Below are 57671 nucleotides of genomic sequence, written 5' to 3' on the forward strand. Positions count from 1 at the left end.
AGTTGTAGGCGCCGGTGCGGGTCTCGGAGGCGGGCACGCCCAGGCAGCCGCCCTGCCAGGAGCGGGAGGCGACGGCGACGAGCTCGGCCTTGCCGTTGACCTCGCGGAGCACCGGGGCGCCGGTGTCGCCCTTGCAGACCGCCGCTCCGCCGGTACCGGTGGTGCCGATACCCGCGGGGTTCACCGTGTCGACCGAGAACGCCCCGGTGTGGAGCTTGAGCGGCGCCCACTCGTCCCCGGTCCGCCCGTACGCGGGAACGCGCAGGGTCTGCCCGGCGGTCGGGGCCACGGCCGCCAGCGTCAGCGGGGCGATGCCGTCCACCGGCGCGGCCAGGCGAGCCATGACGAGGTCGCGGTCGGCACGCGGCACCAGTTCGGCGATCTCGGTCGTCTTTCCGACGGAGGTGGTCAGGTCGGTGCGGCCGATGGTGGCGGTGGTCTTCCACTTCGGCGCGCCGGCCGCCAGGGCCTGCGGCTGTGCGGTGTCGTCGGCGAAGCAGGAGGCGGCGGTGAGCACCCAGTTGCGGTCGACCAGTGCACCGGTGCAGGCCCGCAGGTTGTCACCGATCACCAGACGGGCGGTGTAGGAGTAGGAGCCGTCGGCGGCCGCGTCGCCTGGAACGGCACCCGCCGGGAGCACGGTGAGAGTGGACAGGGCGCCGGCGGCCAGGGCGGCGACCAGTGTGCCCGTCCGCAGGCGGAGAAGTGGGGAAGTGAGAGGCATGGATGGGGTTCCCAAGTGCGAGAGGTGGATGCGGGCGGGCGACGCCGGCAGGTAAGGTTCGGTTAGAGGCTGCTTGTGGATATTGGGTTGGTGCCTTCGCCGACGGTCTCGACGCGGTCCTGCGAGCGTCGAGGGCCGCAGGACATCGCCGGCGGTGATACCCGGCCCGTGTGACCCGGGCATCGTCGGCATGGAGGGCGAGGCCTGGACGGTTGTGGCTCCTGAGGAGCATTCGTCGCGCTTTCGTGGTGCTTCGGCAGAACTTCCTGTCGAGAACGCCCGGACACGGCGATGGTTAGCCGGTGATCCGCAGTTCGACGACGGTGGTCGGTTCCTGTCCGAGTCCTTCGCCCACACCCGCAATGCCGTCGGAGGCCACATCGATGCCCTTCTTGATATCGGCAGCGGTGAGTTCGGCGTGCAGGGACCGTCCTGTGGTCTGTACGGCGAACAGGTCTGCCAGCTGCAACGTGAGCTGGCCGGTCGTGGACGTGGCGGTGAAGCACACCTTGTTGTCGGGATTTCCAGGAGCGCGGGTCCACAGCTGGATCTGAGAGGGTTTGGCACAGTCGGCCAGCATGATGTGGCCGTCACCGCGGAGCAGCTTGATACGGGAGATCGTATTGGCGCCGGGATAGTTGAAGTCCTCGACGGCGGGAGGGGCGGCGTTGTCGCCTGTCGTGGGCGGAGGAGGCGTGGTGTCGGCCGATGCGAGCACCGTTACGCCGGCTGCGAGGCCGAGTACGGCGATGAGTGCCATGAGCAGGCCGCGGAGGCGGTTGGTCACTCCAGGTCCTTTGAGCGTGTTCGGGTGATGCTGATGCGGCTCTGGGGCGGCCGATTCGGATGGTGTCGGGCCCGTCAGCCCGTGACACGCAGTTCGACGAGCGTTGTCGGCTTGAGCCCGACGTACTCTCCGACGTTCCGCATGGTGTTCTTGGGGATGTTCACGGCGGTGGCGGCTCCCTCGGTAGTGAGGGTTGCCTGCACCGGGCGTTCCGTAGTCTGGATCACGGACGTTCTCGGCAACTGGAGTGCCAGGTAGCCGACGTTTCCGGTGACACGGAAGCAGATCTGCTCGTGGATGCTCTGCGGGAGCTCGGGGCTCCAGATCTGGATCTGGGTGGCTGTATGGCAGTCGGCCAGCATGATGTGGCCGTCACCGCGGACGAGCGTCAGGGCGGGGTACGGCGAGTCCAGAGGGTAGACGAAGTCCTCGACGGCCGGCGGGGGAGTGCTGGCGTCCGGGGCGGCCTGTTCCGTGGATGCCATAGCGGTGGATCCGAGAACTGCCACAACAGCTGCGGCGATACCGGCTGTCGTCCATCTGTATACGGCCTTCATGGTTGACCTCTCGATATGTATTGCGTTGTTGGTGAGCCACCGTTCGCAGACCACCAATGAAGGTGACGTCACGTCATCTTTCCTGTAACGATCACGCATCGACGGCTAGTCAGCGAATTGTGGCCCAAAGTCTAGGCCACGGATCACGGCATCCGAGGCCACCTAGGACCTTGGATCACATGGAGAGAAGGCGGATCTGGCGCAGATACAAGGCACCCAGGTGGCAATCCTGTCGATTTGCCCTTTATGTCCATCTTATTTGCTTGATGCCCTTTGGTTGGAATTTGAATGACATTCAGGTTTCGTAGCGTCAGCCGTTTCGGGTCTCGGGCTCCGGCGTCAGCTGGTGCCGTATAGGCTTCCGCCCGCAGCAATAGCTGTCTGTGTACGGAGATGTGAGATGACATCAATAAGAAATAATTGGGCTACAGTTCGCCGCAGGGGGTGGCAACGACGGCAGCTTGCATGGCGACTGTGTCTGCTTGTGCTTCCGCTCGTACTCGTGGCAGGCGGACTGGGGTCTGTGCCTGCCTTGGCCGATGACTCGGTCGGCACCGATCCGGCACCCGTCCCGCAGTCTGATCGGAACCGGATCGTTGCGCTATGGAAGGAAGGCGGCCCCGGCGTCAAGGCTGCGGCTGAGGCCGCGCTGATCGGCACCGACGCCGCTGTGCGCAAGTTCCTCGATGCCGATGTGAAGGCCGCCCAGCTGGCCGACGACCGGGTCAGCGCCACCCAGATCCACGACCTCGGTGGCAGGGCTGTACGCGCGGCGGCGGTCCAGGCCCTCAACGGCACCCCTGAGGACCTTCAGGCCTTCCTCGCCACCGGCTGGCAAGCACCGCTGGAATCCGACCAGCGCATGCAGGCAGCCCAGCTGCGCAATGGCGCGGGCCGCGGCGTCCAGGAGGCCGGCCGGGCCGCGATCAACGGGTCAATCGACGATATCCGCAACTTCCTCAACGACGGGCAGTACACGGCCAGGGAAGCGGACGACCGCGTCCAGCTCGTTCAGATCCTCAGCACTGGCGGACCCAACACCCAAGCCGCGGCACGGCTGGCACTGAACGGCTCCATCCAGGACGTCCGTGACTTCCTCGATGTCGGCCAGCACGTCGCTCACGCACGAGACGCCGAACGCGCCAGCGTGAGCCAGCTGATCCAGCAGGCCAAGGACGCCGCCTACCAAGCTGTACGCGAGGGTGAGGCGGCCAAGCAAGCCTCCGCGAAGGCGGTGGAGTCCTCGGCCCTGGCCAAGCAGGCCGCGGCGACCGCCGCTGCTGAGACCCAGGCCGCCCAGAACGACACTGCGGCCGCAGGAGCCGCGGCGGACCGTGCCGCCCAGGCCGCGACCCGCGCAGGCGAGGCCGCACAGGTGGCGATCGTGGCGGCCAAGGCTGCCACCAACTCCGCCCGCACCGCCGCCAGCGCCGCGGCTCAGGCCGCCGCGGCGGCAGCGGCCGCATCCCAGGCAGCTGCCCGCGCACGCAGCGCCGCCGCGAATGCCGCCACCGACAGAGGCAAGGCCAAGGCCGCACGGGAAGCCTCAGAGGCGGCCTCTCTGGCGGCCCAGACCGCCAACTGGTTCGGCGATGGGCTCGACCATGGAGACCTGCAACCGCCGATTCCCGACGATCCGGTCAACCCGACGGGCTCCTTCGGTCTCGCGAAGATCTCCCTCGCCGAGGCTGACAAGGCCAGCGCAGCAGCGGACGACGCCGGCCAGAACGCCTATGCCGCGGCCGTCTCAGCCTCCCAGGCCGGAGCCAGCGCCGGAAAGGCTACCGCTCAGTCCGCCCGTGCCAAGCAGGCCGCCGCATCCACTACGCGGCATGCCCAAGAGGCTAGCCGGGCCGCGGCCGCGGCCGGGGCACTGGTCAGGGACGCCAAGCAGGCTGTCTCCGATGCACAGGCCCTCGTCGCCTCTGCCGCCACCCACGCCAGCGCTGCGGCGAAGGCTGCCGCCGAAGCCGCGCTGCACGCCGGCGAAAGCGCGACCGCCACTGCCGCGTCGAAGGCGAATGCCCAGGCGGCCGCCGAAGCGGCCCAGGCCACCAAGGACGCCGTCGCCAAGGCAAGGACGGCTCGCGACCTCGCCGACCGGGCCGAAGCCGAGGACCTCACCGCGCGTACTGCGGCCGCGCTCGAAAAGGCACTGGACGCCAGAGCCGCCTACGACGATGACCAGAAGAACGCGGGCGAGGCCCTTCAGAAACTGCGTGCACTCCAGGACGAGGCCAACCGCCTCGCCACCGCCGTAGCCCAGCCGGGTACGCCCACCGCCGACATCGTGACGGACGGGCGCAAGCTCGCCCTGCTGTCCATGAAGATCGCGGGCGGTCCATGGGAAAGGGAGGCCTCGGCAGCAGCGCTGTCCGGTTCGGACCAGGCAGTCCTCGACTACGTCAGGAACGACCGCCACCAGGCCCTCGAACAGGACGAACGCGACCGCGTCGCCAACCTGGCGGTGAACTCGGAGATCGAGGCGGTACGGACCGCCGCCACCGAGGCGCTCAAGGGCGACGCCCAGACGATCACCGCGTTCCTGTCCGCCGGTCAGTACGAGTCCGCAGCTTCGGACCTGCGCGCCGCTGTCGCCCGGACCCGCAACGGAGCCGACCGCGCGGTCGACGCGGCAGCCCGCGCCGCTATCAATGCCGGGACGGCCAAGGCCCTCCACGAGTTCATGGCCGTCGGGTACGCCGAGGCCCAGGCCAGTGACGACAACCTGCGTGCCGCCCAACTGCGCAACGGTGCAGGACCTGAACTTGAGGCCGCGGCACGCGTGGCTCTCCAGGGTTCGCCGCAGCAGTTGCAGGCCTTCCTGCAGACCGGCCAGTACGCCGCCAAGAACAAGGACGCGCTCGGGGCCACCCACAAGGCCGAGATCGAACGCCTGCTTCTGGAAGGCGACGCGGCCACCGCACTCGCCCAGCAAAGCGCCTCCGAGGCCGCACAGGCAGCGGCGATCGCCGCTGGGGCCGACAGCGAGGCCAGGGCCGCAGAAGCAGCGGCCAAGGACTCGGCCGGCAAGGCCGCCTCCTTCGCCGCCCAGGCCCAGGAGAAGGCCAAGGCCGCGGAAGCCAGCGCCAACCAGGCCGTGGCATCCGCCAAAACCGCATCCGACGCGGAGGCAACCGCCCGCCGCCAGGTCGCCTCCGCCACCCTCTCCGCCAAGCGTGCACAGTCCTCCGCCACGACGGCCAACTGGGCCGCGGCTTCGGCCTACCGAGCGAGTGTCGAGGCCCGGGCGTCTTGGGAAGCCGCCAAGACCGACGCCGACGGTGCAGCCGTGGCCGCGACCAAGGCCTGGCAGGCCTACAAGGACCAGGTCGCCGACTGGGAGCGCATCGGGCAGGAGATGCGCGACGCGAACCTCGCCTTCATGCAGGACGCAGCGGCCCAGCGTGCCGCTGAACAGCAGGCCGAGCAACAGAAGCGTGACATCGAGGCCCAACTCGCCAAGGAGCTCAACGACCCTTACCGCGACTACAAGCCCGTAGACACTAGAGGCCTTCTGCTCGCGATCGCCCATGGCGTCCTCGACTTTGCGGGAATGGTTCTACCTCCCGGCTGGTCCTCCGCGGCGGATCTCCTCAACTGCGGCCTCTACGCCCTCCAGCGCGACGTCGAGCACGCCAAGGCCTCCTGCATCAGCGCGATCCCCATCGTCGGCGAAGCCAAGGCCTTCGAGAAGGCCATGGAGCTCCTGAAGAACACCGGGCCTCTCGGCAAGAAGGTCGTCGAGTTCATCGAACGGCTCTTCTCGAAGATCCCGGGAATCTGCGAGCCCAACAAGAACAGCTTCCCGGCCGGTACCAGCGTTCTCATGGGTGACGGAAGTCGCAAACCCATCGAGAAGGTCAAGGTCGGGGACACGGTCCTGGCCACCGACCCGGACCTGGGCCGAACAGCGGCGAAACCGGTCGAAGCCGTCATCTACACACCGGACGACCGGAACTTCACCGATCTCCAGATTCAGGGCGATCAGGGAACCGGTAGCCTCACCGCGACCGGCCACCACCCCTTCTGGGTCGAAAAGGACCACAAGTGGGTCGATGCCGCCGACCTCAACGTCGGCGACACCCTTCGCACCCCGAACGGGCCGGCAGCCGCCGTCACCGAGGCCAAGCAGCGCAAGGGCCACGAGCCCACCTACAACCTGACCGTCCGGGACGTTCACACCTTCTACGTCCTGGCCGGGCCGACGGCCGTCCTCGTACACAACGTCGATTGCTTCGCCCCGTTCACGCGCGAGAACATCGGTGCGATCGCGACCAAGGTCGGGCTCAAACCCTATTCGGGAAGCGGACCCACCACAGGGTTCGCAAGAGCCGGAAACAAGATCATCGATGATCTGTCGAGCGGCCGAGAAAAGGATGAGGCTGCTCTGGTCGCCTGGGTGAAGACTGCCACCAAGGAACTGCGAGGCACCGTCAGCGGACGCGCTTCCGACCTTGAGGTAAAATTCGTTGCTAAGATGCACATCGACGGCATTGACGATGCCGAGCTTGTGATCAACATGTGGGACGGGCCATGCGTCGAGAAGAACGGCTGCAATGAGACGCTGGACGGCCTCCTTTCTAGGGACAAGAAGAACCCGAAGGGTCTCACTGTTTATTTTCCGAATTCGAGCGGTGCGTGGGACTGTCTAGTTTACGGCACCCACCGGGTGAAGGGGCGTGGCGGAAGTGGCGGTAAGTGCCGAAATTCGATATAGGGCAAGTCAGGCTGGTCGGCCAGACTATCTCCACTCTCTTGAGGAGGCCGATGCCCTGATCGACGCACTCCTGGCGGGGCCGGCGAACGAGAATCTGGCGCAGATTATCCATCTGGATCGAGAAGAGTTTAAGCCGGGAATTCCGGATCACGAATTCCAGGTGGGAGTCGACAAGGAGCTGCAGGTTGGCATTCTGCTCTTTATAGACGCCAGTGGAAACTTCGTCTCCGCGGGTCCACCGGAATCCAGAAACTCCCCCGAGTACTACCTTTGCAGGCACTGGACTCAGTTCCGAGACCAGACAGAGATTCCCCTCGACTTGGTCAGGAAGGCTCTAAGGGAGTTCTTGGAGTCCGGAGGGCAACGCCCGACCTGCGTATCCTGGAAGAATCAATACCTTGACGACTAGTCAAAAATGAGAAGCTGACACCCTGGTGCTCTGCTCGAATCCGAGCCGAACATCGGGGTGTCAGCTTTCTGATATCGAGGCCCAGCGCTCCCGCCTCGCGGTGGAGGCCGCGCAACTGGCGGACCGGATCGACCCCGGCACGACTCGGACGCCTACTCGCCCAGCCATGGCGGACACTGGCACCAGGCCCTCACCACCACGACCCACGCCCTGGCCCTCGGCAACCAGCCGGACACCACCGACATCCCCCAGTCCTGCTGCGCGCAACACCCGAGCGCGCGGGTTCAACGACCGGGCGAACAGCGGCTTCTGACGGCAGGGCGGCGGCCGGGCCCGTCGGCGGATCTTCCGCTCGAAAGGCCTGGACCTTCGGACGATCATCGGCGATAGTCAGGTGCTCGACGATCGATCGTCCTTTCTCGACCATGGGGGGTTCCTTTGAACAGCACGTCGAACGGCATGTCGCGCGCCGCGTCCGCCAAGCGGCGCGGCGCCTTCCTGCTCGCGGCCACCGCCCTGGCGACCGTCGGGGTCGCGGGCACCGCCCAGGCCGTGCCCAACTCCGGCTCGCTCTGGGTCGGCTACGGCAAGGCCAACGCCTACAGCAGCGTGCAGTGCGTGCAGCAGATCTCCAACAGCCTGCACTACCAGACCGGTTACCCCACCATCGCGGTGGACGGCGCCTTCGGGCCCGACACCTACGGCGCGGTCATCGCCCTCCAGCGGTGGGCGGGCCTGCCCCAGGACGGCGTCGTCGGCCCGCAGACCGGCGACTACATCCTCACCGCGACCAAGGACGAGTACGGCTGCTACTGGAACCTGCCCTCGCTCCACTGACGCCGCGCCGAACGCCTCCTCCCGACGGCGGGTCTCGCACTGTGCGAGACCCGCCGTCGGGCACCGCGGCGGTGCGCATGACGAGCGGCGGGGCCCGAGGACGGGCCCGGTCCGGGCTGGTGAACGTCACTGCGGCGATCTTCGCCACGGGCACGCCCTGCGCCGGCAGCAAGACCATCTGGGCCCGCCGCCGGGTCACGACCGAGCCGGTGCCTCTGCGGATGATCCGCAGCCATCCATGGGACCTCGGCTGGGCCACCTCGACCCCGAACGACGTGCGCTCCGGCAACAGGAGTTCCTCGCCGCTCCGCGGCGGAGGACCGTTGCCCCCGGGGACAGGCCGTGCTCGGATTCGGGGGCGCAGGCCGCGTTCACAGGAGACGGTGTGCGGCATGGTTGATCTGTCCGTTGTCGACTTCCGCCTGACCGATTCGGCGCACCTGGGACGGCACGAGGCTCGGGGGCCTTCGGTGGAGGAGCTCTCCGCGAGGCTGCGTGGCCTCGCCGCGACCCAGGAGAGCCTGGTTCGGGTACGGCAGATCGGCATGTCCCGGGAAGGGCGCGCGCTGGAGGTGTTCTCCGTCGGATCCGGGCGGCAGGCCGTGCTGGTGATCGGGGGCCCGCACCCGAACGAGCCGGTCGGCTATGCCACGATCAACGTCCTGGCCGATGTGGTGACCGCGCACGCAGAGCTACGGGAGGGCCTGTCATGGCATTTCCTCCCGTGTGTGGATCCGGACGCCGCCGCTCTGAACGCCGGTTGGACGAGCCTGCCGTTGGAACTCCTCGCACAGCACCGTCACTTCTACCGCCCGGCTATGGCGGAGCAGCCCGAGTGGACGTTTCCGGTTCCCTGGGGGGAGGGGCTTCACCACTTCGGGTTGCCCGAGAACCAGGCGCTGGCGGATCTCGTCGACGAGTTGCGGCCGGCTGTTGCGGTCTCGCTGCACAACGCCGAGTTCGGTGACCCGTTCTTCGTCCTGAGCCAGGCCGTGCCGGGTCTGGCCCAACGGCTGGCCGCCGTGTCGGCCCGGCACGGCCTTCCGGTCGCCCAGGCCGCTCCCTCGGACGTCGTCGGGTGGCCGGTGCTGGGCCGCGGCGTCTTTCAGATGCCCTCGGTCGAGCAGCTGGTGATCCGCGACCACACCCACCGGGCGCCCGCGTACGGTGCGCACCTTGCCCACTACGCCGCACGGTACGGCACGGTGACGCTGCTGCCGGAAGTTCCGCGCTGGTACACCGGCACCCGGTTCGACAACGCGCCGTCGACCGAACTCACGGCGCTGGCGCAGGCTCTGACCCGCGAAGCCGACGAGGTCCAGCAGCTCATGGAGCAGGCCGTCCTCCCGGACGGCATATTCACGCGGGCTGCCAGGGACACCCTCGCGGTCAGCACCACGGTCGCCCGTTCGTGGCAGCAGCGCGCCGCCGACCCCACTCCGGTGTCCGGCGCAGCACTGGCCGAGGCGCACTTCATGCGCGTCATGATGACCCTACGGTCGGCTGGAATGGCTCTGCGCGCCGCGAACGGGGCACGGGGCGGCGGCTCATCCGTCCCGGCCGTGCGGTGCAGGTTGGACGAACTGTTGGCTGAGCGGGCGAGCCACTGCGCACGGCTCCTGCAGCCCACACCGATCGAGTTGCGGCGCCTGGTGGCAGTGCAGGCCGACGCAACGCTCGCCGCGGTCGGCCTCGTCGTGTGAGGAGGGTGCTTCGGCCCTGCCGTGTGTCCGCCGGCCAACAGCAGGGACGGAAACCCAACCAGCGGTGAACGCGGCCGCTCCGAACCGGACTTATCCACAGGACAGCAGAACATTTCCGCGCGAACCCGCGAGGTGTGCTCCGCTGTCCCGGACCGTACCCCACCGAAAGGACTCCCCGTGAACCCGCCCCCCAATGCCGCCCAGGACATCGAGCAGTCTGCCGCAACCACCCTGCGACTCGCTGCCACGGCCGCCCGGAGCCTCGCCAGGACCGCCGTTCAGGACTCCCGTTACGACGAACTCGCCGCGCTGGCGGCCGCCGCCTCCGCCACTCAGGCGACCACCTACCTGCCGCTGCCGGACCACCTGCCGGACGAGGACCAGCAGGAGATCGACCACGACAAGCTGGTCAACCGACTGCTGGAGATCGCCGACGGCTTGGACGAGCTCGGTCGCCGAGCGACCGAACCGCAGCAGGTACAGGACCACCACATGGCCGCCCTCCACAGCCGCGACACGGCCATCGCGCTGCGCAACGCCCCTCCGATCGAGGAGGGTTCGGTCGGATGACCGAGGCAACCTGGCAGGAGAGCATCAGTGGTGATCGGAGCAGCCTGTTCACACGATCCGGTGAACCACCTCCCACCGCGGGCGGGTTTGTCCACAGGCCATCAGGATGTCGCCCCGTCTGACCCGCGGAACGTGATTGTCTGCCGCCGAACGCCCATTCACCCCGGAGGACCGAATTCCGATGACCCCGAGCCCGCTCAATGCCCAGGACGTCGAACAGGCCGCTGCCGCCCTCCTGTCGTACGCGACCACCGTCGCGCACGGTCTGGCCGAACTCGCTGTCCGGAACGAGCGCTACGACGAACTGGCCGCCCTCGCCGCCGCCGCCCACGCCGACCAGGCGAGTTGCCACCTGCCGCTGCCGGAGGGTCCCCCTACGGACGCCGATCGCGGGATCGACCACCACGAGCTGATCCGTCGTATGGAGGCCGCGGCTGACGCCCTCGATGAACTCGGTCGCTGCTCGGCCGATCCCCGGGAAGTGCGGGACCGCCACACGGCCGCCTTTCATGCCCGCGCCGCGGTCGTCGCGCTGCGCAACGCCCTTCCGGTCGAGGAGGGGGCGGTCGGATGAGACGGGACGTCACCTGGGGTGACTTCACCGCCATGGCCGCCTTGCGGCTGGAGGTCGCGCTCGCGGCCGTGACCGATGCCGAGGGGCGAAGCACGCCCGGCCGACACGCATCTCGCAGCGGCGCCTTGGCCGGTACCTGCCGTCTGCTGCACCAGTACGCCGGCCGCTTCGGCCCCCTCGCCCACGACCCGCTCGGCATCGACGAGGACGATGTCGCCCGGCTGAGGGGCAATCTGGATGCCCTCGGGCGGGCACTGCGAGACGAGGCGGCGTACGCCTCCCCCGAGCGTGACCCGGTGTCCCGCCACATCGCGGACGCCACCCGGTTCCTCGCCTTCGGCAGCGACCTGCTCGCCAGCCACCACGGTCCGGCGGGTCAGCCCCGCAGTCCCTACGCCGCCTACCTGAACAGCCCGACGGTTGCTCGCCACGTCATCGCCGAGACCGCCGAACTCGCGAGCACCGCCGGGCGTCTGGCTGCCCGTCTCGGCCAGTCGTCCCCGCCCTCTCGGGATGCGAGCGACAGCCGTTTCGCGGCCCGCAGGCTCGCGGGGCCGGCCGTGCTGATCGAACAGGCCGCGATCGGCATCCACCGCGGGCTCAACGCCCCTCGCCCAGCCAACCCGGCACCAGGCCTCACCCACCTCCCCGTCGCGGTCACCGCACCTCCGCCTCCGGTCCGGCCGGGAGAACCACGACACGAAGCGCTCCTCGCCGTGGCCACGGGCGCGGACTGGCTCGCCGCGCACACGGCCCGGAAGACGGCCGAGCGTCCGTCCACCATCGGCGAGTTGCCGGTCATCGCCGACCACACCGCGGCCGCCCATCTCCTCTCCGCCCGTCTGCTGGAGCACACCAGCAGTCTTCTCGTCCCGGATCCGGGCACGTGTGACGCTCTGACCTCCGCGGCCCATACGCTGCGCGCTGCCGCACAGGCCTGGAGACGGGCCGCGGACAGCTGGAAGCAGGCGGCTCTCCGCAGCGCGCCGCAGATCTCGGATCCCCACTTCGTCCGGGAAGCCGAGTTCGCGGGCGTGCGGCTCGGCCGGACCCTCTTCTCCGACGGCTGGACCCACCGCGACGGCACACGGCGAACCCCTCGGGCCCCGCAGGACATCGTCGCCACGCGGACCGACAGCGCGGCCCTCCTCGCAGCCGTCCACGCGGTCCCCGCTGCCGGACAGGTCCTCGCCGAACACACCCCCTGGATCGCTGCCGCCGCGGTCGAACACGGAGTCCTTCTCAGCTCCGACCTCGCCCACAACCCCCGCGGCGGCACGCCCGCCGACCAGTTCCAGGACCGCTGGACCAGGTGGTACCCAGCTCTGCCCCAGCAGGTCGTCCCGGTGACGGCTGCCTACAACGCGGCCCGTCAGGCATCTGGGGCTGCCCAGTCGGCGGTCGCGCGCGCCGCCGAGGCCGCCGGGCATCCCATCGGTCGCGCCGTGCTCGATGCCGACCGGCGACGCACCCTCGGCTTCACCGGGGACCCAGCCCACGATGCCCGGCGGGTGAACGCGGCTGCCGCGCGTACCCGCAGCGGGACAGCACGAGGTCCCTGGGAGTCCGTACGTCCGCCCGGACGTCGAGCCGCCGAGCTGGCCCGCGAGGTCGGCGCCCTTCACCCGCACCGCGGGCGGGGCAGATAGGGCCGCCCCTCAGTCGTCCAGATGCCAGGCGCTGGGCACTCGCCCGGGGAGCCGGTGCTCGGTGCGGTGCTCGCCCTTGGTGCAGCCGGCGAAGGGTCCGCCGGGGCGGCGCAGTTCGGTCATGCAGGGCCGGTAGTGGTCGCGGTGCCAGACGCTGGGGCCGGTGTAGCCGCAGGTGGCGGGGTCGGTGAGTTCCTGCCAGGCCAGCCAGAGCGCGTGGAGGTGGGCGACGGCGTCCTCGTGCTCGATCCACAGGTGGCACCAGCGGGCGTCGGCGCTCGGCTCGCCGAGGTAGCCCGGGACCAGGACGCCCTCGACCCACTCGGCGAGCAGCCGCAGTTCGTCGTCCCTGGCCTCGCCGTCGAGCAGGAGGATGAACGGCGGGTACCGCCACTGCGTGCCTTCCTCCTCGACGGGGGAGTCCGTCTGTTCGTCCCGTTCCACGCGCAGTGCCGCCACTTCGGCGCGCAGGCCGGCGAACCGGGCCTTGAGGTCCTCGACGTCCTCGGCCAGCGCGGCAGCCGGAGGAGTCCCGTCGCGGTCAGTCACGGCGGGACTCCTTCCGTTCCTCCCAGGCCGCGGTGGCGCGCTTGGTGATGGCCTTCTCCTCGGCCTTCATCGCCGGGCCGAGGTGCGCCATGGTGTCCTCGTCGTACCAGGGCCGCAGGGCGATCCGGGCGACGGGCATGCCGGTGGAGAGCAGCAGCGCGGTGCCGCGCTTCATCGCGCGGATCCGGGCGGGTTCGAGGATCTGCTCGCGGTGTTCGGTGACGGAGGTGGAGCCGCCGCCACGGCTCTTGGAGTAGGAGCCGCGGGTGATGTCGTGGTTGCCGACCAGGGTGGCGATGTCGGCGACGAACCTCGGGTCGTCCAGGCCGACGCCGATGATCTTCTTCGTGGCGGCGCCCCACAGCGCGTCCATGCCGACCTCGCCCCACGCCTTCACGCCCTGCCGGTAGGACTGGAGAATCGTCACGGGGGTGATTCCGCGTGAGCCGAGGTGGCTGTAGAGGTCGGGCAGGTCCTCGATCCGGCAGATGTTGGCGGCCTCGTCCAGGACCGCCCGCATCGGCTCGGGCAGGCGCCCGCCGTGGCGCTCGCCGGCTTCGGCGGCCGCGGTGAGCACCGAGTCGGCGAGCGCGGCGACGACGGCGGAGGCGGCGCCGCCCTTCTTGCTGAGCAGGTACAGGGTGTCCCGGCTGAGCGCGAACTCCTCCGGCCGAAACTGCGGCCGGTGCCGGTCGGGGAGCATCCAGGCGAGCACGTTCTCGTCGCGCAGCGCGCTGACGGCGGTGCGGGCGTTCTGGTAGATGCCGGACTGGGTCTCCTCGGCGATGTTGATGGAGCTGTCGACCTGCTCGGCCAGGACTTCCTCGTGCTGGTGGAGGATCCGCAGCGGGGCCCGTTCCCTGGGGTCGGCCAGCCACCGGAGGACGTCGCGGACGGTGGCGCCGTCCCACCAGGCGGCGCGGAGGAAGCCGGTGAGCAGGTCGCCCGCGCCCTGGGCCCAGAACGGGTCGGCGGCATCCGACTTGACCTGGTTGACGAAGTGTCCGGCGAGGCGTTCGGCGCGGTCGAGGGTCTCCGCCTCGGCGACGATGTCCCACCACCAGGAGCGCTGGATCCGGGCGACGCCCTGGGTGTCGAACGGCCAGGTGGTGCCCGCCCTCGCCCGGCTGGCGAGGGTGGCCGCGTACACATCCGGCTTGTTGCTGGTCATCAGCAGTGCCGCCGGGGCCTCTTCGGCGATGGGGATCGCGACGGCCGTGGACTTGCCGGCGCGAGGTGCCATGAGGGCGAGGTAGGTGTCCTCGTCGGATCCGCGCAGTTCGACGCGGGTGGGCAGGTGGTCGCCGAGGAGGACGCCCCGGTCGCGGGGGGCGACGTCGCGTGGCCTGACGTCGCTGAGCGAGGCGCGCAGGCGGGTGGCGGTGCGGGCGGCGTGCTTGGGGGTGAGGTCGCGCACCTGGTGGAGGGTGGCGAGGTGGGAGGCGTGGTGGAACCACCGCAGGCCCGCCCACAGGCCCCAGGCGATGCCGGCGACGACGGCCGTGTCGAACAGGGCGGCGCCGATGCCGCTGGCGATCGGGGAGCCCGGCCAGGTTGCCTCCCAGTCGCACGCCATCTCCACGACGGTGTACGGGGCGAGCGGCGGGGTGTCGGCTCCGGCCAGGACGGCTCCGGCGGCGCCGCCCGTCCAGGTGGCGGCGGACAGCACGACGGCTCCGCCGACGAGGACGCCTCCGCCGAGCCACATGCGGTCGTTCTCGGTCATCATCGGCGGGCGCCCTCCACGGGCTCGGTGTTCTGGTCGGTGTGGTAGAGCCGCCGCTCGGTGCCGGTGAGCTCCATCGCGGCGGCGATGCCGGGACGGGTGCCGAGCTTGATGAGGTACTTGCCGCGGCCGGGGTGCACCTGGTCGGAGCTGTCGAGACCGGTGCTGGTCGCGGACGCCCAGGAGGTGATCATCATCCGCTCCTGCTCGGTGAGGGCCCGTTTTCCGGAGACCCGGCCCAGTTCCTCGTCGGTCGAGCCGCCGATCACCCAGGTGTCGCAGCGGTCCATCAGCCCCCTGGCCTTGGCCCGGTCCTCCTCGGTGGGCAGGGCCTCGACGTCCTCCAGCGAGTGGGTGACGTAGACGGTGACGTCGTCGGTGGTGCGGTTGAGGCGGCTGATGGAGTCCATGGCGTCGACCAGCCCCGGGCCGGAGCGCAGGGCCCGCCACATCTCGTCCATCGGCAGCACCAGCCGGCGCCGCACGACGCCGAGGCTGCGGGCGCTGTCGATGGTGTTGTAGGTGTAGGCCCAGCTGGCGATCATCCCGGCGGAGACGACGTCGTTCCCCCGGGCGCGCAGCGCGTTGATGTCGACGGAGACCGCCGGGGCGTCCAGCCCGAGCGGGGTCGTGGTCGGCCCGTCGAACATGCCCTTCAACGGTCCGTCGACCAGACAGTCCAGACCGGCGACCACCGAGCGGGTGAGGCCGAGGTAGGTGTCGCCGTCCGCGGCCAGCTTGGCCCGCAGGGCTTCGGGGGCCTGCCGCAGCACGGCGATCACGTCGGGGATGACCGGGTCGGTTCCCGGCGTGGCGTCGGCGGCCAACTGTACGGCGGTGGTCAGCGCGGAGCGCTCGATCTCGTCGGGCTGGCGGCCGAGCCCCACCCGGGTGGCGAGCAGTGCGCCGAGGGTCTCCAGACGGCGGCCGTTGAGCACGTCGAGCAGGGCCTGGCGCTCGGCGGCGGGCAGGGCGGTCAGACGGTGCTTCAACGGGCCGGAGTCCAGCGGGTTGATCCGCTCGGTGCCGGTGCCGATCCGCAGCACGCTGCCGCCGAGTTCGCGGATCAGCGTGCTGTACTCGCCCTTGACGTCGGCCGGCACGCACATCATGCAGCCGTACGCCACGTAGATCAGGCAGATGCGCTTGACCAGGGCGCTCTTGCCCACGCCGGGCTGGGCCATGACCCACACTCCCGGATTGGTGGTCAACTTCCCCGTCCAGCCCGACGGGTCGATGCACACCAGCTCGCCGGTGAGCACGTCCCGGCCGACGGGCACTCCTCGCGGCGGCAGGCCGGAGCCGAGCAGGAACGGGTAGATCGCGCCGACCTGGGTGGAGGGGCCGGTGTAGACGGTGCCGGTGTCCTCCACCGCCGCCCGGCCGCCGTACCGCCCGCCCCACCCCAGCCGCGGGGCGTGGATCCGGCGGGAGCGCGGCTTGTACTGTCCCATCGAAGTGTCCCTACTTCACCAGCGGCTGGTAGCCGATCGGCAGACCGGCCATGAAGGTGGCGGCCTGCGCGCCGAAGGCCGGCCTCATACGGATCCCCTTCGTCGCCTTCACCGCGCGCTCCAGCTCCTGCCGGGCGCCGGGCAGGTCGGCGGCCCGGCGGGCGGTCGTGGTGACGCGCAGCGTCCAGTCGACGACCTGGGCCCCGCTCGCCGCCTGGTGCGCGGCACGCTCGGCCCGCTGGCGGTCCGCCTTCTGACTCCACGTCGCACGGCCGCGCACCTGGGCGGTCGCCGCCGCGCGCTGCTCGGCGTTGGAGATCTCGCGTTCCAGCACGGCTTCGCCCTCGCGCGGGTCGAGCACCCGGTAGGAGAGGGTGACCCTGCGCTGGAAGCGTCCGGGGCTCAGCAGGGGCAGCAGCACGCTGTACGGGATGGGGCGGCGCGGCATCTCGCGCAGCACCCAGCTCACGGAAACCGAGCCGTCGTGGACGTACTCCTCCTGGAGGTCGTCGGCGGCGACCGGGCCGCACTCGCCCCAGGACAGCTCGGCGAACTGCTCCTCCCGGGCGTCGTGGACGCCCGGGTCGAAGGCGCAGCGCACCAGGCGGCGCAGGTCGTCGGGCGTGGCACGTCGGACGATGTCGGCGCCGGTGCCGCTCATGTCGAGCGTGTCAACCACCCGCAGGGCTTCGGCGACCTGCTCGGCGAGGTCCACCGGCGGGTTCGCCGTCGCCGTCGGGTCGACACTGACGCTCATCCACTGCGTCACCGAGGCGGTGGCGCGCGGGGTGGTGCGGACGAGTTCGTCGATCGTGTCCAGCGCCAGGCGCGGGGCGTCCGGCCGGCGGCGGGCCCGGACGTCGTCGGCGAGGGCCTCGCCCGCGCCGGGGGTGATCTGGATGGTGACCTGGGCGCCCAGGATCTGCTCGTCGATGCTCATCTCGTCCAGGACCGAACTCCAGGTGCGCACTCCGGCGCGCACGGCACTGGTGGGGGCCATGAGGGTGCCGCCGGGGGCCAGCAGGGTGGTGACGGTCATCGCGCCGGTGGAGCGGTCGTGCACCACGCCGACCGGGCGGTCGGTGGTGGGGTCGTGGGCCGCGACCAGGACGGAGCTGGCGCCGACGCCGGGCAGGTCGAGGGCGTACGGCTGCGGCAGGAGGACCCGCCGGTAGGAGGTGGCGCCAGCGCGGTCGGCTCGCCGCCATGCGAAGACGGCCCAGTAGTAGGCCAGGGCCGGCATGCCGTGGCGGCGGGCGGCGGTCAGGCCCGCGAGGGCGAGGGTGAGCGGCACCGTGACGAGCAGGCTGCCCGGGAACCGAGCGCCGAGGGTGCCGTCGGCGATCAGCACGAGGGCGGCGGCGATGGTGGCCTGCTGGGACATCGCCGCGAACCCGAAGCTGCGTCTGGTGCGGAACCCCTGCACCCGCAGCCCGTCCGGCACGTCATGGGTGGTCACAGGTCGCCTCCGTTCCCGATCTCGTCGGCGCCTCGCTGGGCGGCCTGGTGGAGGCCGTCCAGTACCTGGACCGCGGCTCCGGCACCGGTCGCGGCTCCGGCACCGCCGACGGCACCGCCGGCGCCGGCGACTCCTGGCGTGTCCGCGGCTCCGGGTTCCGTGTTGTCTCCGGCTTCGGCCGGGTTGGGAATCCGCCCCGCGCCGGTGCGGGCCGCTTGGGCCAGCGCGTCGCCGCAGGCGCCCGAACCGTCTTCTCCTGCGCTGCCCTTGGACCTGGTCTGTTCGACGTGCTTGGCGTGCTCGACCGCCGTGGCCGGTTCGCTGCCGCCGTCTCCGTCTCCGCCGTCGCCTGCGGCTGCCTCGCCGCCACCGCGTCTGGCCATCGCGCTGACCGCCCCGACGGCGCCGATCGCTCCGGAGCCGGACACGGCCGATCCGAGCTCCTCGCACAACGGGGCGAAGATCCGGGTGAGCGGAGCCGGGGCGAGGATGCCGAGCAGCAGCGTGGCCAGGCCCCGCAGCCAGGCCGAGAACCCGTCCGCCTTCCCGAACTCGGTGAAGCCCGCGCAGATGATGACCGCGAGGACGGGCTTGTAGGCGATGCCGACGAGGATCGAGGAGAACAGCCTCCCCGCCCACTTCCGGGTGGCGTCCCCGCCGGCCCTCCCGGCCCCGGCGATCGGCAGCAGGAGGCACTGGATCGGGATCGCGCTGTTGCGCAGGAAGACCAGCACCAGCTGGACGAAGCCGACGACGATCAGCACCAGGGCACCGGAGGCGACGATCACGGGATTCACGATCCCGTCGGGGACCATGGTCGTGATGATCTTGTCGAAGGCGGTCTTGTCATCATGGAAGACGCCCTGGACCAGACCATCGGTCATCAGGTCCCCGGCCGCCAGCAGCAGCGACACCAGCCACACCCCGCAGAAGCAGAGCATCGTGTTCTGGGCCCACCCGCCCGCGGCGCGCCACAGGTGCCCGGCCTGGCCCGTGACGGCCATCCGCCCCGCCTGCCACATGAATCCGAGCGCGGAAATCACGAGGCCGAACCAGGTCATCATCCCGGCCAACGCGGTGTTCCCGCTCCACAGGCCGGTGTTCTCCAGCTTCAGCGACGGGCCTCTCAGGGCCATCGTCAGCGTCGCCGCGATGAGCGCCTTGCACATCTCGGTGGCCGCCTTGAGCCACTCGCCAATGGTGGACTTCCAGATGCCGTTCCATTCCTCGTCGAGTGCCTTGTCGACGGACTTGCCCGCGTCCCCGCACCAGGTGGTGTCGAGCATCTGCTCGACATAGCCGACGGCGCTGTTGTCGCAGCCGAACTCGACGATGCTGCCGATCACGCCGTCGGAGGCGGCGGCCGGCGACGCGTCGACCGCGCCGGCGCCGAAGACGGCCGCGAGCGCCAGGAGCAGAGCGGCGATCCGGCGCTTCACGCGGCCTGCCTGATCGCCGTCCAGCCGGCCGTGTTGAAGGCCGCGTCGCCGGGGGCCGCAATGGGCGGCTTCTGGCTGTTCCGCTCCATGGCGGCCTTGGTGGCCTGCGCGGACAGCCGCCAGTCCCCGTCCTGCCATACGGCTGCGAGGATTCCCACGGTGTAGACCGTCTGCTCCGGCTCCATCTCCCCTGCCTTGACGGTGACGGCCGAGAGCACGTAGGCGGTGACCAGGGTGGGAGAGGTCTCGACGGGCTTGAACCCGATCATGGTGGTCCGCGTGAAGGCGCCGCCCGGCAGGGGCCCGGTGACCGGCAGGCCCAGGGCGGCGCGCTGCGAGGCCTCGGCCCGCTCCGCACCCGCCCGGACCTTCTGCTCGGCCGTCGGAGATCGGTCCGCAGGCAGCATGTAGGTGTGGTAGGAGTCGAGTTGCTGCTCGGCCAGCGTGCCGAACCCCTCGACGTCGACCTGGTCGGCGGCCACCAACATGCCGATCGCCCCTTCGAAGGTGCCCGGAAAGCCGACCTCCCGCTGGCCCCCGGCCACCTTCCGGATGCCCCTGGCCGCGGCGAGCCACCGCTTCGGCTCGGTCCAGAGCGCAGGGGCCGTGTACATGGGTACCGGCTTCCGCGAGGCGGACCCGGTCAGTGCCGCCGACGGCGCGGACGCGGCGGACGTCGCACCGTCGATCGGGGTGTCCGGAACGTCGCCGCCCCCGGACAGGGCCGCGTACCCGCTCAGGCCGACCATGGCCGCCAGCATCGCGCCCGCGCCCCACACCGCGGCCCGGGACAGGGGCCCGCTCCCTCTGGGCTTCCGCATGTCAGCCCGCGATGCCATTGAGGATGGAGATCAGCGATCCGGCCAGCAGCACGGCCGCGATGCCGCCGCCCATCCACTTGAAGGGCTCGGAGCCGCCCCCGTGGCGGGACTTGTCGGCCATGGCGAGCTTGAACACCCCGACGCCGGCGCCGACCACCCCGGCCAGGAGCAGCAGCCACAGGCCGTAGCCGAACAGCGTGCTGACCATGCCGTCCATCCCCGGGATCTTCGTCGGCTTGGCGCCGGGGATCAGCTGGGGCTTGGCAGGGTCCTCGGTGAGGAACATCTTCATCTTCGTCACTTCCCTTCGAGCCGGGCGCGGAGTTCGGCGGCGGCCCGACAGACGGCCTTGTCCTCGAACGCGTCCTCCGGGCGCTCCACCACGCGCAGCGCCGGGAGGTAGGGGAGGTACGCGACGCCCGCCAGGCGGCCGCTCAGGGCCCGCAGGCGGTAGCGGGCGGCTGCGGCCGGGCGGGCGGGGACGTCGGCGGCGACGACCAGCCAGGGCCTGGACACGTCGTTCGCGGGCCAGGTCCTGACGATCGTCTCGACGAGCACCGTCCCGAAGACCGTGCTCGGGGTCAGCAGCACGGGCCGGACGCCGAACGGCACGGGTTCGCCCGGCTGGAGCCCCCGCGCCCGCCGGCCTCGGCCGTCCTCACCGTCCAGCATCCGCAGCACCACGGCGGCCGCGATGTCGTAGCCGTGCACGGGCATGAGGCCGAAGACCGTCCCGGTGGCCCGCTGCTGGGCGGGCACCACCGGATTGGGCGTCATACCGCAACCTCCCCCCGCTGCCTGCGTTGTCAGGATCGGCTTCCCGACCGGCCACGGAGGGTGGCGCCGTCGTTCGGCCACGTGGCGTAACTGCCGTGGTGACGCGAACGGCACGCCGTTCCACCCATTCGGGCTCCCATTCGGCTCGACCACCGCAGGGGGATTCGTGAAATCGGCACTCGTCGCGTGCGGGGCGGTCCTCGCCCTGGCCGCTACCGGGTTCGGCGCCCTGGTGATGCTGCTCGTCCCCGCGGAGGCGGCCTCCGAAGTTCCTTCCGTTCCGCTCGCGACCGTCCCGGAGCCCTACCGGCCGTGGATCGAGCGGGCCGCCGCCGACTGCCCGCGCACGGAGATGACCCCGGCCCTGCTCGCCGCCCAGCTGGACGAGGAGAGCGGCTTTCGCGCCGATGCCCGCAGCACGGCCGGTGCCGAGGGGCCCGCCCAGTTCATGCCGGGCACCTGGGCGGTGTGGGGGCACGACGACGACCACAACGGCGTGGTGTCGCCGCACGACATCGGTGACGCGGTCATGGCCCAGGGCCGGTTCATGTGCAGCCTGCTGGGACAGGCCGGCGCCTCCGGCATCGCGGACGACCTGCGGCGGCCGGCGCTCGCCGGGTACAACGCGGGTTGGGCGGCGGTCTCGGAGCACCACGGCGTGCCGCCCTACCCCGAGACGCAGAAATACGTCAGCGACATCATCGGCAACCTGCCGCGCTTCGAGGGGGCCACCCTGGTCTCGCGGATCGGCGGCAGCGGCGATGGCCCGGACGCCGTCCGCCGGGCCGCCGGCCAGATCGGGGTGCCCTACAGCTACGGCGGCGGCAGCCCGGCCGGCCCGGGCCCGGGCCACTGCGCGGACGGCGCGGGCTTCGGCGACGGCCGCTGCCAGGCCGAGACCACCGTCGGCTGGGACTGCTCCTCGCTGGTCCAGTACGCCTACTGGCCCAGCCGCCGGCTTCCCCGCACCGCCGCGGAGCAGTACACCGCCACCGCTCAGCGCCCGGTCACCCGGGACGATCTCCAGGTCGGTGACCTGCTCTTCTGGCGCCACGGCGACGGGCACGTCTACCACGTGGCCCTCTACGCCGGCGACGGGCAGATGATCTCGGCACCGAAGACCGGAGACCTCGTCAGGCGCGGCGCGATCACCGACATGCCGACCACGGACTACCTGGGCGCCACCCGCCCGTAGCCGCGCCCGCGACCTGCTCCGAAGTCCTTCGGCCCTACCGCTTGCGTACGGCGGCGGGGGTGGTCGGAGCCCGGTGTGGGGTGGCCGTGGGCCCGGCGGGCGCCGTGCCCTTCACCCGCGACCTGGTAGGGCCCGGAGCCGACCCCGCCTTGGCGGCCGCGGTGACCACCGAGGTCTGCCTCAGCTCGCTGTAGGTGGGCAGCTTCAGCGCGGCGCAGGCGGCCTGGAGGAGACGGCTGCGCAGGAGTCCGGCCTGACCGACGTCCCATGACCGGTCGCGCATCAGCCGGGACAGGTGCTCGGTGACCGATCGGCCCTGGTCCTCCATCCTCGCCATCTCGGCGGCGAGCAGCGGCCACTGGTGGGACGCCACCAGGAGGCCCGCCTCGTGCTCCTTGCCCGGCATCGCGTCACGCACCCACCGGACGTAGCGCTCGTTCTCCGCGCGGGAGACACCAAGCTGGGCCAGGGCGCGCTCACGGTCACGCAGGTCGAGGTCCTTGGGCAGGTCCAGGCCCACCGTCAGCGGCCCGTAGGCGCGCACCACATCCCGGCTCGGGCTGGGGACGGTGCGGGGTTCGGCCGTCTTGTCCTTGCTCTTCGCCATGACCCGGGCGACGGCTTGGTCGACGCCGACGCCCTCCGCGTGGGCGGCCAGCAGGACGGTCCGGACGTCGACGCCGCGCTCCTGGAGCGCCTTCATCGACGCGGCGATGTCCGGCCAGGCAGGGGAGGCCAGGATGGCCTCGCGCACGGGGCCTGCGGGCATCGTCTCGCGCAGCAGACCCGCCCACTCCTCGGCGCCGGCGGCCGCGATCTTGACGGCGTTGGCGGCGACCGCGTCGCGTACGGACAGCGCGATCTCGCCGACTCGCGGCAGGAACTCGTCGAGGTCGACGCCGGCCCGGCGCAGGGCGACGATCTGCCGGGCCATCACCGGCCAGTCCGCCCCCGCCATCAGTGCCATCGCGATGTCTGCGGCGAGCACCGCCTTGAGCTCCCCCGCGGCCTCGGGGACGGCCTGGTCGGCGGGCGGCAGCGGCTCCTCCGCGCCGCTCGCCTTCCTCTGCGCGGCCCGTCGCACGACGTCGGCCACGGCAAGGATCAGCCGGATCGCCATCGTGGAGGTCTGCGCCGCCTCGGCCAGCGCGTCGGCGAAGGGCTCTCCGGGAATCGGTGCCGTCATCTGGTCCTCCTGGTCGCGGTCCTGGTCGTGGTTCATCGGGCCCGCCGAGGGCCCTTCTGCTCTGGGTCCGGTCTGTGGCCGGCGGTACTCCCCAGCGTCCGCGAAGCCTGCGCGCCGCTGCCCGGAACCGGACCGGCCGGCGGCGCCGGCCTCGGCCTGCCGCGGGCGCGTAGCCAGCCGTCGAGGCGCCAGCAGAGGACCTCCGCGACGGAGTTCGCCGAGCCGAGTTCCCGTCCGGCGGCGACGTGCGCCAGTACCCGCGCCGGGTCGTCACCGCGTCCTCCGACACCTGCCAGACGCTCATGCAACGCCGGCCACGCGGGGTCGGCAAGGACGGCTGCGGCGTGTTCGGGGATCGTCTGCCGGACAAGGGCCGCGTTCGGCTCTCGTCCGCCGCTGCCCACGGCCGGAATCGGCGCGGACCAGCGAGCCTCGGCACCTCGTCGCGCGCAGGGCGTTCGGGGATCGAAGTCGCGGACGGCCGCCGCTCCGGAACTCACCTCCACGGCCTCTCTCAGCAGCTGGCCCGCGACGCTCGCCGCCTGCGCCTGCGCCCGCAGGTTCCGCGCCTCGTGCCAGCGTTGCGCCGCCGCGACCGCGGTGACCAGGGCGAGCAGCACACCGAGGAAGGCAGCCGTGTCGTTGTGCCCGGCAGCCGCACCCGCCCCCGAGAGAAGCTTCGCCGACTCCCGCCACAGGGCCCTCGCCTCACCGTCGAGCGCGCGCGGACCGGGCGCTCGCGAGGCCCGTTCGAAGGCCGCCGCCGAGCGCCGCAGCTGCTCTCGCACCGGGCGCGGCGAGTTCGCCGCGAGGACGACGACCAGGTCGCCGAGCGCGGCGACGTCCCCGGCACCTTGGTGGGGGCCGCCGGCGCCGAGCCGTACGGCGGCCAGCCGGACCTTCGTCTCGACCGCCTTCCACACCTGGTCGGTGGGTACGGGGCTCTGGGGGACGGCGTCGACCCAGCGCTCGCGCACCCGTGGCAGTGACAGGTCGTAGGCCAGCCGCGACCCGGAGAACCACACCGGGCGCGCGGCGCCGTCGCGGTCCCCGGGCAGCGCGACCGAGTAGCCGGACGCCTGCCCGTCCGGTGCGATCCGCGGGTTGACCCGCAGTCCGGCGGCGGCCAGCCTGGCGAAGAAGTCCTCCTCGTTGCCCGCTGTCGCCGCGGCCTCCCGTACGGCCTGTTGCAGCGTCTCCCGGGCCGTCCGCGGAAGCTGCCGGCGCGCGGCCTTCTCCGCTTCCCCGGCCTGTGGCCACCGGTTCGCGGTGCGGTCCCCCGAGTCCAGGCACCGCAACTCCCAGCGCGCCTCGAAACGCCGGGCCGCCGCGTGCATCTTCGGGATGTCGCGGTGCAGGTTCGGCAGGCCGCCTCCTTGCCGGGCCCGGGTCGCGACGATGTGGATGTGGTCGGCCGCGTGGCGGATCGCCACCCATCGGCAGCCCTGGTCGTCGCCGTGCGCGGCGAGGCCGGCGGCGTTCATCATCTCGCGCGCCACTTCCGCCCACTGCTCGTCGGTCAGGAGACGGTCCTCCGGCGGATTGCGCACCGCGACGTGGTGGACGTGCAGGGTGGGCCGCTTCCCGATCAGGGCGTGGACCGGGGCGTCCAGCAGCAGTGCCAAGTCCCCGATGGTCACGCCGGCCGAGCGTGCCGGGTCCTTGATGCCCGGCGCCCACGCGGCCACCATGCGCGGATCCACGTGCTCGTCGCGCCGCCCCGGCCCGTACAGGTACCGGAGCAGCCCCGCGGTGTCGTTCCCGGCCCGCGCCTTCTTCGGGATCACGACCGCTGCTGCCGTTCGCGCATCACCTGGAGCGTGGCGTCGTCGACTCGCTCCAACGCCTTCTCGACGAGGCTGCCGACCGCGTCGGACCGCGGCGGCGCGGCCTCCTCTCCGGCGTTCGGTACGCGGGCGATCCGACTCCACTCGGTGCCGATCCGGCTCAGCTCGTTGCGCGCGCGGATCAGCTCCCGGAGGACGTCCGTCGCGTCGGCGGACACCGGCATCAGGGTCTCCTTGGCCACCGCCAGCACCGCCCGGGCGGCCCAGGCCCCGGGCGCCAGCTTCTCCCGGCCTGCGGCCGCCTGCACGATCGCCAGCTCGGCGTCGTTGTAGGCGAGGTACACCCGGTGCGATCGCGGCGCGTCCGCCCTCCGTTCCCGGCGCCGGGCGAACGGCCGGCCACCTCGGTTGCTGTCTGCCACGGAGACCCCCAGGGTCCTCGCACCGGCCGCTCTCGGATCGGCAGCCGGAGCCGCTTATTGGTGCAATAAGCGATAACTCGCTTCAGACGGTTATCGCGTTTTCGCAGCGCGGATTCGCCACTACGGGCGAAGAAGACCCCCGCAGCGGACGAATCCCCGGCGGTGCTTCCACCTGGTCTTCGCGACGGCGCACCTAGCATCCGCGCCATGACGACCAACGAGGAGTTCCTGGCGCGCATCCGCGAGATCCAGGCCGCACGGGAGAACGCCATCGGACCGCTCGGCGAGGTCCTGGCCGAGCGGCAGCGACTCGCCGCACTGATGGCCGACACCGACGAGCCGTACGGCCGTGCCTACGAGAACGCGCTGACCGCCGGCTGGCGGGAGGACGAGCTCGCCAACCTCGGCGCCCCGCCGCCCGTGTCTCGGCCCAAGGGGCGGCCGAGGAAGACCTCCAGGCCGAAGAAGGCAGTACCGGTCCAGGCCGCCGCAGTGCACGACGGGTCGGACGACGAAGTCGTGGCGGTGAACGGCTCGGCCGGTTGATCCGAGGCGGCCGCTCCACCTTCAGCGGGCCGTAGCCCATCGTCAGGTCGCCCTCCCGCCGGCGCCGTGGTGGCCAGCCGAACGGGTCGAGGGTGTGGGGGCGCGCTGCACGACGCATGCCGGGGATGTGGATGGCCGTGGTGGAGGGCGCCGGACTCCCCATGGCCGTGCTCGCACCGCTCACCGGTGGTGCTGGTCAGGACCAGCAGTCACGCTGGTCCGCGGCCTCCTGCACCGGGGCGGCTGTCCACCGCACCACCCAGATCAGTGGTAGGAGGTGTGGCTATGGCGTGTCGGTGGCGATCACGGTCCACGCCCTGGCCGAGGTGTCGTCCAGCCGCAGGTCGAAGCTGAAGGCGATCGGCCTGCGCTTGTGCGCGTCGCCGCGCAGTACCTGTTCGGTGCGGCGGTCGACTTCGTAGTAGACGCCCTGCGCGTCGACCGCGACACGGAAGACGACCGGGTCGCGCGAGACCAGCGAGCTCACCGTGACCGACGTGACGGCGGCCTCGCGCAGGACGGTCCGGCGGACCGTGCGGACGGGAGTGAAGTCCAGGCTGCCGTCGTTCATGACCCACTCCTCCAGGAACCGCTCGACGGCGACCTCAAGAACCGCTCTGTCGAAGCGGCCGTCGAGGACGCTCAGATCGCCGGCGGCGGTATCGGCGTCCGTGCTCCACGAGATGGTGGTGAGGGAGAGGACGTCGCTCCCCCCGGTGACCGTGCTCTTGTGCGCGACCTCAAGCACCGCGTCCCGGGCGACCTCCTTCTGGTCCCAGCCGTCGGTCTCGATGGCACTGCTCAGATGGTGCGCTCCCTCGGCGGCCTGCTCGACCGAGGACACGATCCACTCGCCGGCCGCGCTCTTGCGCAGCGTCCAGTACTCGACCGGGCGCGTCGAGCCGTCCTTGCGCACGGCCTGCCGGCCGTCGCCGCGGCGTACGTAGTCGCGGAGCGTCGCGGTGATCCGGAAGGTGACGGTGTCGTTCAGCTCACCCGCCCGGTTGGCGACGTCGACCAGCTCGACCACCGGACCGTCGACGACCTCCACGACGTTGACCTCGCCACGGGACTCGTAGTCGCGCAGCTCCTCCGCCCACTTGCCGTACAGCACCGGGGACAGAATCCGCTGCAACGTGGCGTGATCGTGGCCGGTCCACGCCCGCTGCGCCGTCTCGTACAGCCACACCGCGCGGCGCTCCAGCGCCTCGCGGTCGAAGGTCGCATCGGTGACGGCAAGGGCATCGACCCGGGCCGAGACCTGGGCAGAGCGCTCCCGCGCCCGCGCGTCCGCACGGTGCGCCGTACGGTCCGAAACCGTGTTCAGGCCGCCTGCCCGCGCCGCCTTGCCACGCCGGGACCTGAGCCACAGGATCAGCAGGACCACGGCCACGATCACCAGCACGGCGACGAGCCCACCGCTACCGGCCCCGAAACCGGTCACGAAGCCGACGCCGGAGCCGCCGCCAGGCGACCCGTGGAAGCCGCCACCACCATGGCTGCCCCCGCCCCCGCCGCCCCCGAACCCGTGACCGCCGCCCCCACCGCGGGCATAGGCAACCGTCGGGCTGCTCAGCACGACCGCCCCCGCGACCCCATATATCCACCGACGGACGCGCACCGGGCCTCCTACCAAGAACCGCAGACCTTCCAGACGAACAAGCGTACAAGCCGGGGGTGTGAGGGAATTTCGAGACCTTCAGCCGTCCGGCAGGAGGCTCCGGCGGGCCCGCCGGGCGGGGATCCCAGCCGGGTCCGCCGCAGGCTGGGCCACCCCGGTGACCGGCACGCCCACGGCGCTGCGGCGACGGTGACCCGATGAGCCGCCGACCGGTCTCCCCGGAGACGGAGCGCGGCCTGGCGCTGCGGGTGCCCGCCGCGCCGACCTGCACCGCCGTGCACCCCGCATACAGTTTCCTGGTGACCCGCCCCGACCCGTACGACGTCCTCGCCCAGTGGCTCGCCGCCGGCCTCGGCAAACACGGCCGCGCCCTCCAGGGCACCACGCCCGTCCGCTACGAGGCCGACCTGCGGGACTGGCTGTACTTCACCGAGGAGACCACCGGCATCGGCGCCTGGAACGCCGACGCCTCCACGGCCACCACCTGGGCCTACGCCCCCGCCCTGCGCCGCCCCAACCCGGACCGGCCCTCACGCCGCCCACTGGCCCCGCGCGTCTCCCTGCACAACCCCGCCCGGCGCCTGGCCGCCCTCGCCGCGTTCTACGCCTACGCCACCGGCGCCGGCCACATCCCCGAGCCCCCGTTCAACGCCGCGCTGCTGCGCCCCGCCCCCACCGCGCTGCCGCGCACCGCGCCGCTCAGCCTCGAACAGGCCGCCGCGATGCTCCACGCCGCCGACGACATCCTGCCCGGACGCCACCGCCGCGGCCCGTACGACACCGCCCCGCACCGCGACCGCCTCCTCGTCCACCTCCTCCTCGACGGCCTGCGCCCCCGCCAGGCCGTCGGCATCGACCTGGAGGACCTCCACGAGGAAGACCCGCACCGCCGCATCCGCACCCTCGGCTGCCCCGCCCCCAAAGGCGACGGCACCATCACCCACCAGCCCTCCCGCGAGGTGTGGCAGGCCATCGCCGACTACCTGCCGCACCGCACCGAGGGCCGCGACCCCGACACCGGCCGCCGCCCCCTGCTGACCAGCCGCAACGGCAGGCGCCTCGACTCCAACACCATGCCCGGACGCATCGTCAAAGCCATCGCCGCACGCGTCCCGGAACTCATCTTCGAACCCAACACCGTCACCCCCGACCGCCTCGCCATGGCCCCCGCCGTCCTCCTCGACCACCCCCTCCCGGCCCCCGCCCCCGACGGCTGGTCCCCACCCGACGCCCCACCCCTCGAACGCCTGCGCCTCGACCTGCGCCACGCCCTCGACGCCGCCCCCCTCTGCCCGCCCACCACCGGCGGCTGCCCCGCCGACTGCGAACGCTGCGCCGTCCGCAAACGCCTGTGGTCCCAGTGGGAACAGCGCTGGAGCACCTCCGCCCCCGCCTACCTCTCCTGGCCCGTCCCGCCCTACGACCACCGCCAACGCCCCGCCGACCGCCTCCTCGCCTACCACCGCGGCCGCTGCGCCATCTGCGGCTCCCTCCCCACCCCCGGCCGCCCCGCCCACACCGAGGACCACGACCCCCACACCCACCTCACCCGCGGCCTCCTCTGCCACCGCTGCCACCCCCAGGCCGCCCCCGGCGCCTCCCCCTTCTGGATCCGCTACCACCAACAGCCACCCACCACCGTCCTCGGCCTGGAACTCCGCTACCCGGCGCTCACACCGAACCGCCCGTGACGACCCCGGGGTCTGGATTCCGTGCCCTGGCATCCCGTACAACGACGGTCGCAAGGTCAGCGGCGGTGAAGCCGCCAGGGTGCGACTCAAACTGCCGTCCCGGGCGGGGATCGCACGACTTCTCAGGGCCGTCGAGGCCGCTATCCCGAGGGTGATGGCGGAGGTGTGCACGGTGTTCACCGGCACGTTGAGGTCGGCCACCGCCGGCACCCGGTTGATCAGCAGCGGGTTCAACGCTATGCCGGATTGGTTGACGAGGAGAACCGCATCCTCGAAGCCAAGCATCGTCTGAGGTGACTCACGGAGATGCCCCTCGCTCGACTACTGCTCGTAGGCCCATCCTCGCCCTGTCTGTCGGTACTGCTCGACAGGGATTGGGTCGATGTCGGCCCGCATGCGGGCGGTGTAGAGCAGGCCGTCGAGGTGGTCGATCTCGTGGTGGATCAGCCGGGCGAGTCCGCGTTCGTACGTGGTGGTCGCCACCCGGCCTTCCAGCGCGGTGGCCTTCACGGTGATCCGCAACGGACGGGGGACCATGCCGCGGACATCGAAGAAGGACAGGCAACCCTCGAACTGCTCGTCCGCCTCGTCGGAGCGGTCAGTGATCCGGGGATTCAGCAGGATGATCGGCGGGGCGTCCGGCTCGGCCGGCTGGACGATGGCGGCGGCCCGGCCGATCCCGATCTGCGGTGCCGCGATGCCCATGCCCTTGGCGAAGGGGTGGACCTGGCCGATGCGCTCCTTCGCGGTGAACAGCTTCTCGACGACCTCCTCGGCGCTCTGGCGCTCGGTGGGCAGGTCGAACGGTCGAGCGGGCTCGGCGAGGATAGGAGCGCCCTCCTGGACGACGCCGAGGTCGCGCATCTGGTCGCTGGGCCGCACCTGGATCACCTGAACTCCCCTTGGTTCGTGTCGCGTTCGGGTCGGGCCCGGAATCGCCATTCCAGACGGTACCGGGCATGGAGGGCGGGCGTGGACGTGCTCCAGGAGAAGAGCCGCACACCGGCCTCGTCACGCCGCATCGGGGCGGTCCGCAGCGGCACCGCTTCGGCGGTCATCGACGTCTCAGTGCCCCAGACCGCCGGATCGAGCTCGGCGGGGAAGGCGAGTTCGACCTCCAGGTGCGCGGTGGGCAGGCGGACCGCCCGCTGGAACCAGCGGCCCCACTTCTCCTCGCCGATCGAGTAGGCGTACTCGATCCACACCGACTCGTCCGGGTACAGCGGGAAGCGGCCCTGCTCGTTCTCGAAGAGCAGCCAGACCTCCTTGAACGCGTCGCGGTCGTGCTTGGCCTGCCAGTTCTCGCCTCCCCGCGGCAGGTAGCGGTCAGCCAGCTGACCGCCGACTCCGGCTTCACCTTCGCCGACCTGCTGGCCCCGGCCCTGGTGGACGCCGGGGTGGAGGTGACCATGGCCTCGCCGGTCCCGGCCGGCGACGAGCGCGTGTACTTCACCCGGACCGCCTCGCCGGCCACCAAGTACCGGGCCCGTTTCAACCCGGGCATGGGCACGATGGTGCGACTGTTCCGGCGCCACCGGCCCGAGGTGGTCGTGGCCAACCAGATCGAGGCCGCCCCGGCGATCCGGGCCGCACTGCTGGAGGCCGGGGTGGACGCGCGGATCGCCGGCTACTGCCACTACCTGCCGTTCTCCTTCACCGACACCGGCAAGCTGGAGCTGGACCCGGCGATGGACGACGGCGGGTTGGGCCGCCGCGTCCTGCTGGCCTTCGCCGCCGGCCTCGCGGCCTGCGACCGCGTCCTGGTCCACTCCGGCACCGCCGCCTCTTGGACCAGCGCGGCTGCCGCCCGCACCGGCGTGGAGCTCACCGAGAAGTTGCACGTGGTCCCCGCCCCCAGGGACGTACGTCTGGTGCGCGACCCGGCCGACATCACCCCGCCGGAAGGGCGGGCCACCGGCATCTACAACCACCGCCTGTACGCCCACTACGGCACCGCCCGCTTCACCCGGCTCGCCCGCCACCTCGTCGCCGAGGCCCCGGTGCGGCTCACGGTGATGGACCTGTTCGGCACCCGCAGCCCCGAGCGCATCCGGCTGGACCCCAGCCCCGAGCGGCACCTGGAGGAGCTGGCCGCCGTCGACGGCGTGGCCATCGCCTCCGACCGCGGCGACCGCATCCGCTACCGCAACCTGCTGGCCGAATCCCACTTCGGCATCGCGCCGTTCCGGCCCGGCTGCCCCTGGTCCATGTCCGTCATCGATTGCCAGGCGATGGGCTTGCCCGTCATCGGCCCGCGCACCGGCTGGCTGGCCGAGCACATCGACCCCGAACTACTGTTCGAAACCGACGACCAGGCCGCGCCGGATTCCGATGCCGCCGTGGGAGGACGAGGGCGCCAGCCACGCGGACTACCTGGGCGAGCGTGCCTCGACTGGGGGCGAGGTCAGCACCCCGGTCATCCATCCGGCGGTTATGTCTCCGCTGCTGGTCTGGGCGATCCGCATGGTCACTGAACTGGCTCCTGACATCCTCGCCGCTGTGCGCGAGCGAAGGCGCCTGCTGGCGCGGATGGCCCCCGGCGCGGTCAAGGGCGGCCGGACCACGATCAGGGAGTACTTGAGGCGGCTGGTGGACAGCGGCCGGAAGATCCCAACCGATGATCGCCGGGAGATCGAGCCGAGGTTCGGCCTGCCGGATGCCGATCCAGCCGCGAGGCAAGGGGCGGGCAGGCTGCCGGTCGCCGCGCAGTACCTGGCGGGCTTGCTGGAAGTGTCACCGAGCCAGGTGAGCAAGCTCGTCTGTGAGAGCGCGGAGAAGTTCCCGCCGCACCTCTTCGGCCGCGGGGCTCCGCTCGACGTCCCGGTCACCGCGAAGATCGGCGACCGCCCGTGGACCGAGAAGATCGACTTCGCGCAGGTGCCCGATCTCGCGGTCTGCCTGGCCGCTGCCGCACGAGCAGTCCCGGTTGCACGACCGCCCGAACGAGTTCATCCCCGAGGACCCGGACGGCGCGGTGGTCATGGTGCGGTTCAGGCGCACGGTCGCGTGGTTCATCTACCACCGCCCCGGCGGCCGGGTCGCCCTCGGGGTCCAGTACGGCCATGTCGAGAGCACCATGGGAGAGTCTTACGCCGGCCGCTCCAAGGCCGACATGCTCCAGATCCTGAACTTCGAGCAGGGCCTGGCGATGGCCGATTCCCTCGCCGAGGCGTCCGACCGGCTCGCCTCGGGCGAGGGCGTCAGCGGGCCGGCCGCCGAGCGGTATCTGGCGGCGGTGAGCGAGTTCGGGAACAAGTACGCGGGCGCCTTCGTGACCACGCGGCAGCTGAAGGCGATCCGGGGCAATCCGAAGCTCCAGGTGTTCGAGCATGAAAGCTCCCTGCTGGCCTGCAACTTCGACCCCTACACCGCGCTGTGCCAGCGCGAGCGGCCCGGCCAGGAGCCCGTCCAGCGCACACCGAGCCACGACCGGTGCCAGGCCGCCTGCCCGAACATCGCCCGCACTGACACCCACATCGAGCGCGCGAAAGCGGAGATCTCCGAGATCGACGCCGAGTGCACTGACGGCCTCAACCCCCTGCCGATCACCCGGCGTCTCGAACAACGGCGCGCGACGCTCGCCGAGATCATCGACAAGCACGAGCGCACGCGCATCCACCCCGCCCCGACCGCCGGAGACCGGACGTGACCCAACCCGATCCGCCCACCGCCGAGGAGGCCGGCACCGGCTCGAAAGGCCTGGCCGCCGACATCGCCCAGGTCATCGGCACACTCCTCGCCCAGAGCGCCGAGGTGTTCCAGGCCGCCAAGGCCGACGACGCCCAGGAGATCCAGGCGATCACCGAGGCGATGATCCGGCTGTTCGTGGGGGCGCCCCTGCGGTCAGACGGGCAGCTGACCGTGAAAGCGCTGGCCGAGGAAGCGGGCCTGCGGCGCAACAAGCTGACGCACAAGCACACCGGGTTGAAGGATCTGTTCTACGCGCTGGTCAAGACCCTGGACCGGCCGGCCGTCCCTGCTCAGCGCCAGGCCCAGGACGACGACCTCAAGCGCCGCCACAGCGAGCTGTGGGGCAAGCACCAGCAGCTCAAGCGGGAGGCGGCCCAGATGGCCCGGGTCATCCACGTCCTGGAGGTCGAGAACGACCAGCTCCGCAAGCAGGCGGCCGAAGGCCACGGGAACGTCCGTTTTCTGCCGAATGCTCGCTGAGACCAGCGCGGTCGGGCACCCGGAAGGTGCCCGACCGCAGCGGCGCCGGCCACAGGCCCCAGACGGGGTCAGCAGGTCAGCAGGCCACGTACAGCGTCGCTCACCTCGGGCAGCTCGCCGGGGAGGGCCCACTGGTGGGCGTCGTGCTCGGTGAGGACGACGGGTTCGGTCTTCTCCACGGTGACGGCGAAGTTGAACTGACGGGTGGTTCCGCCGCGGCTGTTCTGGTAGTCGAAGTGCCCGATGTAGCCGGTGACCTGGTCGACGGTCAGGCCGGTCTCCTCAGCGGTCTCCCGGTAGAGGGCGTCCAGGATCGTCTCCCCGGCCTCGACCGTGCCGGAAGGGATCTCCCACATCCCGCCCATGTAGTCGTCGGGGTTGCGCCGCACGAGCAAGGTGCGGCCGTCGTGGTTGATCACGGCGGCGGCGACGAAGCCGGTGATTCCGGCGGCTTCGGCGTCGGCCGCCAGGCCGGCCACGAACTCGGGGGAGGTGACGGTCATTGCAGCTCCTTGTGATGGTCGCTGATCTTGACGGCCGCGCGGACGTACTGCTCGGCCAGTTCGAGATCCTGCTCACGATGCCAGACGGGGAGCTTGATCGTGTGAGCGTGGGCGTGCTCGGCGACGGGGAAGTCCCCCGGCTTGTACCGGCGGTGGGAGTGCGGGTGGCCGGGAAACAGCGGGGTGGGCTGCTGGTACAGCGGCAGCTGGTTCATCGGGCAGGTGGAGCCTGGCCGGTCAAACTCGGTGGCGCCCTCGGCGATCAGCGCCTGGTGGAACCGCTCGATCGGCAGGCCGCCGAGCTCGTCGGGCCGGTAGGTGAGCGTCAACCCGTACCAGGACGGGATCACCCCTTCGGGCATGGCGGTGACCTCCAGGCCGGGTATCCCGGCCAGCTGGCCGGTGAAGTAGCGGGCGATCTCCGCCCGGCCGGCGAGGTAGCCATCGAGGTGGCCGAGCTGGTCGTGGGCGATGGCGGCGGCGAGGGGGTGGATGCGGAGCTTGAGGCCGGCCCCGGTGACCGCGTACCGCGCGAGCGGATGGCCTTCCGGGATCTCGGACTTGGCCCGCTTGTTGTAGTGCGCGAGCGTGATGACCCGGTGGTAGGTGTCGTCGTCGTCCGTGAGGACGAACCCGCCCTCGCCGCCGGACAGGGGCTTGGGGCCGTTAAGGGAGAACGCCGAGGCGAGTCCGAAGGTGCCGACCTTCTGCCCGGCGATGCTCGCGCCGTGGGCGTGGGAGCCGTCCTCCAGCACGAGAAGGTCGTGGGCGTTCGCGACTGCGACGATGTCGGTCATGTCGGCGGGCTTGCCCCACAAGTGAGTGACCATCACCGCCCGGGTCCGGGGGGTGATCAGCTCCTCGATCCGGCTCGGGTCGATGTTGCCGTCCGGCCCGGTCTCGCACAGCACCGGCACTGCGCGCAGGTGGAACAGCGGGGAGGCGGTGGCGTGGAACGTCCAGGCCGGGACGATCACCTCGTCACCGGGCTTGATCCGCGCGGCCCAGTAGGTGGCGTGCAGGGCCGCGGTTCCGGAACTGGTGGTGACCGCGTGTCGGACGCCGAAGTACTCCTGAAGGCCGTCCTCCAACTCGGCGACGACGCCGGACCGGCCGGGGATGGAAATCGACTCCTCCAGCTGGGCGGCGACCTTGGCGCGGGTGGTGTCGTCGATCGGCGGCCAGGTGAAATGCGGGCCGCCGGAGGTGACGGCGGGCTCGCCGCCGAGCAGAGCAAGTGCGCTGGTCACAGCATCTCCTTCGGGTCGATGTAGCGCCCGGCCGCCTTGGACCGGTAGCAGGAGGCGATGAACGCGGCGTGTGCGAGGTGCTGGTCCGGGCCCGAGGTGTTGGGCCGGTCGCCGTCCAGGACGCGGCAGAAGTAGTCGATCTGCGCGGCCGACGCCGAGGCCGGCGCGTGCGGGCGGGTCAGCTCCTCCACGACCGCGCCGCCCAGGTCGAGCCGCTGGACCTGGCCCTTGGTCAGCAGCACCGAGCCGCGGGTGCCGATCACGTGCAGGCGCTCGGTCTTCGGGGCCACCCACCGCGACAGCAGCACCGAGCCGTACAGGTCGCTGTCGTAGCCGAGCTGGATGACGGCGGTGTCCTCCGCGTCGTAGCCGCCGCCGGGGACGGCGGTGGTGGAGAACTCGGCGATGACCCGGCTGGGCAGGCCGAAGTACCACAGCAGCAGGTCGATGAGGTGGTAGCCCATGTCGATGATGCAGCCACCCCCGGCCTGGCGGACGTCTCCGCGCCAGCCGCCGCCGGGGTCGTCGGTGTGGAAGGTGTACTGGCCGTCGATCAGGAACGGGGTGCCGATCTGGTCCAGCAGCCCGGCGACGCTGGTGTAGATCGGGTTGAAGCGCCGCTGGAGGGTGACCATAAGCTCGACCTGTCCGGCTCGGCAGATTTCGGCGAGGTCCTGGGCCTCCAGCACAGAGGTGGCGAACGGCTTCTCCTTGAGGACGTGGACGCCTCGGGTGGCGCACTCCTGGACGACTTCGCGGCCGGCGTGGTGCGGGACGGCGACGACCACGAAGTCCGGGGCCACCGCGTCCAGCAGGTCACCGGCACGGGTGAATCCGGGGACCTGGAGCTGTTCCTGCCGCTGCCGCAGGGTGTCGGGGTCGCTGTCGCAGACGGCGATGAGTTCGGCCCTGCTGGAGGCGAGCAGGCCGGGGAGGTGATCTTCGATTGCCTGGTGGCCAAGGCCGATGACCGCAGCGCGTCGTTTCATGCGCGGACTCCTTCCGCTTCGTGAAGGAACTTGTCGGTGCACGACGAGTAGAGCTCAACTCGCAGTCACCAACCAGGCGTTGTCTGTAGTCCCGGGGTAGTCCCGCCCGCACGCGCAGTAGGCTCACGGTCACCGTCGATGATGGGATTGGCCCGTGGACGACCAGATCCGGCACCCCCTCGCGTACGCCCGCGCGCTTCGCGGCTGGTCCCAGACCGACCTCGCGGACCGCATCCACCACGCCGCCAGGAACAGGCCCGAGGGCCTTCGCTCCGGCACCGACAAGGCCGCCGTCAGCAAGTGGGAGAACTGGCGCAAGACGCCCAGCATCGAATCCCAGCTCCTGATCGCCGAAGCCTTCGATGTCCCGATCGCCGACCTGGAGACCTTCGAGTGGCCTCACTGGCTGCCCGGCCAGGAACAGCCGGTGCCGCTCGGAGTGGTGTTCACCGTCCACGCCCTTCGAGACGCACAGAGAGCCGCAATGGACCATCGCCGCCGCACCTTCATGACCTTCAGCGCGCTCGCGCTGGCCGGACTCGCCACCCAGTGGGCCGCCATCGAACCCGACCGGCTCACCACCGCGCTGAACGGCAAGCGCGTCGACGGTGAACTGGTCGACTGGCTGGAGGACACCAGTGCCAAGCTGACCGCCCTGCCCACCGAACAGCGCCAGCACACCGCCAAGCTGATGGACGCACACCTGGACACGGTCACCGACCTGCTGGAACACGGCCGCTACACCGAACCCATCGGCCAGCGCTTGCACCTGCTCGCCGCCTCCCTGGCCAGCACCTGCGGCTGGCACCGCTTCGACCAGGGCCAGCACTTCGCGGCGGGCAAGCTCTGGAACGCGGCCCTGGCCAACGCGCACGCCGCCCGCGACCGCGACCTCGGCGCCGGCATCCTCTCCGACTTCGCCTACCAGTCGATCTGGCTCACCGAGCCCGGCGCCGCCGTCGAACCGCTCAGCCAGGCCCTCATCCACACCCGACACCCCACTGCCCGTTCCCTTCTCCATCTTCGCCGGGCTCGCGCGCACGCCGCCCTTGGCGCCGCTTCCGACTGCCACCGCGACCTGTCCGCCGCCGAAGCCGCCCTGCTGACCGACAGCCCAGACCCGGCCCCGGCCTGGTGCCGGTGGATGAGCACCGCGGACCTGGCCGTCGACTCCGGCCAGTGCATGCTCGATCTTGGCCGCACCGACGACGCACACGCCCGGATCGGCGAGGGCATGAGCCTGCTGCCGCGCTCCCGCGACAAGACGCGCGGAATCTTCATGACCTACGAGGCCCGCAGCCTCCTCCAGGCCCGCGACGTGGAACAGGCCCTCGCAGTGACGAACCAGTCCCTCGACCTCGCGACCCGCATCGGCGCCGAACGGTGCGTCACCCTGCTGCGCGAACTCGCCCCGTCGTTCAAGCCCTACCGGCAGGTCGATGGCGTCGCTGACCTCATGGACCGGCTCAGGGCCAGCTGAGCGGGGCGAGCCGGAACAGGATGGGTAACCCGACCGGACCAGTTACCTGCACGGGGGCGGTCGTTCGAGGCGGGGCAGTCAGAGACCCTGCGCGAGCACGGCTTCCACGCCTACACGCTCACCAACGACTACGACCCGGCCACCTACCCCCAGGCCATGCGCCGACCGCAGACGCCCGCCCGGTGCACCAAGACCCCGGAGCACATGACCGACCTGGTCTTCTCCCGCACCGACGCCGACCACCTGGGTTGGCCCACGGTGCCGGGCCGTTGGTGCACTTGCTGGGCTTCGGCCTCCGGCACTCGCAGGGTTCGTCCCCTCATCTCGCGCTGCGGATAGGGGAATTGCCAGCCAGGCCAGCAGCCAGGTCACTGCGGTCTCGGGGCCATGGATCGGCCGACCCCCGCTGACGCGGGGAGCATGGAAGCAGAGAGCTCGGGACATCGGGCCCATCCCCGCCGAGGCCGGGAGTAGGGATGGGCAGCGTATCGCTTCACCGTCGGAAGGCGAGGTGGAGGCCTCTGGCCGGGTCGTAGCGGAGCCACTTGAGCGGGCTGCCCTCCGGGGCGGTGCCGTCCGGTTCCAGGATGATGACGTGCTGGTGGCGCAGGACCCCGATGCCCGGGTTCTGCCAGTACTCGACGGGGGGAAGGTGCGACAGCCAATGGCACGGGACGGACACCGTGTTGAGCATCAGGTGCCGCTGCTGGGTCCGCCGGGCGGTGCGGTCCGCGGCACGCCGGCTGTAGTACTTGAGGTCCGCCCGGATCCGGCCTTGCGGGTCGTAGCTGTAGTGCCTGCTGGGGTGTGCGCCCTCCAGGGGGTTGCGGTAGAGCAGGACCGCCTCGACGGATCGCTCCGCGAGGCGCGATACGGCGGCCAGGCCGGGTGTGCCGTCGTGGCCGCGCCCGTTCGCTCCGCCGCTCACCAGGAGGTGGAGGTCGCTGGGGGTTCCGTCGCCGGGGTGGTAGGGCTGTAGGGCGTAGGCCTTGGCGGCGTTCGCGTGCTTCGTGAGTTCGGCGTTCCAGCCTTCCCAGGCCGTCGTCAGCAGGGCGCCCATGGGGGTGTCAGGAAAGGCCCGCGGATCGTAGACGGACTCGATCAGGGCCTTGTTGTCGCGCGGGGTGGAGAGGCAGGCGATCCGGGCGTCCGGGTCGGCCCGCCGGGCGTCCTCGCAGTCCGGACAGGCCGTACGGGCCGTTCGCTCCGCGAGCTGGTGGTAGGTCGCGGCGAGCGCGTAGGGCGCGTACACGAGGCCGTCGGGGTTGCCCGGGATGCGGCCGGTCGGAGGATCGACGAGCGGCAGGCCCGCCTGGTCCGGCTGCCACAGGACGGTCATCCGGGGGGCGCGCATGCCGATGGGGCGGGTGCCGGCGTCGTCGTTGACGGTGTGCCGGTGGAGGCGGCCTCGGCGCTGGATGAGCAGGTCGACGGGGGCCAGGTCGGTGTAGAGGCGGTCGCTGTCCAGGTCCAGGGACTGTTCGATCACCTGGGTGGCGACGACGAGCAGCCGGGCCGGGCGCTGCGGATTGGGTGCCCGCCGGTCCTCCCCCGGGCCGATGAGCCGGCGGAGCTCGGCTTCCCGCGGCAGGCGGTCGCGGGGTGCGAGCCTGCCGTGCAGGAGGAGGATCTCGTCCCGGCGCCAGCCGTGGGCCTCCGCCTGCTCGACCAGCCGGGTGTAGAGCTCGTGGGCGGCACCGACCCGGTTGCGGATGACGGTGGTGATGCCCCCGGCGGCGGCTTCGCGCAGGAGCCGGTCGGCGAGGGCCGCAGCGCCGGGGTCGGGCAGCAGGTCGAGCCGGGTGTGGAGTTCGGCCGGTGGTTCGTCGGGCGCGGCGCGGGTGATGCGGCCGTGCCGGTCGACGATGGTGACCGGGCCCTCGGCGTCGGTGTCCTGTACTGCCGTGCAGTGGCCGCGGCACCAGGCGGCGATCAGGTCCTCGCGGGTGGCCGCGGGCAGGGTGGCGGAGAGGATCACGACGGAGGCTCCCGCGTCGGCGAGCCAGGCGATGGCCGCGCCCAACATCCGCTCCTGGAACAGCTCGTACGCGTGGGCCTCGTCGATGATCAGGGTCTTGTTGGCGAGGCCGAAGAGGCGCAGGAACCAGTGCGCGGAGCGCTGCGAGGCGAGGGTGACCTGGTCGACGGTGCCGACGCCGAAGGTGGAGAGCAGGCCGAGGCAGCGGCGCAGGTACCAGGGGTCGAGGACCACGTCGGCGGTCGTGTCCCGGTCGTGGCGGCCGCAGAGGGTGGATTCGATGAAGGGGGTGAGGTCGGTGAGGTCGTCCCGCTGCCTGGAGGCCTCCCTCGCGTCGAGGAGCCGGTGCACGGTGTCCGTCGCTTCCTCAGACCCGTGGACGATGGCGAGGTTGGCGTCGCCGGGCCGGCCGAAGGCCCGGGTGAGGAACTCGATGTGTTCCAGCGCGGCCTGGTCGGTCGCGGCCCGGGTGGGCATCGCCGTGTAGAAGCCGTGGTAGCCGTTGGTGCGGGCCAGGTGGTGGGCGTACCAGAGGGCCAGGGAGGTCTTTCCCGATCCGGTGCCGGCCTCGATGACGACCAGGCCCGGTCCGTCCGGCGGCGCTGCGCTCATGGCTGCCGCCTGGAACGGGCGGGGCTCCGGGGTGCCGGGGAAGAGCCGACTCCACGGCTCGGGCTTCGGTTCCCAACCGCGCAGGCGGAGGTCGTACACGGCGGTGCGCGCCGTCTTCTTCGCGTCGTGCCACCACTGCTGGACGCTCGCCGTCTTGCGGTACTCGAAGCGGTTGTGGTCGGAGGCGATCCAGTCGGCGGTCACGACCAGGCCGGCGAACAGGAGCCGGGCCGCCGGGCGCGTGAAGGTGGTCTGGTCCGGCAGCCGGTCCAGGTCGACGTCCAGGCACGAGGCCACAGCCCCGATCAGGAACCGCTGAATGCCGTCCCAGTCCTCCGGCGGGGCCGCCGTCGGGGCCCGTCCGAGAAGGTCGGGACCGGGGATGTGGCCGTGGTGGGCTCCCAGGAGCAGTGCCACCCGGTGGAGGCCGAGGTGCGCAGTCCCGGTACCGCCGCAGTCCTCGCAGGCACAGCCGAGGAGCCGGGGCAGGCAGTGGGCGGTGATGAGTTCGTGCCGTAGTCGGCGGGCCGCGCGGGGATCGTCGGGGAGCGGCACTCCGTTCTGGCGGGCCTGCGCGAACCATTCCCTGGCCGCTTGGCGGACATGACCCCTTTCCGTGTCGAAGAACTGGAGCTGGAAGCCCGCCGAGGCCTTCCCCAGGTCGTGCAGGGCCGCGTAGAACATCGCGTTCCGCCGGGCGACGGCGGTGTCCCCGGAGCCCAGCGCCTCGGCGAGACGGTCGCGGACGGGCCTCGCGAGGTAGTGGTCCCACAGCTCTCCGGCGCAGGCGGCGGTGTCGAGCATGTGGGCCAGGAGCGGGTTCCACTTCGGGCCGCCGCGCCTCTCACTGATCTTGTACGGGTCGGTCTTGGCCCAGACCGTTACACCCGCACGGGTGATTTTCTCAAGTTCCATCGTTTGGCCGCTCCCGAGGCTTGTAGGGTCCACGTTTGTGACGAAGCGTCAAATCACAAGGATGTCACGAGATCTAATGGAAAATCAGGGCACCTCGTTGAGTTGGGATCCGCGAACGGAAGCATGCCAGCCGGTACTGACACGTCCCGACCGGCACGGGTCGACGGAAGAGGAGGAACCGGCCGTACGTTCGACCAGGGTCCGTCGGGTGGGGCTGATCGAACTCCTCCGGAACGCCGAGGACTTCACCGCGCTGGTCAGCTCGACGCCTGGCGAGGAAGTCGCCATGGTCGAGTACCTGATGGCGATCATGTACGCGTCCGAGTGCGTGCCGGAGACTCCCGAGGCCTGGCGTCAGTGGGTGGAGGAGGAGCACTCGCTGGAGAAGGCCGCGATCTGGTTGGAGAGCAGGCCCCCCGAGCACTGGGACCTGTTCCACCCCGAGCGCCCGCTGGGCCAGAACGCACTGCTGGCTCCGTTCATGGCCGCGGGCGGCGTCGGTTCGGCCCAGCTCGTCATCGAACGCACGGGCGACTACAACCAGTTCTTCGACAAGGTGCATCTGCACGACCCCGAGCCGCTGCCGCCGGACGCGGCGTTCCGGGCCATGCTGACCCAGCACGCCTACGGCCTCGGCGGGCGTGCCATGGCCAAGGCCGACTGGCTGGGCCCGCAACTGACCTACCAGGCAGTGGGCCGGCTCGGCATCCGCATCCGGGTGCTGGCCAGGGGGCGGACGCTGGGCGACACGCTGCGGCTGAACATCATGCCGTGCAAGCCTGACGACGTCGGGACCTTCAACTACTCCTGGACCGACGGCCGCGTCGGCCGCCGCACCTTCCGCGGCCGCAAGGAGACACGGCTGCCGGACGGGCCGGCCGACCTCCACTCCTTCCTCGGCCGGTCGATCCTCCTGCGTCCCGTCCTGGTGAACGGCAAGGTCATGGTCGACCGGGTCCTGCGGGCTGCCGGCGAGATCCTCGACCCGCTGCCGGACGTACACCTCCAGGACGCCGTGCTGGTGGCGGGCAGGAAGGGCAATCCGGAGCCCCTGCGGCCGAGCGAGGACCGGGCGCTCTGGCGGGAGTCCCACGCGGTGTACGCGGCCACCTACAAGGCCGAGGAGGAAGTGGCCAAGGGCATGGACCTGTACGGCCGCCTCGCCGTCCTGGGTGATCGACGGGTGGACCTGACCGCCGTGGGCCTGATCTCCCGGCAGGCGACCGCCACCGCATGGGTCTCGGACACCTTCCCCTACGTGCCCAAGTGGAGGGAGGAGCTCAAGTGGGCCGCCGACGAAGGCTCACAGATCTGCGAATACGCCGCCAAGTGCCTGTACGCCGCCGCGGTCGTGGCCCGCGACAAGGCTTACCCCAACCCGAAACCCTCCGACAAAGCGGTCTTCCTCAAGCGCCTCAACGCTGAACCGGACCTGTGGGCGGGCGCCGCCGACCACTTCTGGTTCCTGATCGCGGAAGTGAGCGGCGGGACGCGCGCCGGCAAGGGCCCCCTGGCGGAGTTCGGCCGGGAGATCCACGACCTGACGTGGAAGCTCCTGCGGGCCCGGCTGGCGCCCCTGCTGGCCATCCCGCGGGGGAAGAGCGCCGGGGCCGAGGCGGAGCTGAGGTTGAAGAAGATGCTGGCGAGCTCGTCCTGTCCGCCGTACCTGAAGGAGCGCCCGCGTGTTTGACGAACAGCTGTCGCTGGACCTGACCGACATCCTGAAGCCGGTCGCCGTCCCCGACACCGTGCCCGACGGCGGTCCCGAGACCGAACGCACCCCCGCCCAACGCCTCACCAGCTGGCTGTGCAGCCTGGTGTGGTCCCACGACTACGGACGCCTCGCCGACCTGCGCCGCCCCGAGGCTCTGTCGGAGCCCCGGCTGCGGGCGGCCTCGTTCAGCCCCGAGGAGGACCAGCGGCCGGTCTTCGAGAAGGTCGCCTTCCTCTTCGCCCGCTACCACGCCGGCAAGAGCGTGCCCCAGGCCGGCTACGGCTCGATGGGCGACGCCCTGCGCCGCGTCGGCACCCCCGCCGGCCGGGGCAGGAACGACCCGGGCGCCAGGCGCCTGCTCGACCGCCTGGTGGCCTCCCGCGAGCTGCCCGTACGCCACCTTCAGCACGCCGTCGAACGCTCGCGGGCCTGCGAGGTGGCACCGCCGTCCTGGGCTCTGCTGGCCGAGGACCTGTCCGCGTGGAAGGCCCGGGGCGGGGCGACCCCGTACCGCTGGGCCCGCGACTTCTACACCCCCGAATACCCTGCCAAGAAGAACGGCTGACACCATGACGATCATCCGGACCAATGCCGTCTCCGAGCGGCTCGACGGCCACCAGTTCCTGTCCCTGCACGCCCTCGAAAGCCTGGTCGCCGTCCTGCCGGTCCGCGACGAGAACGGCATGGCGAAGATCATCCCGTTCGGCGGCGAGACCCGGAGCCTGATCACCTCCCAGGCCCGCCGCCGGGCCGAACGCACCCTCAGCCGGGAAAAGGCCAACGCGGGCGAGGGCGCCCTGGCCGGCTACACCATGGGCATCCGCACCCGCGAGTGGGCGCAGCTCACCGCCGAGGCGCTGCGCGGCCTGGGCTGGGAGGAGCAGGACGCGCTGCCCGTCGCCAAGGCGGTGCTGGAGGGCGTCGGCCTCAAGTTCGGCGACAAGGAGCGCACCCGCAACCTCACCAAGGTGCTGCTCTTCGCCCCCGAGGACGCCGGGGCCAAGCTGGCGGAGTACCTCGACGCCAACCGGGACGACGTCGTGTCCTGGGTCGGAGAGTTCGAGGAGGCCCGCAAGGTCGCCGAGACCGCCAAGGCCAAGACGAAGGGCAAGAAGCGCGCGGCGGCCGCCGACGAGGACCTCCTGCCCGTCGAGGTCGAGGAGAGCGCCGCCGAGACCGGCGTCCCCGCTCTGCCCAAGCCCGTGCGCACGGCCGTCCTGGCGGCCCTCGCGCCCCGCGACGCCATCGACATCGCCCTCTACGGCCGCTTCCTCGCCGAGATCGCCGACTCCCCGAACGTCGACGGCGCCGTGATGACCGGCCCCGCCTTCACCGTCCACGCCGCGGCCCAGATCGACGACTTCTACAGCGCCGCCGACGACTCCAAGATCCGCCGCAAGACCAACGCCCTGGACTACCTCGACGCCGCCGGCGACGACGCCGGCGCCGGCATGACGGGCTACCAGTCCCTCATCTCCGGCACCTTCTACCGGCACGCCGCCCTCGACCGCGTCCAGCTGCGCGTCAACCTGATGGCCGGCGGCATGAGCGCCGAGGACGCGGACCAAGCCGCCGTCGCCGCCGAGCGCCAGTTCGTCGAGGCGTTCATCGACGCCATGCCGGCCGCCAAGAAGAACACCACCGCCTCCACCGGCTCGCTGCCCAAGCTGGTCCTCGCCTTCGACGGCAAGCGCCCCTTCAACTACTCCGCCGTCTTCGAGGACCCCATCGACGAGCAGGCCGAGGGCGGGGCCAGCCGCGTCGCCGCCGAGAAGCTCCTCAGGCACCACCGGCTGGTCACCCGCAAGCGCTCCGACATCGCCGGCGGCCGCGTCCTCACCTACGACCTCGGCATTCAGGACCTCCTCGACAGCCTCACCGCCGAGGGCGCCCTGGCCGCGGCCGAGGCCGACACCGCCGAGGAGCTGACCAACCCGTGAGCCAGCCGTACGTGCTCCTGGCCCGGCTCGCGGGGCCGCTCCAGGCCTGGGGACTGGTCTCCCGCTTCGACCGGCGCGACACCCACCTCAGGCCCACCAAGTCGGGCTTCCTCGGCATGCTCGCGGCGGCCGCCGGCTACTCCCGCGACGAACCGGTGGACCCGACGTGTCTGGAGAGGCCGCTCAAGCCGCTCGACGAACTGCGCTTCGCCGTCCGCGCCGACCGACCCGGCACCCCCGTGCGCGACTACCACACCGTCGGCGGCGGCCGGTACCCGCTGCGCCCGCGCGACCTGATCACCGACCACCGCCGCGCCCAACAGGCCGCCACCGCACTGGAGTCGGCCACCGGACCGGTCTTCGGCGCCACGGCGGCCCGCGCCCTCACCGGCTGGTACGGCGCCCCGAAGGGGATCGCCCCCGACCCGGACGGCGGACCGCTGCTCGCCCGCACGGTCGGCCGCAACCCGATGATCACCAGCCGAAGCTACCTCGCGGACGCCAAGTTCGTCGCCGCCGTCGAGCACCCGAGCCAGAGCCTGCTGGAGGAGCTGGCCGCGGCCCTCGAACAGCCCCGGCGGCTGCTCTGGCTCGGCCGCAAGAACTGTCCGCCCTCCGGCGAGATCTCCGGCGGCGTCCACCCCGGGAGCATCGAAGAAGTGCTCGCGCGGACCCGGTTGCTGCCGAAGGCCGTCGAGCGCCCCTGGTCGTGGATCGAGGTGCCCGCCGGTACCCCCGGGGCAATCTCCGTCGCCGACCACCCGATCAGCTTCCACACCGTGCACCGGTCCTACGCGCCCCGCTGGGAACAGCGCGTACGCATCGAACCCGGCGAGTCCATCGGATGGGACCACCTGCTGTGACCACTGCCTTCACCGACACCGCCCGCTTCGTGGCCTGCCACAGCATCCTGCACCTGGACGCCACCCATGCCCTGGCGCAGAAGGCGATCCTCGACCCGCACATCATGCACCGGCTCGTCATGTCCGGCTTCTACGGCTGGACCGAGCCGGGCGAGGACGACCCGCGCGCCCAGATGGGCATCCTCAACACCTGGACGCTCGACCTGAAGAACAACAGCCTGGTGGTGATCGTCCAGTCCCGCGTCCAGCCCGACTGGTCCTCGATCCCCCGGGCCGCCCTGGCCGACAAGATCGCCCTCCTCCAGGTCGACACCACGGTGCGCGCCGGCGCCACGTACGGCTTCCGGATCGTCGTGAACCCCACCCGTGACCGCCAGACCCGCGCCGAGGACGGCACCCTCGTCCGCAAGCGCCTCTCCGACACCACCCCCCGCCACGTCAAGGACTGGTTCGCCGCCCGCCTCCAGCCCGTCGGCACCGACCGCGTCGGCCCGGCCGGCATCCGCCGCATCGGCGCCGACGGCGACCTCGACACCCTGGCGATCCGGATGCTCCCCAAACTCGGCCTGACCGCCAAGCACCAGGGCACCAAGATCGGCCGCGCCGAGATCAAGGGCACCCTCACCGTCACCGACCCGCCCGCCTTCACCGACGCCCTCACCACCGGCATCGGCCGCGCCCGTTCCTACAGCGCGGGCCTGCTCCTGATCCGGCCGACGGCGGGCGGGTAGCGGCGGCACTCCCCCGGGCCCGCGGAGCAGGAGGCCTCGGGCTCGGGGGCCTCCTGTCCCGCCACCAGGCGGGTCGAACAGGCGCGCTTTCCTCAAGGCCCCGGAATCCGGTGTGTTCTCGATTCCCGCGTCAGCCCCTTAGGCTGGTGCCTAGCTCAATGCGCCCTGGCGTCTCACCATGATGCATCAGGTGCCGCCGCCCCGCCCGAGAGAGTAAGAAGGGCGGCGGCCAGACAAGAGCTAGGGCCCGCCGCTGCCTCGCCGCAGCTGCGGGCCGCTCTCGTCTTCGACCAGCCTATAGGCCCGCCCGAGTCCCCTTCTCCGGGTCAGTACGAAACCTCCTGGCTGGGGCCCCGAGGGTGGGGCGAAATCACTGGTGCTAGCCCCCTGCGGATTCGTCTAGAGAAATAGTTCGTACAGATATAGACCTTGCATGCAAGTGCGCTCACCATCGCCCCACTCAGAGCAGAAGACTGCCCAGCTCTTGTCTCGCGCCCACCCCACCCCAAACATGGTCAATCCCATTCACCCTCAAGGAGCAACCCTGCCTGTTGACGAACTTCGTTCGAAACTCAAACGCACACGCGCTTTTCGTGACGTCCGAGGGACTCGCTATAGGGTGACTGCCCTCACGTAAAGCAAAACTCACACCTCCCCGCCCGACTGCGGGGGTCACCCGACTGCTCGCGCTCTTGTTTCGCGATGCAAAGTCTCTTCCCCGCGCCAGCGGGGGCCAGCCGTGACGGTGAGCGCGCCGTCGTCGATGCCGCTACTCCTCTCCGTGCGTTCGTCTCAGCGCAGGAGCGGAAGACGATGCAGTAGAGGTGGTGTTGGCAGCTCGGCCGCCGACCCGGTTGAGGCGGTGATGATGGGCGCGATGTGGCCTCAGGGCATCGGCAGCGGGGCGGCGTCGCAGAGCATGGGCGGAGGCCGGAGCCGAGCGCAGGCGCTCGGGGTTCCGACGGTAACCAGCAGCTGTCCGGCGACGTTGGCACAGACGCCGTTGAGGCCGAGGCTGTTCATCAAGCTGAGCCAGCGTTGATAGGTCACGCCCAGCCTTCAGCGTCTATCTACCGTTTACCAAGTCTTTTATGTTCTCTACGTTGACCGAAGAAATAGCTCAATGCGAAAATCCGCGATCGCCTTAGGTCATGAGTCTCCACTCACCCGGACAGGTCCGTTCACTAGTCCCTGCTCCAGTTCGATGGAAGTCTCATCAACTCACACCAGCCTGACAACATGCCGGAGTCACCCGAGAGGAAAGGTGTCCTGGATCCGCTGGCCTGCGAGCTCCTGAGTCGTTGCCGGGATGGGGCCCAGCGCCACGAGATCTGCACCATCAGGTTCCGATGGCGATCTCGAACTTCCGGTTCTGTCGGACGAACGTCCCCTGGCGCACCCAGGGCATCGCATGGCGGTAGCTGCGAAACCTCCTGACTGAGCCAGGTACCTGGAGCACCTTCGTCATCGTCGCCGTAACCGCGGTGGCGCCTCGGCGAGTCATGCAGTCGCGAGGCCGGTTGCCCTCCTGGGGGCTTCGTTCCCCGTTGTCTCTTCGTGCCTCCGCAATGAGGCCCTGGCCGTCGGGTCCGGCATGACCTCCCCCTTGTTGTTCATGATCTGGCCCCGGCGAGGGACTTGGGCGTGATCGTGTCGAACCCTAAGGGGGTGAATGTTGCTGGTCACCGCAATCGAGCGGCGTTCGTAGGCCGCACCGATGATCCGGTAGAACGCCTCGACGAGGTCCTCAGCGACAGGAAGCAGGCCGATGTCATCGATCACGATCAGATCGGCCCGGCAGAGCCGGACGATCGTGCGGGCGGGCGAGCCGTCGACCTTCGGCTTGCCGATCGCGGCGGCGAGGGTCTCCAGGGTGAACCAGGCGACCCTCAGGTTCTTCTCGATCGCGGCCTGAACCCAGATCTTCGGTGAAGTGCGGCTTCCCGGGGTGGTGGAGTCCTCGGTCCGCCAGGACGCGAGGGTCTTGCCACTGGGGAAGTTCGCTGAGTGACGCCGGAGGTGCCGGGTGGCCGTGCCGCGGCCGGTGATCTCCTTGGAGATCAGCAGCCGGAGGACCTCGGCGGGGTGCCACCGCTGGGCCCGGGCGGTGGCCAGGTCGTCAAGCGCGGGTTGCACCTGTATCTGTGGTTCATCGGGGGCTGACTGCGGTCAGTCGACGCTCGACTTCCCTGCCGCCGTCTGCTGCCGAGCCAGGGCATGCCAGGCGACGGTGCCGTTCTGAACGGAGTGGGCCTCGTCCGCACGGACGATTTGGCCGACGGGCTTGCTGGCCGCGATGTGCTCCAGGATGGAGACGAGTCGTGCTCGGCGAAGCATCCAGCCGCGAGCCCGAGGGCATGGTCCACCCGGTCGCTGCCCAGGCCGGCGGTGAGTTCGACGGCGTGGGCCATCTTGGTGCGGATCCGGGATGCCCCGACGGGTGCGGCTTCCTTGAGCCGGCGCCCGGCACCGGGGGGGCGGTGCCCACGAACGCGAGCTCTGCCTCCGAGCGCTGTCGCAGCCTGGGCTGGTGGACCGAGCGGCGGGCAGTGATCGAAAACTTGTCGCTGACGACCCGGCACCAGGCCCTGGCGCTGGTGTAGCCAGGCGGGGTCAAGTAGCGCACTGAGTTGAAGCTGACGGTGCGGTCCTAGCCGACGACTCGCTCCTCGCCCAAGGCGAGCGCCAGTGGCTCGACCGGCAGGACATGCGGCGTGGTGCGTTCGATGGCGAGCCTGTCGGCCGGGATCTGCCTGGTCGCCTGGTGCCGACACGTGTTCACCGTGTCGGCACCAGATCAGGCAGACGTCCGCGAGCTCAGCGAAGGTGTCATAGGCGGACAGCAGGTTCGCCTCGATGGGGACCAGGTCAGCCTTCGCGATGCGGCCGTGGCCTCCGCACCGCCCTTGCTCCCGGGGTCGTGGGGGACGCAGAAGACGATCTGGCAGCCGTAGTGGTGGCCCGCGGCGACCATCTGCGGGTGCCGGACCGGGATCCCGGTGACCTGCTCGACGCTGACCGTCTTCGCGTTGTCAGTCAGCACGTACGTCGGCGTCTTTTTGATCCGCCGCAAAGGGGGGCACGATCGCCACGGCATCCAGGCAATCAGCGATCTTCTCCCCCCAGTCGACGAACTCGCCGGGATTGGCATCGGCCGGCCGCTGCGACTTCACAGCACGAAGGCGAACCAGGGTGGCCTTGAGGATGGGGTCAACCACGAGGGCTTCTTCCGATCGGCTTCCGCTGCCCACGGCGAGCACCACATCCAGGCCCTACTCTGCCTCGCCAGGCGTCGGGTCGGCGCCCGGGAGTCGGGGGACTGAGCTGTCGCCTCGGTCCGCACCACAGCGCGCCGGTTGGGCGATCCGTGAACGTGGCTGCGGTACGGACGCTGAAGGTCCGTACCACGGCGTCTGAAACCTGAACCCTGTGTCGGAGGTACGCCGGTCCCCGTCCGCTGAGCAAGAGGAGGAGTCCCGAATATCCGCTCTGGTCATCCGGACGGTGCTCTGCGACCTCCGACTCGCGCCGGCTCGCTGTCGGGCCGCGAGCCAGGATTTTCCGCGGAAAATCCTGCGGCATCTGGTGGTCCCTGAGCAGAGGAAGGATGTCGACCTCTCGGGTCCCACGCCTATGCGTACGGAGGCTGGGCATGTCGTGGCTGCGGCCGCGCTGGGTACGCGCGGAATTTTCCGCGGAATATTCGAGCGATTGGAAGCCTGGCCTTCCGGACTGGGGGCGACATGAAGGGGATCTCGCTGGTGACCCACCCGGTGGTGCAGGACCTCGCACCGGAGGTGAAGGAGGCAAGACCCGGCAGCCCGGACGGACCGCGGCGTCAGTCTCCGCTCCGGAGCCCCCGCCAAGATTTTCCGCGGAAAATCGGCGGCCTCAGCGAGGGCACAGCCTCTGCACGCCCGTCGCTGGATCGCTCACGGCATCGGGTTGATGATGCCGTCGGAAGCCTCGGCTTCGTCCTCGTCGGGCCAGCGGCCTTCGATGTGCAGCTGGATGAGTGCCGCGTGGGAGAGCGGGGCGGTGGGGTCGGTGACGTCGCCGTTGGTGGTGTAGTCGAGGAGGACGACGTCGTCCTTGGTCCGCAGCAGCGCAATCAGGTCGGCGGTGCGGTGTTCAAGGATCCAGCGGTAGGCCAGCAGGTAGATCCGGCGGCGGGCTGTCTCGTAGGGCAGGAGCTGGTCTCCGTGCAGGCCGGTGCGGTGGCCTCTGACGGGGCCGTGGCGACGTACCGTCCGCTTGAGGCCCTTCATCGTGGTGACCGCGAGTTTGGTGGGGTCGACGTCGGAGTGCTGGAAGACCTTGAGGGCTTGCCAGATTCCTTCAACCGACTGGCTGGTCACGCCGTCGCTGTAGGGGACCGGGATGTCGCCGTGCGGGTAGAAGGGGCTCAGTCGGACCCAGGGGTCGGGTGCCTTGGAGGTGACGTCGATGATCTCCGCGCCTGGGAACGCGGCGGCCAGTGAGGCTGATGAACGGCGACGGCTGGCGATATGGATCGGCATGTGGAGGGCTCCCCCGGCTTGACGGCATCAGCCACCGAGCATCTCCGATGCCACTGACATTGAGCCCGACTGGCCCGCGCCGCCCGTCCACGCACCGCACCGCACCACACCGCACCGAAGGGCAGCGGGACTGAACGGGAACCAGGCCCCGCCGTCGGCTCTGGCCAGGCAGGAGTGGGTCTTACGATCACACCCATGATGAGCACTCCGGAGTCCTGGACCATTCGCCACTTCTCCCAGGCCAATCCTGCCGGTCCGGGCTGTGACAGCGTGCCGGCGCTCTTGCGGAGGCTGGCCGATTCGATCGAAGCGTTGGGCCCTGTTGAAGTTCAGGATGTCGTCATCGAGTCGGAGATGACCGAGCACGGACCTTGGCGGTCGGGGACGGTCTACTTCCACCTGCCCGAAGACGACTGAGCACGGTTCTGGCCACTCACGCGGATTTTCCGCGGAAAATCGATGGGACGGCGGAGCGGTCGGATCGCCCGGAGATGCCGAGCCTCTCCCCCACGTGCGCAACGGTGACCGGGCCGGTCACCGGGCTCAGACGGTCCTCGATCTGCGCGGCGATCTGCGCGGCGATCTGCGCGGCGATCCGTGCGGCGATCCGCGCCTTCGCGCCCGACGTTGCCGAACCGGCCTCGGGGAACTGGCCGCTTCGCGCCGGTGGGGGAGCAGGGCTTCCCCCGCGTGCACGCCCTGGAGAGTTTTCCGCGGAAAATCGGAGCCCAATGGAGCGGGCACCCATGACTGGTCTGCCGGGCTACGAGGGGGCATCGGAGGAGAGAGAAGAGCGCCGGGACGACCGAGGGCCGTCGCGTACCTGTTCCTCGACGACTGAGCCGAGGCGCGGCGACTGCCGCGCGGGTCACTCGACGGTGCGGGCGATGGTCCCCCGTGCCTCCAGGTTCCAGGTGATGATCCGCCGGGGGTGGACGCGGATGATGTCCTTGCTGAAGTAGTCGGGCGCCACGGGCGGCACGTCCGCGGTCAACACCTCGGCCGGGCCCCTGATCTCGACGCCGCGGCCCCAGTCGCCCGCGACCGGGTCGTCGGCTGGGGCCAGGTCGTCCACCAGCACGGAGACGTCGGGACGGGCCTGCGCGTTGCGGTACTTCCGGCTGTGGGCCATGGGCGGGCCCGCCGATGTCGATGATGCCGTCGTCGTTGAGCCGGAAGCCCACCGGGCGGACCTGCGGACAGCCGTCGGGGCCGATGGTGGCCAGGCGCGCCAGTAACTGGGCGGTCGCGCTCCCTCTCGGTGAAGATCATGCGCCGACCGTTGAGGCTCAAGTTCGGTTGAGGTCAGGATGCCGGGGTCTGACACGGGGACGGAGCAGCCGTGCGGCCAGGGCTCGCCGAGCCGGCCTCCGACATCGGCTGTCGATGGCGCCACGGCAGAAGCTCCAGCGGAGGCCTCGGATTTTCCGCGGAAAATCGGAAGCCTCGCGCCAGGGCCGATGCCCCGCCCGGTCAGTGCGCGGCGTGCTCGGGGACCGGCGATGCCTCGGCCGCCGCTGAGTGGAGTGGCGGCCGGGCGGGGGAGCGGAGCAGGGACGCGGCGAGGAGGAGGGATGCCGCGACGAGGCAGGCGCCGATGCGGAAGGCGAGTTGGTAGCCGCCGGTGAGCGCCGAGGGGGCGGATGCCCCGTCGTGCAGCAGCGCGTTCGTGTGGGCGTTGGCGAGGGTGCTGAGGATCGCGAGGCCGAAGGCGGCGCCGATCTGCTGCATGGTGTTGAACATGCCGGAGGCGATGCCCGAGTCCTCGGGTGTGGCGGCGGACATCGCGAGGGTGGCCAGGGCCGGCATGGCGAGGCCGAAGCCGATGCCGAGTGGCAGCAGCGCGGGCAGGATGTCGACGGCGTAGCTTCCGCCGGCGGGTACGCGGCCGAGTGCGGCGAGGCCGGCGGCGATCAGGGCGAGTCCGGGGAGGAGGACGGCGCGGGGGCCGAAGCGGGCGATGGCCTTGGGGGAGAGGCCGAGGGAGAGGGTGCCGATCGCGACGGAGACCGGGAAGATGCCGAGGCCGGTGTGGATCTCGTCGAAGCCGAGCACCTTCTGGAGGTAGAGGACGCACAGGAACTGAAAGCTGAACATCCCGGCCACCATGAGGGCCTGGATGCCCAGTGCCCCCGAGACGGTGCGCGAGCGGAACATCCGCAGTGGCAGCAGCGGGCGGGTCGCCTTCGTCTGGCGGGCGACGAAGGCCAGGAGCAGGGCCAGGGCCGCGGCGCCGAAGCCCAGGGTGGGTGCCGAGGCCCAGCCGACGTCGGTGGTCTCGACGATCGTGTAGACGCCGAGCATCAGGGCGGCGGTGACCAGGAGTGCCCCCGCGACATCGGTCCCCTTGCCGAGGCCGAGGCCCTGTTCGGGGGTGAGCATGCGGCCGGCCGACACCATGGCCGCGATGCCGATCGGGAGATTGACGAAGAAGATCCAGTGCCAGCCGACGGTCTGGGTCAGGGCGCCGCCGACGAGGAGGCCCAGGGAGCCGCCGGCGGACTGGACGAAGCTGTAGACGCCGATGGCCTTGGCCCGTTCCTTCGGCTGCGGGAACAGGGTCACGACCATGCCGAGGGTGACGGCGGAGGTGACCGCGCCGCCGATGCCCTGGACGAAGCGGGAGGCGAGCAGCGTCGCCGGGTCCTGGGAGATCCCGCAGAGCAGCGAGGCCGCGGTGAAGATGCCCAGTCCGGCGACGAAGACGCGCTTGCGTCCGACGAGGTCGCCGAGCCGTCCGGCGAGCAGCAGCAGTCCGCCGAAGGGGACCAGGTAGGCGTTGACCACCCAGGCCAGGCTGGTGGGGGAGAAGCCGAGGCTGTGCTGGATGGACGGCAGGGCGACGCTGACGATGGTCCCGTCGAGGATGACCATCAGCTGGCCGGCGCAGAGTACGGCCAGTGCCGGCCAACGTGAGGTGTTCGCGGGTGGGTTGGTGCTCCGCACGGGGAGGCTCCTTCCAATGGTGCACGTCTTGTTACGGGAGACATCGTCTGTAACCATGACGCGCAGCGGAAGGAGGCACTTTCATGTCCCACAGTCACACCGATGTGTCCGGCGAGGTCAGCAACGAGGCGTGCCCGATCACCGAGGTCCTCGACCACGTCGCGGGCAAGTGGAGCATCGGGATCCTGGTCGCCGCGGCGCACGGGCCGGTCCGGTTCACCGAGTTGGAGCGCACCGTCAAGGGCATCAGCCGGCGGATGCTCACGCTGAACCTGCGCAAGCTGGAACGTGACGGTCTGCTCGTACGGACCGTCTACCCCACGGTGCCGCCGAAGGTGGAGTACAGCCTCACGCCCATGGCCCACGAACTCCACGCGAGCCTCACCGGGTTGGTGGGCTGGGCGGAACGCCATCGGGCCGACATCACCGCCGCCCGGGCCGGCTACGACGCCCAGGCGGGAGCCGACGGGAGCTGATGCCGCCGCCTCCGGGGCCGGAGGATTTTCCGCGGAAAATCGTCCGGCGTGGGGAAGCGGCGGAAACCCGATGGGCCTCCCCCGGATCGCCCGCCGGTCTGCTCATCATCGGTAGCCGCGCGGCATCGCCTTCTGCCCCGGCATGGGGATGGGCGTCCACGGCCAAGGGGCCGGGCACAGCCCGGGTGGTTCATCGAGCGACCGGACGCGGTACCTGGCTTTGATCATCTGAGTGCGGAGCCATCGAGGGTCGCACTTGTACACCGTCGCGATCCTTCTGACGCTGATGCCCGACTCGTGTCGTTGGGCGATGGCGGGTAGGGCGGCGATCACGAGTTCGGTGATCATGTCCTGTCGCTCTTGTTCGTTGCGGGCCCACATGCGTACTCCTGGTCATGACGAATAGGCCTCCGTCCTGCGGCAGCGGGGGCAGTCGCAGGACGGAGGCGGGCCCGCCGCTGGAGGGTGGAGGGCGGCGGGAGTTTGGGGCCGGTCCCCTGGCAATTCGGTCAGAAACATCCTGGGGACCGGTGCGCGCATCGTGGGCAGGAGCGCCCTCGGAGCGCGCCCCGGCTGTGTGACCGGGCGTGGTGCCCCGTCCTGGCAGGTCGGTCTCGTGCCACCTGTCGGACGGGGAGTCGGTGGCGGCCAACCGGGGCTGTGTCGGTGGGGGATCTCGATGCCCAGGCTGAAGCGTCCGAATCGCCAGATTTCCACGTTGGGGCTCTCGCCGGGCCGGGTGTGCGCCGGTTTGCCGGGGCTGCCTTCTTCACGGGCCGTCGGGTAGCACTGGAAGCCGACTACCGGGCAGCCGGTCAGAGCAGCGACGAGGAAGGTGCCTTCCATGGGGTGCTCCGTCGTGCTTCGAGGTCTGAGGACGTGCCGTCGGCCGAGGGCGGGATGGTGTAGGTCAGAAATCCGTTGTGTTCGCCGGTCGGGACGAAGCCGGCTTTGAGGAGGACGCGGCCGGAGGCGGGGTTGTCCGGGCGGTGCTTGGCGCGGACCTTCGGCAGGCCGAGGTGGCCGAAGGCCAGGGCGAGGATCCTGTGAACCCCTTCGGTCGCGTAGCCCCGGCCCCAGGCGTCGGCGCGCAGGATGTAGCTGAGGGCGGCGACGGGCCGGTCCCGGTGGAGTTTGACGACGCCGAGGAGGTCCCCGTCCACGGTGAGGCCGAGTGCGTACAGCGTGCGCGGCGTCTGGGCCGCGGCCGCCACGACGTCGCGTACGTAGCGGTAGGCCGCGTGGGCGTCCATCGGTGCCCGGCCCAGGTGCTTCGTCGACTCCGCGCTGTAGATCCGCGGCAAGGCCTCGGCGTCGCCGAAGCCCAGCTCCCGCAGCTCGATCACCCGTCCACCGCTTCGATGAGCTTCGCGAGTTCGGCGGCGGTGGGCCGGTCATCGGGGGCGGCCAGCAGGACGTAGCGCAGCCGGGCCTGGAGGGCGGGCCAGGGCATCGCGGTGGACAGCGGGATGGCCCGGTGGGCGATGGCCTTGCGGATCTCCTCCAGCGGCGTGCCCTTTTCGAGGCCTGCGGTGTCGTAGTCCAGCGGCCACGTCCCGGTGGCGCAGGTCCACAGCGTGCCGGCGAGGGCGTAGACGTCGGCGGTGCGGGTCGTGTCGACGGGTTGGGGGCCGTTGATGATCCGGGCGGCCAGTTCGGGCGCGGTGAGGTGGATCATCGTGCCGTCGAACCTGGGCCAGGGGGTGCTGCCGAGTTTGCGGGCCCAGGCGAAGTCGAGCAGGCGCACCGTTTCGTCCTCACTGTGGATGCCGTGCGCGGGTTGGAGGTCGCCGTGCACCCACCCGTCGGCATGGAGGCCGGCCACGGCGCGGCACAGCGCGACGGCGGCGGCGAGGGCCTCGTCCTTCCCGCCGTCGCCCTTGCGCAGGGGCCGGAACACCTGCCAGGTGGAGGGCCCGGCCAGCCAAGGGGTGACGTACCAGATGCCGTCGGCGTAGCGGCCGGAGGTCACGGTGTAGCCGGGGAGCTGGTCGAGCACGGAGGCCTCGCGGGCGGTGACCTCGGCGGCCTCGCCGGTGCCGAGCTTGATGCTCGCCACTCCGCGCGGGCCACTGGCCTTCCACACCGCCGACCCGCGCCGGTTGCTGACCTCCTCCAGCTCCAGCGGCCCGCACAGGGCCCGCGCGGCCTTCAGCGCTGCTGCGGCCTCGGAAGTGAACTCGCCCATTCTCGAACTGCCTTCCAGTCACAAGGGATGTGCTCGAAGACGTCCCGGCCGTCGTCCACCGCGACGGCGAGCGCCATGGCGAGGTTCGGGGTCTTCGTGAGGAACTTCGGGTCCAGCGGCCGCACGCCCGCCCGCACCGCCAGGAACGAGAACGGCGGCGGCGCGATGGCCTGACCGCGCCGACCGGACTCGACAGCCCCTTGGGGGAACTTGCCGACCATGACGCCGACCGGCGCGTACAAGTGCTTCAACGCCCAGTGCGGCCAGGCCAACAACTCACGGTGGTCGGCACCCTCGCAGCGCCCGGTCAGCACCACGTTCTCGCACGCGAGCAGACCGTACGACCGGCTCGTCAGCGGGCGCACCCACTCCGCGGCCTGGACCCCCGCGTAGAACAACTCGGCCTCCACGGCGTACCGATGGCTGCCCGGGACGATCTCGTAGACCGTCCACCCGGTCATACCCCGCCGGACGGACGGCCCCAGGAACGGGCAGTGCTCGAACAGCCCGGCGAGGTAGCCGTCCACGCCCACGCCCACCGGATTCTCCGTCCGGGCTTCGATCAGGCGCAACGCCCCGGCGCTCGGCCGGGACGCCCCGCCGGAGAATGCGGTGATCACCGGTGCGAGGCCGGGACCAGGTCGTCGCCGTCGTCGCCTTCGACCGGGCCACAGTTCCACTCGGCCCAGACCTCGCCGGTCTCGCGGTAGCGGGCCAGAGCGGCGGTGTCGACCGTGCCGTCGGCGTCGGTGAACCAGACCTCCGGCAGCGGGCCGTACGCCTCCTCGTACGCGCCCACCCAGGAGACGAAACCGGCACCGGAGCCCTCGACATGGACCAGCCTGCGGCCGGCGTGGCGGAAGGCGAACGCCTCGTGCGCCACCGGGTCGGCGACCAGCCGGTGCCACGCGGCATCGACAGCGCCGGAGAACATCTCCGGCCCGGCCTCGCCCGCGTCGATCCGACGCACGGCGATCCTGAAGAACCTGCCCAGCTCAGCCAGCTCGACACTGGGAGTGAGGGTGACATTCATGGACTTCTCCAATCGAGGGTTGACGCTGCTCACCCGGACGGGGACGAGCAGCTGTGAGGGGTTAGAAGGTCCGGCCGCAGACGACCAACGTCGTCGCCAGGGCTATCAGCGCGAACAGCGCGACCGTGTAGGCGATGGCAACCGAGAGGGGCGTGAGGGC

The 57671-nt window shown here is 70.9% G+C and carries 53 protein-coding genes (1 of these 53 running past the window's edge); 22 read left to right on the top strand and 31 right to left on the bottom strand.

Annotated features, from left to right (window positions below):
• The 3 genes from QWJ13_RS28595 to QWJ13_RS28605 all read right to left on the bottom strand — a co-directional run.
• On the bottom strand, positions 1-724 hold a 724-nt coding region (locus tag QWJ13_RS28595; protein WP_316528073.1), incomplete at its 3' end, for a trypsin-like serine protease.
• Between the two features lie 295 nt (positions 725-1019).
• Positions 1020-1511 carry a hypothetical protein gene (locus tag QWJ13_RS28600; RefSeq protein ID WP_316528075.1) on the bottom strand — a complete coding sequence of 164 codons (492 nt, stop codon included), beginning with the start codon at positions 1509-1511 and terminating at the stop codon, positions 1020-1022.
• 74 nt (positions 1512-1585) lie between these two features.
• Positions 1586-2068: a hypothetical protein gene (locus QWJ13_RS28605; RefSeq protein ID WP_316528076.1), complete on the bottom strand. Its 483-nt coding sequence runs from the start codon at positions 2066-2068 to the stop codon at positions 1586-1588.
• A gap of 532 nt (positions 2069-2600) precedes the next feature.
• On the opposite strand from QWJ13_RS28605, the gene QWJ13_RS28610 reads away from it, so the two are divergent.
• From QWJ13_RS28610 to QWJ13_RS28640, 7 genes are all read left to right on the top strand, one after another.
• Positions 2601-6788 (top strand): polymorphic toxin-type HINT domain-containing protein, encoded by a 4188-nt coding sequence (locus QWJ13_RS28610; RefSeq protein WP_316528077.1) that lies wholly within the window; start codon positions 2601-2603, stop codon positions 6786-6788.
• Positions 6751-7197 (top strand): Imm1 family immunity protein, encoded by a 447-nt coding sequence (locus QWJ13_RS28615; protein WP_316528078.1) that lies wholly within the window; start codon positions 6751-6753, stop codon positions 7195-7197. Before QWJ13_RS28610 ends, QWJ13_RS28615 begins: the two co-directional genes overlap by 38 nt.
• A gap of 438 nt (positions 7198-7635) precedes the next feature.
• Positions 7636-8034: a peptidoglycan-binding domain-containing protein gene (locus QWJ13_RS28620; protein ID WP_316528079.1), complete on the top strand. Its 399-nt coding sequence runs from the start codon at positions 7636-7638 to the stop codon at positions 8032-8034.
• A 392-nt stretch (positions 8035-8426) separates the two neighbouring features.
• A complete protein-coding gene (locus QWJ13_RS28625; RefSeq protein WP_316528080.1) occupies positions 8427-9737 on the top strand; it encodes a M14 family zinc carboxypeptidase in 1311 nt (436 codons plus the stop codon).
• Positions 9738-9914: 177 nt separating this feature from the next.
• Positions 9915-10307, top strand: coding sequence for a hypothetical protein (locus QWJ13_RS28630; RefSeq protein WP_316528081.1), 393 nt, complete (start codon positions 9915-9917; stop codon positions 10305-10307).
• 181 nt (positions 10308-10488) lie between these two features.
• Complete coding sequence (locus QWJ13_RS28635; RefSeq protein WP_316528082.1) at positions 10489-10881, top strand: hypothetical protein; 393 nt, start codon at positions 10489-10491, stop codon at positions 10879-10881.
• The gene (locus tag QWJ13_RS28640) at positions 10878-12530 is read left to right on the top strand and encodes a hypothetical protein (protein ID WP_316528083.1); all 1653 of its coding nucleotides are present in this window, start codon (positions 10878-10880) and stop codon (positions 12528-12530) included. Before QWJ13_RS28635 ends, QWJ13_RS28640 begins: the two co-directional genes overlap by 4 nt.
• A 9-nt stretch (positions 12531-12539) precedes the next feature.
• On the opposite strand, the gene QWJ13_RS28645 is transcribed toward QWJ13_RS28640, so the two are convergent.
• The 8 genes from QWJ13_RS28645 to QWJ13_RS28680 form a co-directional block, all read right to left on the bottom strand.
• Entirely contained in the window at positions 12540-13079 is a 540-nt protein-coding gene (locus tag QWJ13_RS28645) for a DUF4913 domain-containing protein (RefSeq protein WP_316528084.1), read from the bottom strand.
• A complete protein-coding gene (locus QWJ13_RS28650; protein WP_316528085.1) occupies positions 13072-14808 on the bottom strand; it encodes a type IV secretory system conjugative DNA transfer family protein in 1737 nt (578 codons plus the stop codon). The genes QWJ13_RS28645 and QWJ13_RS28650 overlap by 8 nt, the downstream gene beginning before the upstream one ends.
• Positions 14805-16259 (bottom strand): ATP-binding protein, encoded by a 1455-nt coding sequence (locus tag QWJ13_RS28655; RefSeq protein ID WP_316528086.1) that lies wholly within the window; start codon positions 16257-16259, stop codon positions 14805-14807. The genes QWJ13_RS28650 and QWJ13_RS28655 overlap by 4 nt, the downstream gene beginning before the upstream one ends.
• Positions 16260-16269: 10 nt before the next feature.
• Entirely contained in the window at positions 16270-17718 is a 1449-nt protein-coding gene (locus tag QWJ13_RS28660) for an SCO6880 family protein (RefSeq protein ID WP_316528087.1), read from the bottom strand.
• Entirely contained in the window at positions 17715-19157 is a 1443-nt protein-coding gene (locus QWJ13_RS28665) for a hypothetical protein (RefSeq protein WP_316528088.1), read from the bottom strand. Before QWJ13_RS28665 ends, QWJ13_RS28660 begins: the two co-directional genes overlap by 4 nt.
• Entirely contained in the window at positions 19154-19771 is a 618-nt protein-coding gene (locus QWJ13_RS28670) for a DUF8175 domain-containg protein (protein WP_316528090.1), read from the bottom strand. The genes QWJ13_RS28665 and QWJ13_RS28670 overlap by 4 nt, the downstream gene beginning before the upstream one ends.
• A 208-nt stretch (positions 19772-19979) precedes the next feature.
• Entirely contained in the window at positions 19980-20270 is a 291-nt protein-coding gene (locus tag QWJ13_RS28675) for a hypothetical protein (protein WP_316528092.1), read from the bottom strand.
• A gap of 5 nt (positions 20271-20275) precedes the next feature.
• A complete protein-coding gene (locus tag QWJ13_RS28680; protein WP_316528093.1) occupies positions 20276-20755 on the bottom strand; it encodes a hypothetical protein in 480 nt (159 codons plus the stop codon).
• A gap of 166 nt (positions 20756-20921) precedes the next feature.
• Here QWJ13_RS28680 and QWJ13_RS28685 point away from each other — a divergent pair, with 166 nt between their 5' ends.
• Positions 20922-21950: a C40 family peptidase gene (locus tag QWJ13_RS28685; RefSeq protein ID WP_316528095.1), complete on the top strand. Its 1029-nt coding sequence runs from the start codon at positions 20922-20924 to the stop codon at positions 21948-21950.
• A 34-nt stretch (positions 21951-21984) separates the two neighbouring features.
• Here the strand turns inward: QWJ13_RS28685 and QWJ13_RS28690 are convergent, their stop codons facing one another.
• From QWJ13_RS28690 to QWJ13_RS28700, 3 genes are read right to left on the bottom strand one after another with little or no spacing between them, the layout of a single operon-like run.
• Positions 21985-23136 carry a hypothetical protein gene (locus QWJ13_RS28690; RefSeq protein WP_316528096.1) on the bottom strand — a complete coding sequence of 384 codons (1152 nt, stop codon included), beginning with the start codon at positions 23134-23136 and terminating at the stop codon, positions 21985-21987.
• A gap of 32 nt (positions 23137-23168) precedes the next feature.
• Positions 23169-24923: a mobilization protein gene (locus tag QWJ13_RS28695; RefSeq protein WP_316528098.1), complete on the bottom strand. Its 1755-nt coding sequence runs from the start codon at positions 24921-24923 to the stop codon at positions 23169-23171.
• Positions 24920-25345 (bottom strand): hypothetical protein, encoded by a 426-nt coding sequence (locus QWJ13_RS28700; protein ID WP_316528099.1) that lies wholly within the window; start codon positions 25343-25345, stop codon positions 24920-24922. Before QWJ13_RS28700 ends, QWJ13_RS28695 begins: the two co-directional genes overlap by 4 nt.
• A 207-nt stretch (positions 25346-25552) precedes the next feature.
• On the opposite strand from QWJ13_RS28700, the gene QWJ13_RS28705 reads away from it, so the two are divergent.
• Positions 25553-25891, top strand: a complete 339-nt coding sequence (locus QWJ13_RS28705; RefSeq protein ID WP_316528100.1) for a hypothetical protein — start codon at positions 25553-25555, stop codon at positions 25889-25891.
• A 283-nt stretch (positions 25892-26174) separates the two neighbouring features.
• Here QWJ13_RS28705 and QWJ13_RS28710 read toward each other — a convergent pair whose 3' ends face one another.
• Complete coding sequence (locus tag QWJ13_RS28710) at positions 26175-27335, bottom strand: TIM44-like domain-containing protein (protein ID WP_316528101.1); 1161 nt, start codon at positions 27333-27335, stop codon at positions 26175-26177.
• A 374-nt stretch (positions 27336-27709) separates the two neighbouring features.
• Between QWJ13_RS28710 and QWJ13_RS28715 the strand changes: the two genes are divergently transcribed.
• Positions 27710-29203: an endonuclease domain-containing protein gene (locus QWJ13_RS28715; protein WP_316528102.1), complete on the top strand. Its 1494-nt coding sequence runs from the start codon at positions 27710-27712 to the stop codon at positions 29201-29203.
• A gap of 321 nt (positions 29204-29524) precedes the next feature.
• Here QWJ13_RS28715 and QWJ13_RS28720 read toward each other — a convergent pair whose 3' ends face one another.
• Both QWJ13_RS28720 and QWJ13_RS28725 read right to left on the bottom strand, forming a co-directional pair.
• The gene (locus QWJ13_RS28720; RefSeq protein ID WP_316528103.1) at positions 29525-30094 is read right to left on the bottom strand and encodes a peptide deformylase; all 570 of its coding nucleotides are present in this window, start codon (positions 30092-30094) and stop codon (positions 29525-29527) included.
• A complete protein-coding gene (locus tag QWJ13_RS28725; protein WP_316528104.1) occupies positions 30091-30408 on the bottom strand; it encodes a hypothetical protein in 318 nt (105 codons plus the stop codon). Before QWJ13_RS28725 ends, QWJ13_RS28720 begins: the two co-directional genes overlap by 4 nt.
• A 78-nt stretch (positions 30409-30486) precedes the next feature.
• On the opposite strand from QWJ13_RS28725, the gene QWJ13_RS28730 reads away from it, so the two are divergent.
• The 3 genes from QWJ13_RS28730 (at position 30487) to QWJ13_RS28740 (ending at position 33373) form a co-directional block, all read left to right on the top strand.
• Complete coding sequence (locus QWJ13_RS28730; RefSeq protein ID WP_316528105.1) at positions 30487-31677, top strand: glycosyltransferase family protein; 1191 nt, start codon at positions 30487-30489, stop codon at positions 31675-31677.
• A 452-nt stretch (positions 31678-32129) separates the two neighbouring features.
• Complete coding sequence (locus QWJ13_RS28735) at positions 32130-32852, top strand: hypothetical protein (protein WP_316528106.1); 723 nt, start codon at positions 32130-32132, stop codon at positions 32850-32852.
• A complete protein-coding gene (locus QWJ13_RS28740; protein ID WP_316528108.1) occupies positions 32849-33373 on the top strand; it encodes a hypothetical protein in 525 nt (174 codons plus the stop codon). The genes QWJ13_RS28735 and QWJ13_RS28740 overlap by 4 nt, the downstream gene beginning before the upstream one ends.
• Positions 33374-33441: 68 nt before the next feature.
• Here QWJ13_RS28740 and QWJ13_RS28745 read toward each other — a convergent pair whose 3' ends face one another.
• Genes QWJ13_RS28745 through QWJ13_RS28755 form a run of 3 tightly spaced genes read right to left on the bottom strand, consistent with a single transcriptional unit; the run spans position 33442 to position 36115 of the window.
• Positions 33442-33876 carry an NUDIX hydrolase gene (locus tag QWJ13_RS28745; protein WP_316528109.1) on the bottom strand — a complete coding sequence of 145 codons (435 nt, stop codon included), beginning with the start codon at positions 33874-33876 and terminating at the stop codon, positions 33442-33444.
• Entirely contained in the window at positions 33873-35126 is a 1254-nt protein-coding gene (locus QWJ13_RS28750; RefSeq protein WP_316528110.1) for a DegT/DnrJ/EryC1/StrS family aminotransferase, read from the bottom strand. The genes QWJ13_RS28745 and QWJ13_RS28750 overlap by 4 nt, the downstream gene beginning before the upstream one ends.
• Positions 35123-36115: a Gfo/Idh/MocA family protein gene (locus QWJ13_RS28755; protein WP_316528111.1), complete on the bottom strand. Its 993-nt coding sequence runs from the start codon at positions 36113-36115 to the stop codon at positions 35123-35125. Before QWJ13_RS28755 ends, QWJ13_RS28750 begins: the two co-directional genes overlap by 4 nt.
• A gap of 154 nt (positions 36116-36269) precedes the next feature.
• Between QWJ13_RS28755 and QWJ13_RS28760 the strand changes: the two genes are divergently transcribed.
• Positions 36270-37595: a helix-turn-helix transcriptional regulator gene (locus tag QWJ13_RS28760; protein ID WP_316528113.1), complete on the top strand. Its 1326-nt coding sequence runs from the start codon at positions 36270-36272 to the stop codon at positions 37593-37595.
• Between the two features lie 493 nt (positions 37596-38088).
• Here QWJ13_RS28760 and cas3 read toward each other — a convergent pair whose 3' ends face one another.
• Positions 38089-41100, bottom strand: coding sequence for a CRISPR-associated helicase Cas3' (gene cas3 / locus QWJ13_RS28765; RefSeq protein ID WP_316528114.1), 3012 nt, complete (start codon positions 41098-41100; stop codon positions 38089-38091).
• 76 nt (positions 41101-41176) lie between these two features.
• Here cas3 and QWJ13_RS28770 point away from each other — a divergent pair, with 76 nt between their 5' ends.
• Genes QWJ13_RS28770 through cas6e form a run of 5 tightly spaced genes read left to right on the top strand, consistent with a single transcriptional unit; the run spans position 41177 to position 46348 of the window.
• Positions 41177-42790, top strand: coding sequence for a type I-E CRISPR-associated protein Cse1/CasA (locus tag QWJ13_RS28770; protein WP_316528473.1), 1614 nt, complete (start codon positions 41177-41179; stop codon positions 42788-42790).
• The gene (gene casB, locus QWJ13_RS28775; protein ID WP_316528115.1) at positions 42783-43379 is read left to right on the top strand and encodes a type I-E CRISPR-associated protein Cse2/CasB; all 597 of its coding nucleotides are present in this window, start codon (positions 42783-42785) and stop codon (positions 43377-43379) included. Before QWJ13_RS28770 ends, casB begins: the two co-directional genes overlap by 8 nt.
• 4 nt (positions 43380-43383) lie before the next feature.
• Entirely contained in the window at positions 43384-44754 is a 1371-nt protein-coding gene (locus QWJ13_RS28780) for a type I-E CRISPR-associated protein Cas7/Cse4/CasC (RefSeq protein WP_316528116.1), read from the top strand.
• Positions 44751-45617, top strand: a complete 867-nt coding sequence (gene cas5e, locus QWJ13_RS28785; protein WP_316528117.1) for a type I-E CRISPR-associated protein Cas5/CasD — start codon at positions 44751-44753, stop codon at positions 45615-45617. Before QWJ13_RS28780 ends, cas5e begins: the two co-directional genes overlap by 4 nt.
• Positions 45614-46348 carry a type I-E CRISPR-associated protein Cas6/Cse3/CasE gene (gene cas6e, locus QWJ13_RS28790; protein WP_316528119.1) on the top strand — a complete coding sequence of 245 codons (735 nt, stop codon included), beginning with the start codon at positions 45614-45616 and terminating at the stop codon, positions 46346-46348. Before cas5e ends, cas6e begins: the two co-directional genes overlap by 4 nt.
• 1500 nt (positions 46349-47848) lie before the next feature.
• Here the strand turns inward: cas6e and QWJ13_RS28795 are convergent.
• On the bottom strand, positions 47849-48484 hold the full coding sequence (locus QWJ13_RS28795; protein WP_316528120.1) for an ATP-binding protein: 636 nt from the start codon (positions 48482-48484) through the stop codon (positions 47849-47851).
• A gap of 185 nt (positions 48485-48669) precedes the next feature.
• Here QWJ13_RS28795 and QWJ13_RS28800 point away from each other — a divergent pair, with 185 nt between their 5' ends.
• On the top strand, positions 48670-48951 hold the full coding sequence (locus tag QWJ13_RS28800; protein WP_316528489.1) for a hypothetical protein: 282 nt from the start codon (positions 48670-48672) through the stop codon (positions 48949-48951).
• 429 nt (positions 48952-49380) lie between these two features.
• Here the strand turns inward: QWJ13_RS28800 and QWJ13_RS28805 are convergent, their stop codons facing one another.
• Together QWJ13_RS28805 and QWJ13_RS28810 are read right to left on the bottom strand one after the other, a co-directional pair.
• Complete coding sequence (locus QWJ13_RS28805) at positions 49381-49611, bottom strand: hypothetical protein (RefSeq protein WP_316528121.1); 231 nt, start codon at positions 49609-49611, stop codon at positions 49381-49383.
• 669 nt (positions 49612-50280) lie between these two features.
• Positions 50281-50868 carry a DUF6939 family protein gene (locus QWJ13_RS28810; RefSeq protein ID WP_316528122.1) on the bottom strand — a complete coding sequence of 196 codons (588 nt, stop codon included), beginning with the start codon at positions 50866-50868 and terminating at the stop codon, positions 50281-50283.
• 195 nt (positions 50869-51063) lie between these two features.
• Between QWJ13_RS28810 and QWJ13_RS28815 the strand changes: the two genes are divergently transcribed.
• The gene (locus QWJ13_RS28815) at positions 51064-51285 is read left to right on the top strand and encodes a hypothetical protein (RefSeq protein ID WP_316528123.1); all 222 of its coding nucleotides are present in this window, start codon (positions 51064-51066) and stop codon (positions 51283-51285) included.
• Between the two features lie 451 nt (positions 51286-51736).
• Here the strand turns inward: QWJ13_RS28815 and QWJ13_RS28820 are convergent, their stop codons facing one another.
• Positions 51737-52000, bottom strand: a complete 264-nt coding sequence (locus tag QWJ13_RS28820) for a PNPOx family protein (RefSeq protein ID WP_316528124.1) — start codon at positions 51998-52000, stop codon at positions 51737-51739.
• A gap of 341 nt (positions 52001-52341) precedes the next feature.
• On the bottom strand, positions 52342-53742 hold the full coding sequence (locus tag QWJ13_RS28825) for an MFS transporter (RefSeq protein WP_316528474.1): 1401 nt from the start codon (positions 53740-53742) through the stop codon (positions 52342-52344).
• A 155-nt stretch (positions 53743-53897) separates the two neighbouring features.
• On the opposite strand from QWJ13_RS28825, the gene QWJ13_RS28830 reads away from it, so the two are divergent.
• A complete protein-coding gene (locus tag QWJ13_RS28830) occupies positions 53898-54290 on the top strand; it encodes a winged helix-turn-helix transcriptional regulator (protein WP_316528125.1) in 393 nt (130 codons plus the stop codon).
• 815 nt (positions 54291-55105) lie between these two features.
• On the opposite strand, the gene QWJ13_RS28835 is transcribed toward QWJ13_RS28830, so the two are convergent.
• From QWJ13_RS28835 to QWJ13_RS28855, 5 genes are all read right to left on the bottom strand, one after another.
• Positions 55106-55636, bottom strand: a complete 531-nt coding sequence (locus QWJ13_RS28835) for a GNAT family N-acetyltransferase (RefSeq protein WP_316528126.1) — start codon at positions 55634-55636, stop codon at positions 55106-55108.
• A complete protein-coding gene (locus tag QWJ13_RS28840) occupies positions 55633-56478 on the bottom strand; it encodes a serine/threonine-protein kinase (protein WP_316528127.1) in 846 nt (281 codons plus the stop codon). Before QWJ13_RS28840 ends, QWJ13_RS28835 begins: the two co-directional genes overlap by 4 nt.
• A complete protein-coding gene (locus tag QWJ13_RS28845; RefSeq protein WP_316528128.1) occupies positions 56442-57098 on the bottom strand; it encodes a hypothetical protein in 657 nt (218 codons plus the stop codon). The genes QWJ13_RS28840 and QWJ13_RS28845 overlap by 37 nt, the downstream gene beginning before the upstream one ends.
• Complete coding sequence (locus tag QWJ13_RS28850; protein ID WP_316528129.1) at positions 57095-57511, bottom strand: hypothetical protein; 417 nt, start codon at positions 57509-57511, stop codon at positions 57095-57097. The genes QWJ13_RS28845 and QWJ13_RS28850 overlap by 4 nt, the downstream gene beginning before the upstream one ends.
• Positions 57512-57572: 61 nt before the next feature.
• Positions 57573-57671, bottom strand: partial view of a hypothetical protein gene (locus QWJ13_RS28855; protein WP_316528130.1) — the 3' end only. Its footprint extends 99 nt past the window's final position; 99 of the gene's 198 nt are visible here — the last part of the coding sequence; the start codon falls outside the window, past its right edge; its stop codon occupies positions 57573-57575.

It is taken from the genome of Kitasatospora brasiliensis (assembly GCF_032654805.1).
Lineage (GTDB): Bacteria > Actinomycetota > Actinomycetes > Streptomycetales > Streptomycetaceae > Kitasatospora > Kitasatospora brasiliensis.

Bases quoted from the DNA above. Each gene is read 5' to 3' on its own strand.
- cas3 (WP_316528114.1), bottom strand. From the start codon at position 41,100: ATGGAACTTGAGAAAATCACCCGTGCGGGTGTAACGGTCTGGGCCAAG.
- QWJ13_RS28825 (WP_316528474.1), bottom strand. From the start codon at position 53,742: ATGGTCATCCTCGACGGGACCATCGTCAGCGTCGCCCTGCCGTCCATC.
- QWJ13_RS28820 (WP_316528124.1), bottom strand. From the start codon at position 52,000: ATGGCCCACAGCCGGAAGTACCGCAACGCGCAGGCCCGTCCCGACGTC.
- QWJ13_RS28640 (WP_316528083.1), top strand. From the start codon at position 10,878: ATGAGACGGGACGTCACCTGGGGTGACTTCACCGCCATGGCCGCCTTG.
- QWJ13_RS28635 (WP_316528082.1), top strand. From the start codon at position 10,489: ATGACCCCGAGCCCGCTCAATGCCCAGGACGTCGAACAGGCCGCTGCC.
- QWJ13_RS28605 (WP_316528076.1), bottom strand. From the start codon at position 2,068: ATGAAGGCCGTATACAGATGGACGACAGCCGGTATCGCCGCAGCTGTT.
- QWJ13_RS28670 (WP_316528090.1), bottom strand. From the start codon at position 19,771: ATGTACACGGCCCCTGCGCTCTGGACCGAGCCGAAGCGGTGGCTCGCC.
- QWJ13_RS28655 (WP_316528086.1), bottom strand. From the start codon at position 16,259: ATGGGACAGTACAAGCCGCGCTCCCGCCGGATCCACGCCCCGCGGCTG.
- QWJ13_RS28755 (WP_316528111.1), bottom strand. From the start codon at position 36,115: ATGAAACGACGCGCTGCGGTCATCGGCCTTGGCCACCAGGCAATCGAA.
- QWJ13_RS28770 (WP_316528473.1), top strand. From the start codon at position 41,177: ATGGAAAATCAGGGCACCTCGTTGAGTTGGGATCCGCGAACGGAAGCA.
- QWJ13_RS28815 (WP_316528123.1), top strand. From the start codon at position 51,064: ATGATGAGCACTCCGGAGTCCTGGACCATTCGCCACTTCTCCCAGGCC.
- QWJ13_RS28675 (WP_316528092.1), bottom strand. From the start codon at position 20,270: ATGAAGATGTTCCTCACCGAGGACCCTGCCAAGCCCCAGCTGATCCCC.
- QWJ13_RS28850 (WP_316528129.1), bottom strand. From the start codon at position 57,511: ATGAATGTCACCCTCACTCCCAGTGTCGAGCTGGCTGAGCTGGGCAGG.
- QWJ13_RS28705 (WP_316528100.1), top strand. From the start codon at position 25,553: ATGACGACCAACGAGGAGTTCCTGGCGCGCATCCGCGAGATCCAGGCC.
- QWJ13_RS28840 (WP_316528127.1), bottom strand. From the start codon at position 56,478: ATGGGCGAGTTCACTTCCGAGGCCGCAGCAGCGCTGAAGGCCGCGCGG.
- QWJ13_RS28745 (WP_316528109.1), bottom strand. From the start codon at position 33,876: ATGACCGTCACCTCCCCCGAGTTCGTGGCCGGCCTGGCGGCCGACGCC.
- QWJ13_RS28690 (WP_316528096.1), bottom strand. From the start codon at position 23,136: ATGACGGCACCGATTCCCGGAGAGCCCTTCGCCGACGCGCTGGCCGAG.
- QWJ13_RS28625 (WP_316528080.1), top strand. From the start codon at position 8,427: ATGGTTGATCTGTCCGTTGTCGACTTCCGCCTGACCGATTCGGCGCAC.
- QWJ13_RS28680 (WP_316528093.1), bottom strand. From the start codon at position 20,755: ATGACGCCCAATCCGGTGGTGCCCGCCCAGCAGCGGGCCACCGGGACG.
- QWJ13_RS28810 (WP_316528122.1), bottom strand. From the start codon at position 50,868: ATGCCGATCCATATCGCCAGCCGTCGCCGTTCATCAGCCTCACTGGCC.
- QWJ13_RS28650 (WP_316528085.1), bottom strand. From the start codon at position 14,808: ATGATGACCGAGAACGACCGCATGTGGCTCGGCGGAGGCGTCCTCGTC.
- QWJ13_RS28830 (WP_316528125.1), top strand. From the start codon at position 53,898: ATGTCCCACAGTCACACCGATGTGTCCGGCGAGGTCAGCAACGAGGCG.
- QWJ13_RS28715 (WP_316528102.1), top strand. From the start codon at position 27,710: ATGAGCCGCCGACCGGTCTCCCCGGAGACGGAGCGCGGCCTGGCGCTG.
- QWJ13_RS28780 (WP_316528116.1), top strand. From the start codon at position 43,384: ATGACGATCATCCGGACCAATGCCGTCTCCGAGCGGCTCGACGGCCAC.